The organism is Monoglobus pectinilyticus (assembly GCF_002874775.1).
In the GTDB taxonomy this organism is placed as follows: Bacteria; Bacillota; Clostridia; order Monoglobales; family Monoglobaceae; genus Monoglobus; species Monoglobus pectinilyticus.
Genome location: NZ_CP020991.1, coordinates 807,400 through 865,070, shown reverse-complemented (window position 1 = coordinate 865,070; position 57,671 = coordinate 807,400). Strand labels below are relative to the sequence as shown.

Annotated in this window: 44 protein-coding genes and 1 riboswitch (1 of these 45 running past the window's edge); of the genes, 35 read left to right on the top strand and 9 right to left on the bottom strand. The window is 35.7% G+C overall.

The annotated features are described in order from the left end of the window. Positions 1-531, top strand: the 3' portion of a protein-coding gene (gene queA / locus B9O19_RS03930) for a tRNA preQ1(34) S-adenosylmethionine ribosyltransferase-isomerase QueA (RefSeq protein WP_102365204.1). Its footprint begins 495 nt before the window's first position; 531 of the gene's 1,026 nt are visible here — the last part of the coding sequence; its start codon lies beyond the left edge, outside the window; the stop codon is at positions 529-531. 26 nt (positions 532-557) lie between these two features. Continuing rightward, a complete protein-coding gene (gene tgt / locus B9O19_RS03925; RefSeq protein ID WP_102365203.1) occupies positions 558-1,688 on the top strand; it encodes a tRNA guanosine(34) transglycosylase Tgt in 1,131 nt (376 codons plus the stop codon). 38 nt (positions 1,689-1,726) lie between these two features. On the opposite strand, the gene B9O19_RS03920 is transcribed toward tgt, so the two are convergent. Next, positions 1,727-2,395, bottom strand: coding sequence for a manganese catalase family protein (locus B9O19_RS03920; RefSeq protein WP_102365202.1), 669 nt, complete (start codon positions 2,393-2,395; stop codon positions 1,727-1,729). Positions 2,396-2,619: 224 nt separating this feature from the next. Between B9O19_RS03920 and B9O19_RS03915 the strand changes: the two genes are divergently transcribed. The 16 genes from B9O19_RS03915 (at position 2,620) to B9O19_RS03845 (ending at position 32,532) form a co-directional block, all read left to right on the top strand. Continuing rightward, positions 2,620-5,256: an S-layer homology domain-containing protein gene (locus B9O19_RS03915; RefSeq protein WP_102365201.1), complete on the top strand. Its 2,637-nt coding sequence runs from the start codon at positions 2,620-2,622 to the stop codon at positions 5,254-5,256. Positions 5,257-5,335: 79 nt separating this feature from the next. Beyond that, a riboswitch (TPP riboswitch) is annotated at positions 5,336-5,441 on the top strand. Positions 5,442-5,523: 82 nt separating this feature from the next. Beyond that, positions 5,524-6,828: a phosphomethylpyrimidine synthase ThiC gene (gene thiC, locus B9O19_RS03910; RefSeq protein ID WP_102365200.1), complete on the top strand. Its 1,305-nt coding sequence runs from the start codon at positions 5,524-5,526 to the stop codon at positions 6,826-6,828. 30 nt (positions 6,829-6,858) lie between these two features. Next, entirely contained in the window at positions 6,859-7,692 is an 834-nt protein-coding gene (gene thiD, locus B9O19_RS03905; RefSeq protein WP_102365199.1) for a bifunctional hydroxymethylpyrimidine kinase/phosphomethylpyrimidine kinase, read from the top strand. Between the two features lie 592 nt (positions 7,693-8,284). After that, a complete protein-coding gene (thiM, locus tag B9O19_RS03900) occupies positions 8,285-9,127 on the top strand; it encodes a hydroxyethylthiazole kinase (RefSeq protein WP_102365198.1) in 843 nt (280 codons plus the stop codon). A gap of 24 nt (positions 9,128-9,151) precedes the next feature. Beyond that, complete coding sequence (gene thiE / locus B9O19_RS03895; RefSeq protein ID WP_102365197.1) at positions 9,152-9,778, top strand: thiamine phosphate synthase; 627 nt, start codon at positions 9,152-9,154, stop codon at positions 9,776-9,778. Between the two features lie 5 nt (positions 9,779-9,783). After that, a complete protein-coding gene (locus B9O19_RS03890) occupies positions 9,784-10,461 on the top strand; it encodes an HAD family hydrolase (protein WP_102365196.1) in 678 nt (225 codons plus the stop codon). A 563-nt stretch (positions 10,462-11,024) separates the two neighbouring features. Further along, entirely contained in the window at positions 11,025-16,424 is a 5,400-nt protein-coding gene (locus B9O19_RS03885; RefSeq protein WP_102365195.1) for an RCC1 domain-containing protein, read from the top strand. A gap of 16 nt (positions 16,425-16,440) precedes the next feature. Next, the gene (locus tag B9O19_RS03880; protein WP_102365194.1) at positions 16,441-22,062 is read left to right on the top strand and encodes a S8 family serine peptidase; all 5,622 of its coding nucleotides are present in this window, start codon (positions 16,441-16,443) and stop codon (positions 22,060-22,062) included. 22 nt (positions 22,063-22,084) lie between these two features. Next, on the top strand, positions 22,085-23,482 hold the full coding sequence (locus B9O19_RS03875) for a copper amine oxidase N-terminal domain-containing protein (protein ID WP_102365193.1): 1,398 nt from the start codon (positions 22,085-22,087) through the stop codon (positions 23,480-23,482). Between the two features lie 51 nt (positions 23,483-23,533). Next, positions 23,534-24,931 (top strand): copper amine oxidase N-terminal domain-containing protein, encoded by a 1,398-nt coding sequence (locus B9O19_RS03870; protein WP_102365192.1) that lies wholly within the window; start codon positions 23,534-23,536, stop codon positions 24,929-24,931. 216 nt (positions 24,932-25,147) lie between these two features. Continuing rightward, entirely contained in the window at positions 25,148-25,372 is a 225-nt protein-coding gene (locus B9O19_RS03865; protein WP_102365191.1) for a hypothetical protein, read from the top strand. Between the two features lie 131 nt (positions 25,373-25,503). Then, positions 25,504-28,353, top strand: coding sequence for an RHS repeat-associated core domain-containing protein (locus B9O19_RS03860; protein WP_102365190.1), 2,850 nt, complete (start codon positions 25,504-25,506; stop codon positions 28,351-28,353). Between the two features lie 24 nt (positions 28,354-28,377). Then, complete coding sequence (locus tag B9O19_RS03855) at positions 28,378-29,652, top strand: stalk domain-containing protein (RefSeq protein ID WP_102365189.1); 1,275 nt, start codon at positions 28,378-28,380, stop codon at positions 29,650-29,652. 20 nt (positions 29,653-29,672) lie between these two features. Then, positions 29,673-30,929, top strand: coding sequence for a stalk domain-containing protein (locus tag B9O19_RS03850; protein WP_102365188.1), 1,257 nt, complete (start codon positions 29,673-29,675; stop codon positions 30,927-30,929). Between the two features lie 20 nt (positions 30,930-30,949). Then, a complete protein-coding gene (locus B9O19_RS12105; RefSeq protein ID WP_281254336.1) occupies positions 30,950-31,084 on the top strand; it encodes a hypothetical protein in 135 nt (44 codons plus the stop codon). Continuing rightward, a complete protein-coding gene (locus B9O19_RS03845) occupies positions 31,081-32,532 on the top strand; it encodes a copper amine oxidase N-terminal domain-containing protein (RefSeq protein WP_102365187.1) in 1,452 nt (483 codons plus the stop codon). The genes B9O19_RS12105 and B9O19_RS03845 overlap by 4 nt, the downstream gene beginning before the upstream one ends. Before the next feature lie 104 nt (positions 32,533-32,636). On the opposite strand, the gene B9O19_RS03840 is transcribed toward B9O19_RS03845, so the two are convergent. Further along, entirely contained in the window at positions 32,637-32,888 is a 252-nt protein-coding gene (locus B9O19_RS03840; protein ID WP_158648907.1) for a helix-turn-helix domain-containing protein, read from the bottom strand. Between the two features lie 142 nt (positions 32,889-33,030). Here B9O19_RS03840 and B9O19_RS03835 point away from each other — a divergent pair, with 142 nt between their 5' ends. The 10 genes from B9O19_RS03835 (at position 33,031) to B9O19_RS03790 (ending at position 41,097) form a co-directional block, all read left to right on the top strand. Further along, on the top strand, positions 33,031-33,327 hold the full coding sequence (locus B9O19_RS03835) for a hypothetical protein (protein ID WP_102365185.1): 297 nt from the start codon (positions 33,031-33,033) through the stop codon (positions 33,325-33,327). A gap of 224 nt (positions 33,328-33,551) precedes the next feature. Beyond that, a complete protein-coding gene (locus B9O19_RS03830) occupies positions 33,552-34,100 on the top strand; it encodes a tyrosine-type recombinase/integrase (protein ID WP_102365184.1) in 549 nt (182 codons plus the stop codon). Positions 34,101-34,295: 195 nt separating this feature from the next. After that, a complete protein-coding gene (locus B9O19_RS03825; RefSeq protein WP_102365183.1) occupies positions 34,296-35,381 on the top strand; it encodes a PucR family transcriptional regulator in 1,086 nt (361 codons plus the stop codon). Positions 35,382-35,762: 381 nt separating this feature from the next. Beyond that, positions 35,763-36,941 (top strand): S41 family peptidase, encoded by a 1,179-nt coding sequence (locus B9O19_RS03820; protein ID WP_102365182.1) that lies wholly within the window; start codon positions 35,763-35,765, stop codon positions 36,939-36,941. Positions 36,942-36,981: 40 nt separating this feature from the next. Next, positions 36,982-37,533: a hypothetical protein gene (locus B9O19_RS03815; RefSeq protein ID WP_102365181.1), complete on the top strand. Its 552-nt coding sequence runs from the start codon at positions 36,982-36,984 to the stop codon at positions 37,531-37,533. 112 nt (positions 37,534-37,645) lie between these two features. After that, on the top strand, positions 37,646-38,119 hold the full coding sequence (gene greA, locus B9O19_RS03810) for a transcription elongation factor GreA (RefSeq protein ID WP_102365180.1): 474 nt from the start codon (positions 37,646-37,648) through the stop codon (positions 38,117-38,119). Between the two features lie 37 nt (positions 38,120-38,156). Beyond that, complete coding sequence (gene lysS / locus B9O19_RS03805; protein WP_102365179.1) at positions 38,157-39,662, top strand: lysine--tRNA ligase; 1,506 nt, start codon at positions 38,157-38,159, stop codon at positions 39,660-39,662. 67 nt (positions 39,663-39,729) lie between these two features. Next, on the top strand, positions 39,730-40,350 hold the full coding sequence (locus B9O19_RS03800; RefSeq protein ID WP_102365178.1) for a hypothetical protein: 621 nt from the start codon (positions 39,730-39,732) through the stop codon (positions 40,348-40,350). 24 nt (positions 40,351-40,374) lie between these two features. Continuing rightward, positions 40,375-40,704 carry a cupin domain-containing protein gene (locus B9O19_RS03795; RefSeq protein WP_102365177.1) on the top strand — a complete coding sequence of 110 codons (330 nt, stop codon included), beginning with the start codon at positions 40,375-40,377 and terminating at the stop codon, positions 40,702-40,704. Positions 40,705-40,725: 21 nt separating this feature from the next. Next, entirely contained in the window at positions 40,726-41,097 is a 372-nt protein-coding gene (locus tag B9O19_RS03790) for an ArsR/SmtB family transcription factor (protein ID WP_102365176.1), read from the top strand. Between the two features lie 37 nt (positions 41,098-41,134). On the opposite strand, the gene B9O19_RS03785 is transcribed toward B9O19_RS03790, so the two are convergent. Continuing rightward, positions 41,135-43,270, bottom strand: coding sequence for an S-layer homology domain-containing protein (locus B9O19_RS03785; protein WP_102365175.1), 2,136 nt, complete (start codon positions 43,268-43,270; stop codon positions 41,135-41,137). A gap of 235 nt (positions 43,271-43,505) precedes the next feature. On the opposite strand from B9O19_RS03785, the gene B9O19_RS03780 reads away from it, so the two are divergent. The 6 genes from B9O19_RS03780 (at position 43,506) to B9O19_RS03755 (ending at position 51,373) form a co-directional block, all read left to right on the top strand. Beyond that, the gene (locus tag B9O19_RS03780) at positions 43,506-45,800 is read left to right on the top strand and encodes a heavy metal translocating P-type ATPase (RefSeq protein ID WP_245863002.1); all 2,295 of its coding nucleotides are present in this window, start codon (positions 43,506-43,508) and stop codon (positions 45,798-45,800) included. Between the two features lie 144 nt (positions 45,801-45,944). Beyond that, positions 45,945-47,492 carry a sodium/proline symporter PutP gene (gene putP, locus B9O19_RS03775; RefSeq protein WP_245863001.1) on the top strand — a complete coding sequence of 516 codons (1,548 nt, stop codon included), beginning with the start codon at positions 45,945-45,947 and terminating at the stop codon, positions 47,490-47,492. 68 nt (positions 47,493-47,560) lie between these two features. After that, entirely contained in the window at positions 47,561-47,935 is a 375-nt protein-coding gene (locus B9O19_RS03770) for a cytidine deaminase family protein (RefSeq protein WP_102365174.1), read from the top strand. 190 nt (positions 47,936-48,125) lie between these two features. After that, complete coding sequence (locus B9O19_RS03765) at positions 48,126-50,252, top strand: bifunctional diguanylate cyclase/phosphodiesterase (RefSeq protein ID WP_281254346.1); 2,127 nt, start codon at positions 48,126-48,128, stop codon at positions 50,250-50,252. Then, positions 50,249-50,791: a GNAT family N-acetyltransferase gene (locus tag B9O19_RS03760; protein ID WP_102365172.1), complete on the top strand. Its 543-nt coding sequence runs from the start codon at positions 50,249-50,251 to the stop codon at positions 50,789-50,791. The genes B9O19_RS03765 and B9O19_RS03760 overlap by 4 nt, the downstream gene beginning before the upstream one ends. A 36-nt stretch (positions 50,792-50,827) precedes the next feature. Continuing rightward, positions 50,828-51,373: a GNAT family N-acetyltransferase gene (locus B9O19_RS03755; RefSeq protein ID WP_102365171.1), complete on the top strand. Its 546-nt coding sequence runs from the start codon at positions 50,828-50,830 to the stop codon at positions 51,371-51,373. A 125-nt stretch (positions 51,374-51,498) separates the two neighbouring features. On the opposite strand, the gene B9O19_RS03750 is transcribed toward B9O19_RS03755, so the two are convergent. The 6 genes from B9O19_RS03750 to B9O19_RS03725 all read right to left on the bottom strand — a co-directional run bounded on the left by B9O19_RS03750 (position 51,499) and on the right by B9O19_RS03725 (position 56,540). Continuing rightward, positions 51,499-52,155: a hypothetical protein gene (locus B9O19_RS03750; RefSeq protein ID WP_154058610.1), complete on the bottom strand. Its 657-nt coding sequence runs from the start codon at positions 52,153-52,155 to the stop codon at positions 51,499-51,501. Between the two features lie 134 nt (positions 52,156-52,289). Beyond that, on the bottom strand, positions 52,290-52,763 hold the full coding sequence (locus tag B9O19_RS03745; RefSeq protein ID WP_102365169.1) for an RNA polymerase sigma factor: 474 nt from the start codon (positions 52,761-52,763) through the stop codon (positions 52,290-52,292). A 221-nt stretch (positions 52,764-52,984) separates the two neighbouring features. Continuing rightward, entirely contained in the window at positions 52,985-54,442 is a 1,458-nt protein-coding gene (locus B9O19_RS03740; protein WP_102365168.1) for a citrate/2-methylcitrate synthase, read from the bottom strand. 81 nt (positions 54,443-54,523) lie between these two features. Next, positions 54,524-55,450 carry a hypothetical protein gene (locus B9O19_RS03735; protein WP_179947309.1) on the bottom strand — a complete coding sequence of 309 codons (927 nt, stop codon included), beginning with the start codon at positions 55,448-55,450 and terminating at the stop codon, positions 54,524-54,526. Positions 55,451-55,565: 115 nt separating this feature from the next. Next, positions 55,566-56,075, bottom strand: a complete 510-nt coding sequence (locus B9O19_RS03730) for an HdeD family acid-resistance protein (protein WP_102365167.1) — start codon at positions 56,073-56,075, stop codon at positions 55,566-55,568. Positions 56,076-56,207: 132 nt separating this feature from the next. Then, entirely contained in the window at positions 56,208-56,540 is a 333-nt protein-coding gene (locus B9O19_RS03725; RefSeq protein WP_102365166.1) for a hypothetical protein, read from the bottom strand. 114 nt (positions 56,541-56,654) lie between these two features. On the opposite strand from B9O19_RS03725, the gene B9O19_RS03720 reads away from it, so the two are divergent. Next, complete coding sequence (locus B9O19_RS03720) at positions 56,655-57,311, top strand: M15 family metallopeptidase (protein WP_102365165.1); 657 nt, start codon at positions 56,655-56,657, stop codon at positions 57,309-57,311. Positions 57,312-57,671 lie beyond the last annotated feature (360 nt).

The window sequence follows — 57,671 nt, the reverse complement described above, 5'->3', positions numbered from 1 at the left end:
ACTGTTTATTCTAAAATTGAAGGTTCTGCCGCCGCTCCTACTGCGGGTTTGCATTTTACCAACGAACTTCTTGAAGATATAAAAGATAAGGGCGTTAAAACCGCTTATTTAACCCTGCACGTTGGTTTGGGAACTTTCAGACCAGTTTCGGTTGAAAATGTTGAGGAACACGTTATGCACACTGAACATTATGAGGTTTCGCAGGAAGCGGCAGATATAATAAATGAAACAAGAAAGAGCGGCGGCAGAATTATCGCTGTTGGAACAACGTCTGTGAGAACTCTTGAGACTGTTGCCGAAGATAACGGAACAATGAAAGCTGAGATAGGAGACACCAGCATTTTTATATATCCGGGATATAAGTTTAAGGTGACTGATTCTATAATAACTAATTTTCATTTGCCGGAATCAACATTGTTAATGCTGGTATCGGCGTTTGCAGGGAAAGAAAATATATTTGAGGCATACGAGCAGGCTGTTAAAGAAAAATATAGATTCTTCAGTTTTGGCGACGCAATGCTGCTCAAGTAAAATTTTAACCGGGAGAAAGTAGATATATGTATAGATTGATATCAAAGCATGGAAGAGCGAGACGGGGGGAATTCAAGACTGTTCACGGAACTATTCAGACCCCTGTGTTTATGAATGTTGGCACTGCTGCGGCAATAAAAGGCGCGCTTGATACTTTTGATTTAAAGGATATTGGCTGTCAGGTAGAGCTTTCAAACACTTACCATCTGCATCTTCGTCCGGGCGACGAAGTTATACGCGACATGGGCGGGCTTCATAAGTTTATGAATTGGGACAGACCGATACTTACCGACAGCGGCGGATTTCAAGTTTTCTCTTTAGCAAAACTCAGGAATATAAAAGAAGAGGGCGTTTATTTTTCATCTCATATTGACGGACATAAAATTTTTATGGGCCCCGAGGAGAGTATGCGTATACAGTCCAACCTGGCGTCAACTATAGCGATGGCTTTTGATGAATGCGTTGAAAATCCGTGCGAAAGGCAGTATGCTCAGGATTCTGCTGATATGACAGTTCGCTGGCTGAAAAGGTGTAAAGATGAGTTGGCAAGGTTAAACAGTTTGGATAACACTATAAATAAAAACCAAATGCTGTTTGGTATCAACCAGGGCAGTACCTACCGCGATATAAGAATTGAGCATATGAAACAAATAGTTGATTTGGATTTAAACGGCTACGCAATCGGCGGACTGGCAGTCGGGGAATCCACAGAGGACATGTATAATATTATTGAAGCGGTTGAACCATATATGCCCGAGGATAAGCCTAGATATCTTATGGGGGTAGGCACTCCCATAAATATAATTGAGGCGGTTTACCGGGGCGTTGACTTCTTTGACTGCGTTATGCCGAGCAGAAACGCCCGTCACGGCACTATATTTACATCTGAGGGAATCCTGAACATAAGAAATGCTAAATATGAGAGAGACGACAGACCCGTTGACCCTAACTGCGGTTGTCACACATGCAGGAATTTTTCAAGAGCATATTTCAGGCATCTTTTCAAGGCAAATGAAATGCTTGCCATGAGACTGGCGGTTATTCATAACCTTTATTTTTATAATAATCTGATGGCAGAAATCCGTTCTGCTCTGGATAATGGAAAGTTTTCCGAATACAGGCAAAGCAAACTTGGCGTTTTAGACAGACATATATAAAAAGAGTCCTTTCGGACTCTTTTATTTTTTAGATTTTATTAACTGAATGAGTTAAGAGGCTCGCCGACATTGCTGAACTGATTGTCTTCCGGAGACGGCTCAGACATACTGAAATACATTTTAGCCGCCTTAGTAGTTCCAAAGTCACGGTTTGAACCGGTGTTTTGCACTTTGTTAAATGCCTTTTTAAACATTGTGTTGTGAGCTTCCTCACGGTTTAGAAGAAAGTCTATGGTTTCTTTAACGCATTTGTCATCTATCTGACGGTACAGGTATTCATAAACGACTTTTGCACGCTGTTCTGACGCTATATTTGATAGTAAGTCAGCACACAGGTCGCCGGTTACTGTTACATAATCGCCTGTCCATGAATATCCGGAGGCGTTTATAAGTCCGGGATTGAGACCCAAAAGAACGTGTGACTGTATTTCTCCTGCCTCTACTTTTTCATAATCTACGTCATGTCCGTTAAGCATGTTTATTGTGGTCGCTACCATTTCCATATGCCCCAGTTCTTCAGCTGCTATATCAAGAAACAAATCTTTGATTTCCGGGTCTTTTATTCTGAAACTTTGAGACATATACTGCAAAGCGGCTTTGAGCTCGCCGTTTGCTCCGCCCAGCTGTTCCTGCAAAAGCGCTGCATACTGCGGATTTGGTTTCTCAACGCTGACCGGATGGAAAAGTATTTTTTCATGTTTAAACATTTTTAACACTCCTTTCTTATTCTAATTTAAGTTTGTGCTATAGGGATTAAAATATACATTACATGAACAAAAAATGTTTATTGTTAGTATTTAAAAGAAAAAAGACCTAGTATATTGCTGGGATTTGCTTTCTGAATTATTTAAATTGCACCTTGAAAACAATGCGGTGTTATGCTATAATTAGCCCTGCGTGAACAATAATAAATATAAAGGATTGATAATAAATGGGGAATTATTTACAAAAACCCGGTTTACATATAAAGAAAAACAGGTTTGCGGTTAAGTTGATGTCCTGTATAACTGCTGGAATGTTGATTTTTTCTTCAATGTCTGCTTTTGCGTCTGTGCTGGGAGAGCAAACAACTCATACTGAAACTGAGTACGCCCAGGGAACCACTTATAATAGGAATACCTTTCAGAGCGACAGTGTTGGACAGCAGACTGAAAATTATTTTGAATACATACCAAACAGCGATGTTCTGCCTATAGTTTCTAATGGAGACCAGGTTTTTGGAAAACGTACTTCTGTTGAAGCTAATGAATATTTAAATGAGCAGGGAATTTTTGCGGCTATGGGTATGAACGCTGATTTTTTCTCTTTCCAAACCGGCGTGCCTATGAGTGATACAATTGTGGACGGAAAGGTTCTGACGTCTGACCAGGAAAAGCTGACAGGAGTGGGTTTTAATGCGGACGGCACAGGCTTTATTTCGCCTCTGCAAATTTATATATCTGTTGAAACACCGGAAGGCACGCTGTTTGATATAGAATGTTTAAATAAATACCGTCAGCCGTATGTTATGTATATTTATACAGATGAATTCGGAGATTACACCAATGCGGAAGGCAGCGGTACCAATGTTGTCTTGGGAAATGTGAGCGGCGGTTTTTCGCTGGGACAGCCTTTTACGGCAACTGTTGAGTCCATCACTTCGGATAACGGTTCAGTGGCAATACCTGACGGAAAATTGGTAATAAGTGTAGATGACAGGGTCGCGGATGAGGTAAAAGACCGTTTAAATCAGCTATATATAGGTCAGACCATTACTGTTGCCGCAAATGAAGTGACAGGCGACGCACGTTGGAACAGCGCAGTATACGGCACAGGCTGTCTGGGAGGAACATTGCTTCGGAACGGACAGCTGGATTATGAGGACGACAGCGCGGCGCCGAGAAGCGCTGTAGGAATAAAGGCGGATGGCTCGATAATATTTTATACTATAGACGGCAGGCAGCCGGGGTATAGCTATGGAGTCAGAAAAGAAACTTTGGCACGCAGACTTTTGGAACTTGGATGTGTTGACGCAGTAAATTTGGACGGCGGAGGAAGCACTCAGCTTGGAGGGACTTTGCCTGAAACCACTGAGTTTAAGATTTTAAATTCCCCGTCTGAAGGATTACGAAGATGCGCTAACTTTATATTTTTAAAGAAGATGAATCCGCCGGACGGCATACCTTATAAACTGCTGACATATCCATATGGAGAATATGTATTGTCGGGCAGCAGTGTAGGCGTTTGGGTAGCGGCGATTGACAAATCTTACGGAAAAGCTGAAATAACCGAGCCAATTTATTATTCTGTTGAGTCGGATAATACAACTGTGGGGCAGGCCGTTATAAACAATGACGGTTATGCAACATTGTACGGCGATGGGGATGTTTATTTTTCAGCAGTTACAGGAGAGGCGTATGGCAGTACTATGCTTCATTCAGTTTCAAACCCTGACAGTATTGTTATTAAAAATGAATCAGATGGCAGTGAAGTGTCGTCTTTGTCAGTTTCATCAGGGCAGACAGTTTATTTAACAGCTGACTCGGTATATCAGAATATTAACTTGACAGATTCAGACGAAGCGTATAGCTGGAGCGTCAGTGATGAGAATTTGGGAACAATTTCAGCTGACGGAACCTTTATTCCCGGCAATGTAAGCGGAACGGGAACTATAAATGTTAGTGCGGGTTCGGTCTCGGCTTCTGTAAATCTTACGGTTTCAGCCGGACCGGAACAGATACCGACCTCCACACCTCGTCCTTTGGAAACTGATTATCCGACGATAACAAGTTCAAATACCGGAAATGCTTTTGTGGCTAAAATATTCGGAACACATGGGATTATAGACGAGGACAATATTAAAATGACTGTCGACGGAGTTAAAACCAAGTTTAGTTTTTCTCCTGAAACTATGACTGTCGAATATGTTTACCCTGAGGATTTTTTAAATAATCCTCATTTGATATCTGTATCCGTAACGGATGATGAGGGATACAGTGCTTATAAAACCTTGAGCGTCGGAGATATTTCTGCATTAACCAATATTTTTGAGGATACGAATGAACACTGGGCAAGGGATTATATCTCATATATGACTAAACGCAAGGTTGTTTCAGGATATGAGACGGATAACGGGTTTGTTTTCAGACCGGACAAAAATATGACAAGAGCGGAATTTGCTTGTATGATAAGCAATTACTTGGGATTAAACGTTTATAATTACCGTGGAGTTGAGCTTCCTTACGCTGATAAAGATGAAATACCTGATTGGGCCTTTATGCAGGTTCAGGCGATGTACTCATTAGGTATAATGACAGGTCAGCAGGATGGGGACAGGGTTTTCTTCTCGCCTTCATCTAATATTAAAAGGTCGGAATATTCAGTTGCATCAGCAAGGTTAATGCCTTCAGGTCTTTATGCGGCTCCGGTTTCAGCGGTGGACGCAGAAGATATACCGGACTGGGCGAGAAGCAGCATTGAGCTTTTGCTGACTCAGAGTATAATGAGCGGTTATACAGACGGTTCTGTCAGACCTAATAATAATGTGACGCGTGCCGAAGCTGTAAAAATTCTTTACGGTATAGGATAGAGTGCTTTAACCTTTTATTTGTAAATAATGTAAGTTTGTTAAAAAAAGACTTGCAATTTATATCAGTTAGGTTTATAATAGTTAGCGCTGGGGGGACCGCGGTTATGGCGGTTGAGATAAGCAATATGCTTGACCCTTTGAACCTGGCGGTTAATACCGACGTAGGAAAGCACAAAATCTAAGAGATAGAATTTATTTTTTAGTGCTTGCCTTTGTTGTAGGTAAGCACTTTTTTGTGCGCAAATATTTTAAAAGGAGTTTTTTATTATGGAAAGAAATTACACTACACAAATGGATGCGGCAAAACGCGGCATTTTAACGCCGGAAATAAAAACGGTTGCTGAAAAGGAGAATATGTCTACCGAAGAGTTAATGGAATTGGTGGCTAAGGGAGTTGTCGCTATTCCGGCAAATAAGAATCATAAGACATTGTCACCTGAAGGAATAGGTCAGGGGCTGCGCACTAAAATAAATGTTAATCTGGGAATATCACGCGACGCTGCGGATATGGATTTGGAACTCGAAAAGGTTAGAACTGCTATAAATATGAAAGCTGAAGCTATAATGGACCTTTCTAATTACGGAAAAACTCATGAGATGAGAAAAAAGATATTAGAGATTTCAACCGCTATGCTTGGAACAGTTCCTGTTTACGATACAATAGGATATTGCGAAAAGAAGCTGAAAGATATAACTAAGGATGATTTTTTAAGAGTTGTCCGTCAGCACGCTGAGGATGGGGTTGACTTCATGACAATACATGCAGGAATCAACCGCGCTACAGCTCAGAAAGTTAAGGACAACAGAAGACGAATGAATATTGTTTCAAGAGGCGGAGCGCTTTTATTTGCCTGGATGGAAATGACAGGAAATGAAAATCCGTTTTATGAGTATTATGATGAAGTTTTGGATATATTCCGTGAATATGATGTAACTATCAGTTTAGGAGACGCCTGCCGTCCCGGATGTATTGATGACGCTACAGATCCTGCTCAAATATCTGAGCTTATAGTTTTGGGAGAACTGACAAGAAGAGCCTGGAAAAAGGACGTGCAGGTTATGGTTGAAGGTCCGGGTCATATGGCATTGAACGAGATAGCCGCAAACATGATTGCTGAAAAACGTATTTGCAGTGGCGCTCCGTTTTATGTTTTGGGGCCTTTGGTAACGGATGTTGCGCCCGGATATGACCATATCACTTCCGCTATCGGCGGAGCTGTTGCGGCAGCCAACGGAGCGGATTTCCTATGCTATGTTACACCGGCAGAACACCTCAGACTGCCTGACCTTGATGATATGAGAGAAGGAATTATAGCTTCAAAGATAGCTGCTCATGCGGCAGATATTGCAAAAGGAGTGAAAGGCGCCAGGGAGTGGGATAATAAAATGTCTGACGCCCGCCGTGAGATTGATTGGGATAAAATGTTTGAGCTTGCACTTGACCCCGAGAAACCAAAAGCGTATAGAGCAAGTTCGGTTCCGCGTGAAGAAAATACTTGTACCATGTGCGGTGAACAGTGTGCAGTTAAAAATATGAATAAGATTCTTGGCGGAGAAGATATAGGCATATAATAGTATAATTTAAGAAAGAGGTGTTTGGGTTTGAAAAATCTATTAACTATAGCAGGTTCGGATTCTAGCGGCGGCGCCGGCATACAGGCGGATTTAAAAACGTTTGCTGCCAACGGCGGATATGGAATGAGCGTGATAACAGCTGTGACAGCCCAAAATACGACAGGAGTTTCAGCAGTGCACAATATTCCGCCTGAAATTGTAAGAGCGCAAATAGACGCTGTATTTAACGATATAAATGTGGATGGAGTAAAGATAGGGATGTTGTCTACAGCAGATATTGCCAATGCGGTCGCAGACGCAATGGAAGTATATAAGCCCAGGATATTGATTGTAGACCCTGTTATGGTATCAACAAGCGGTTCAAAGCTGCTGAGCGATGAAGCTGTTGAAGTTATAAAAAACCGTCTTTTGCCGCTTGCAACTATGGTTACACCGAATATTCCCGAGGCTGAATATATGTGCGGGCAGGAGATTAAAAATATTCATGAGATGGGGCAGGCAGCTCAGATTATTGGTGATATGGGTCCCGGATATGTGCTTATAAAAGGCGGACACCTCAAAGAAAACGCTAATGATTTATTGTATAACGGAAGAACAATGACAATATTTGAGGGCGGCAGAATACATACACAAAACACTCATGGAACTGGCTGTTCGATTTCGTCTGCGATATGTATAAATATGGCAAAGGGAATGGACGCGGTATTGGCGGTTGGTGAAGCCAAGAAGTATGTGAAAACCGGAATTGAAAACGGTTTAAGCATAGGAAAAGGAAATGGGCCGATTCATCATTTTTATGATTTATGGAAAACGTCAGACCCGAATGTAGAAATTGAATTTAAATGTATAGAAAAGGAATAGTTTTAGAAATTTTTTTAAAAGAAAATATAAAAGTTTTTAATTAAATAACAAAATGTTAAGACCGATATTTTTATCAGTAATGTGAATCATTATTTTATATAATATAATATGTTATTAAGAAGCTTGATTATTAGTAGATAATAACTGTATTGTGGCAGGTATGGCTATATTTTTGAAAAAAGCTCATTGAAGGTTAATAAAAACAATTCACTTTGCATCACACCCACCTAAAAGGTGGGGTCACATCCGATGCCTGCAAAGCCACATTTTTACTTAATTTTCTATTTTAGATTTATCTAATATACAGTGTTTTTAGTGAACATCGGAAGGGCGTGCAAGCACGCCTCGTTAGGTGAGCTGACATATCACGCGGAGCGTGAACATATTTAAAACAATATGTTTATTTTTGGTTAATATAAAATTTCGCTTTTTAAATTTATGAAGATTTACTGTTTGAGAGATTGTTAACCGGTGAGCAGATATAAAAATAATTTATATGTTGGTAACCTCAGATGTGAACTAATTAATTTTAAAAATTAAAACTTATTATATAATAACGACAGCATAGACGGAAAGGATACATAATTTAGCTATGAATAAAAATGACAAAATGCTTAAGGAAGTAATAGATTTAATAAATAGAATGAAAAGCACTCGTCCTTTGGTTGAGTGCTTGACAAACCGTGTGACTATAAATGACTGTGCAAATATGCTGCTAGCTATGGGAGCTTCTCCTATTATGGCAGAAATTGAGTGTGAGATGGAAGAAATCATGAATATATCCAGCGCGCTGGTAATAAATCTAGGATTGCTTGACGGTACATATTTGTCTGCTATGAAAACGGCTGCCGAAGCCGCAAAAAGGCTTGGAAAGCCAATAGTTTTAGACCCGGTTGGAGCGGGGGCATCAAAGCTTCGGGATGAAACCTGCAGAGAGATGATAGAACTGACAAAACCGGATATAATAAGAGGAAATATGTCAGAAATACGCGCGCTGACCGGCGGCAATATAAGCAGCAAAGGTGTAGACGCGTCAGATGATGACGCTGTTAATGAAACCAACCGTTTAGAGCTTGGGGAACTGGTAAGAGAGTATGCAGAGAAAACCGGAAGCGTTGTTTGTGCTACCGGAGCTGTAGATATTGTCTCTGACGGTGTTCAGGTATTTTATTTAAAAAATGGACATGAGATGCTATGTGATGTTACAGGAACCGGCTGTATGTGCAGCGCTATGACGGGTGCAGCAGCTGCAGCCGGTGAGCCTCTTGCGGCAGCAATAGCCGCGGTGGTTATGATGGGTATTGCCGGAGAGTATGCCTATGAATATGTTAAAGAGACCGAACAGGGTATTGGAACTTTCAGAGTTAAACTATTCGATTATATTTATAGTTTATCAGATGAGGATTATATTAAGCGCGGAGAGATTTATAACTAATAATTTATAAATTGGGAGATAATTATGGATAAAGTAAATTATGGACTGTATTTAGTAACCAATACTAATATATGTCCCAGAGAAAAACTGCTTTCTGTTACTGAATCGGCAATAAAAGGCGGAGTAACTTTGGTTCAGTTGCGTGAAAAAGATATATCAACCAGGGAATTTTTTGCTGAGGCTTCTGAACTTAAAAAGCTGTGCAAGCATTATGATGTACCATTGCTGATAAATGACAGAATTGATATTGCGCTTGCTGTGGATGCAGACGGAATACATATAGGGCAGAGTGATATGCCTTTAAAGGTATCAAGGAGAATTTTAGGTTCAAATAAAATCATAGGATTATCAGCAGGAAACGTTAATCAAGCTGTTGAGGCGCTTAATGATGGAGCCGATTATCTTGGAGTTGGTGCGGTTTTCCCAACGTCAACCAAAAAGGACGCTTCAAATGTGGGAATTGACATGTTAAAACAGGTCAGAAAATCTGTTGATATACCTATTGTGGGTATCGGCGGTATCAATCCTGACAATATCAGTCAGCTGTATGGCTCCGGAATAGAAGGAGTGGCTGTCGTATCCTGCATAATGGGAAGCGAGAACCCTTATGCTGTCTCAAAACAGCTGTCTCAAATGGTTAAGGAGTTGTAAATATTATGAGAAATGAATCAAATAGAAATGGCAAAGAGTTTTTATCAAAGAAGAAAAATTTTATCTTTGATTTGGACGGGACGCTGATAGACTCTATGTGGGTTTGGGACAACCTGCTTGTTGATTTTCTGAATCGTCATAATTATGAAACTCCGCCGGAACTTTTAAAAGAAGTTGCATATATGTCGTTAGAGCAAAGCTCTAAGCGCGTATGTGAGCTTTTTGAATTACCCATGTCTCCTAAGGACGTAAACAGAGAATGGACAGAGATGATATACGACGGTTATGCTAAAGAGATAAAAACAAAGCCGGGAGCCGCGGAATATCTTGAAAATTTAAAGCGTGAAGGAAAGACGGTGGCGCTGGCAACAGCAAACTCGAAAGAATTGACCGAAGCATGTCTCAAAAATAATGGCATAATGGAATATTTCGATGTTTTGACATTTGCCGATGAAGTTGGAGAGGGCAAATCAAGTCCTTTGATTTATACTGAAACTTTATCAAGAGTTAATGGCGTACCTGATGAGTCTGTGCTTTTTGAAGATATACTTCAGGCGTATAAGACGGCAAAAATGATACCTTTGGATGTTGTCATTGTTGAAGACAGGTCAGCGGAAGGCGATAAATCTGATTTAATGAAATCGGCCGACCTATATATAAAAGATTTTTATGACTTAATATAAAAATAGTTTTTATTTATAATAACTTGATTGTAACGATATTAATTATTATATTTGTTATCTTTAATTTGGATTATATGAGTATTATAAAGGGTAACTTGCTTATATATTACAATACTATTTTAGATATAAAATGTTTATGTCTAAAATGGTATAGGAAGATAATATTCTGCTCTTATCTATATATTATTTTTGAAATAGTTATGTATAAATAAGATAAATTTTTGATTGTATTTTATGATATAAATAAAAATAAATAAAGTTTAATATAAAAGGCTATTTTTAGCCTTTTTTTGTTTTATGAATTTATATTACAAATAAATATATGTAATTAATTTCCTGAAAAATTAAAAAATATGCAAAATCTTGTTGACAAAAGAAATGCGCTATGGTAGATTATACCATAGTAATATTTTGAAAAAAATGCCAAAAAATATTTTATTTAGAATATTAATATTTCATAAATAAAAATGATAATAAAAAATATATAAAAAATAATATTAAAATGAAAAGGAGGATAGAAGTTAAGTTTAAAATTTAGTATAAGTATAAGTTGGAGGGAGAATATGAAGAAATTATTAAGTCTATTTTTGGTTATTGCAGTTGTATTTTCTGTTTCTACATCTACTATTTTAATTAATGCAGATGAAGATAGTGAAAATGCGACAAATCAAGGATTATCAGGGGAACAAACATCGGTTTCTGAACAATTAGAACAGCTGGCACAAGAGTATACTGACAGATTTATTATAAAATATAATGGGGATATTGAAGAAGCTGTAGGATATGCGTGCGATGAATCAAATAAAGTAAAACAACAGGAATTAGAGACAATAAAAGGTAGTAATGAAGAAGAGTTTTTAAAAATATCGGAAAATGATGAAGAGATTGTGGTATCTAAAAATGTTCGTGATTTAATATCTAAAGAGAATACCGGTGATATATCAACCTTTTCAGATGAGCCTGTATATGAGATTGATCAAGAGAAAAGTGTAATAAAACTATCTAAAAAAGTAGACCCGGAAATATTTACTGAAAAAATATACGAAAAGGCAAGCGGAAGGATAGAGTATATACAGCCGGATTATAAACTTGAATTGTCGGATATAGATGAAGGAAGTAAAGACAAAGCAGAAGAGGATAAAAATATAGATTCAAAGGATAGTGATAAAACTCTTTTGGAAGATGAGCGAAATAAGGAAGATATTCAAAAGGAAAATAAAGAAACAGAAGATATAAGTGTGGACTTAGAAGTTATTGAAAATCAGGCTGAGACCAGTGAAACAGAAAGCCCTGTACCTGAAACAACTGAGACTTCCGAACCTGAGAATGTAGAATCTGAGAATGTAGAATCTGAGACTGAAAATATAGAATCTGAAACTGAAGAGAATGAAGAAATTGATACGGAATCATATGATGATTTACAGAATGATATACAGTCAGGATGGCGAGTAACCAAAGGCACCGGAGTTAAGGTTGCAGTAATTGATAGTAAAGTAGACATTACTCATCAGGATTTAAGTTCACATGTAGTAAATGGATTTAATATAGTAAACAATACTGAACTTACATATGAAGAAAACCAAATAGGACAGTATTACCATGGAACGCATGTTACGGGAATAATATCGTCAACCGTGCCCGAAGCTGAGATTATTCCAATAGCAGCCTTTGAGAATGGACAAGCGTATACAAGTGATTTAATAAAAGCGATAGAATACGCAAAAGAACATGGAGCGACGATTGTAAACTGCAGTTGGGGAAGTACAGATAATAATCAGGCATTAAAAGAAGCAATGGAAAACAGCGGACTGTTATTTGTTTGCGCAGCGGGAAACAGTAGGATAAATGTAGATGAAACACCGATATATCCAGCAAGTTTTGATATAGAAAACGTGATAAGCGTTACATCATTAAATGAAGATATGGGATTTAGCTACTATTCAAACTACGGAAACAGTGTTGATATAGCGATGTATGGAAGAAATGTAAGAAGCACGCTTCCGGGAGGAGAATATGGTGAGCAGAGCGGAACATCAATGTCAGCAGCATATGTCACAGCCGGGGCTGCAATGGCAGAATCAAACGGAGTTCAAAATATAAAAGAATCGCTGCTGAATACAGCAGTTAAATTATCTAATTTGAAAGATAAAGTAAATAGTCAGCGAAAGCTGAGTTATAGTAATTTAGTAAACAATATAATTTCAGATGGGATAATAGAAATATCGCCGAAAGACGATTTTGATGTCAACGGATATCAAAGAACACCGGAAGAAAATTGGGAACTGTTTAGCTCACTTAAAACAGTACAAGTAGAAGCCGGAGGAAACAACACAGCATTTATAAAGAGTGATGGTTCTTTATGGATGGCAGGAGATAACACATATGGACAGTTGGGCAATGGAACATATGAGAATTCAGCTGTTCCTGTTCAGGTAATAGGCTTGACAGATATTGTACAGGTCGCAGTTGGTGAAAGGCATTGTATAGCACTAAACAGCAGAGGTTATGCGTATTTATGGGGATATAACGGATATAATGCAGTATCGTTTTCAGATAATAGAAAAATATCATTGCCTGTTATGCACACACTATCAAATATAACTTATGTTGAAGCCGGCTCATTAACTAGTTTTGTGGTTCAGGGGTTTAATGGTATATATGCCCAGGGAGATAACTCATATGGACAGCTGGGAAATGGTACAAAAGATACATTAGCTATATTAACACATATGGAAAATTCTAATGGAGCTGATATTGTTAAATCATATAATAAACATACATTTTTCATTAATGTTGTAACTGTATTTGCCTGCGGAGCAAATGACCACAATGTTTTGGGATTATCATATGCTGGCACTACACTTACACCTGAACCTGTATCAATAAGTATAGATATAGATACTGGATATAACCATGCAGTTGCAATAGATGAGACAGGTATGATTACAGCATGGGGAACGAATGATTGGGGACAATGTGGTAAAGGGATAGACGGCAAAGGATATATAGATATATATAATGCAAAAGATGTTAAATGCGGCAAAGAACATAGTATAGTTCTTTTAGAAGACGGAACTGTTATGACCTGGGGATACAATCTCCGCGGACAAATCGGAGACGGAACTCACAATAAAAGGTACGAGCCTTACGCCGTAAAAGGTATGACTAATATAACTCAGATAGCAGCCGGAAATAATCATATCGTAGCATTGGATGCAAATGGTAACGTATGGCGTTGGGGAGATAATTCATATGGACAGTTTGGAAACGGTTCTACAGTATCATCAAACAGTCCTATAAATAATTATTACGGTGATTTGGAGCATAAAAATATAAGCAGTGGTTCTAATCATATATTATATGTTGATAAAGATGGTAAGTTATTTACAAAAGGCGATAATACATACGGACAATTGGGAACGAGTGATAATGTATCGCGTGAAGATTTTGCTGAAGTCCATGGGCCTTGGGGAAGTAAAAAAATAGTGAAAGCTGAAACATGTGCGGATACTTCATTTGTTCTGACAGAAGATAATAAGGTATACGGATGGGGTAGAAATGACAAATATCAATTACATGACAATACTAATATTGATAAAAATGTTCCTATATTGATTGCAATCGCAGTAATTGATGTAGCGGCAGGATTAGAACACGTAATTGCACTTTCAAAAAATGGCGAGGTTATGGCGTGGGGAGAAAATACTTATGGACAAATTATTTTAGACACTATATCAGGCAGCAGTTATACACGACTTTTCTCAAATGCTAAAAAGATAGCCGCAGGGGATTATCAATCGTATATAATTGATGAAAATTCCAATTTATATGCATTAGGAAAAAATGACAAGGGACAGCTTGGAACTTCGGATACTGAAAATAAAAGTCAGCCTGCGTTTGTTATGAATAATGTAAAAGATGTGTCATGCGGAAATAATCATACTGCTATTTTGACTAACAGCGGAAAGCTTTTTGTGTGCGGAGATAATACATATGATCAGTTAGGTATAACATTGCCAAACAGTGCAACATATACCAGCAGTCCAACAGATACAATGCTCTTTGCAGGAGAGATATTTGCCGGAGCCAATTCCACTGCATATATGGCTGATGGAAAAGTGTATCAATGCGGTAGTGTTGCTGATACACAGAATAAATCATATCAGGCTGTAGAAGGTTTAAGCGACATAACTGAAGTTGATATAGGAGAAACATGTTTGGCAGCAAATGCAGACGGTGAGTTATACCGTTGGGGAAATATGGCTGCCGGTAAATCTTTGAAAAATAATATAACAGTAAGTCCTGTAGAAGTAGATTATCCATATGCAGTAAAACAAGTAGATTCATACCGTACGCAGACATTGGCAATAAATGAACTCGGACAAGTAATCGCCTGGGGAGAAGGCTATTATGCAAACGGTTCGGATAAAATGGAAACAAAAACATACCCGACTGTGATTGAGGGAATAGAAAATCCAACCCAAGTGAGCCGCGGTAAAAATCATAATTTGGTGCTGGATAAAAACGGAGACGTGTGGTGCTGGGGAAGCAATACGAATAACCCAATGGGAACGTTGGGAGGAAAGGTAAAGAAAGCGTCTAAAATGACCGGAATTTCTAATGTAAAACAAATAGCAGCCGGAACAGAGTTCAGCATATTTTTAAAGAATGACGGAACTATTTGGGGAGTAGGCAAAAACGATAAAGGTCAAATAGGACAAGGGAATACAGATGATTATTTAACACCGACACAAATAACGTCAATGAAGACTTTTAAAAAGGTGAGCGCAGGAGAATCATTTGTTGTAGCTTTAGCCGAGGACGGACTGTATTCATGGGGAGCAAACACAGACGGACAGATTGGAAACGGAACAACGGATGATGAATATATACCTGTAAAACTGAATGCAGAACTGGAAAACGGAGAATATTTTACTGATATATCAGCAGGAACAAACTTCTGCCTTGGTTTAACTAACTTTGGCAACGTCTATTCATGGGGAAATAACGGAAGCGGAAGGTTAGGATTGGGAGATAAAAATAACAGAAATATACCAACAAAAATAAAAGGTATAACAGGAATAAAAAATATTTCTGCTGGTGATAGCAGTTCATTAGCCGTAAAAAATGATGGAACAGTATATGGCTGGGGATATGGTTCAGATGGACAACTGGGATTTTTTGTAACAGGTTCAACATTAAACCCAAAAGAAATAACGACATTAAACGGAAAAAACATAAAACAGACATCATGCGGAAGAGCCTTTTCAGTAGCTATAGGCAGAGATGGAAAACTATATTCTTTCGGTAGAAATAATTCCGGGCAATTGGGGATATATTCTTCTATACCGGTAAAAGTTACATCAAATATGATAAATGATACAAAATGGTTAAATGGTTATATGGCTCAATATTTATCTCCGATCGCAGTAAGTATGGTTTTGCCAAGCAGCGCACCCAATGGAAGCAAAATAGTTTGGAAAAGCAGCAATACAGATTATATATTGGATGATGGAACTTTTATTAAGCGGCCAGATCGTTGCAGTGATGATATAGAAATAAATTTGTCTGCTGAAATAAGCGATAACACTGAATTATTTAGCACTTGTTTTAGTTATATAATAGAAAAAGATTCTTCACTCAGTACTGATGTTTATATAAGTGCGAAAAAGGGTGATATATCATCATTTGTTATTTCAAATGATGAGAATAACAACATGTTATATACTATAACATTTGATTCTGATATTTTTGAAATTGTTGATTTAATTGGGATTACAGATGAGCAAGATATTCTTCCTGGCTGTCAAAACGGAACAATTAAAATTGAAAGTGTTGATAAAGGTGTAATTACTTTTAGGTATTCAGCAACAAACAATTTTAATGGTTATATTAACTGTTTAAAATTCAAAGCAGCTAAAGACGGGAATACTGAAATTAAAATAACAAATATTATAGAATAAAGTGGAGGGTATTATTTTGAGAAAAATAATTTCACTATTCATAGCAATAATCATTTTGCTTGGAATAGTACATATAAATATTTTTGCCGAAGGAAACGTGCAGAATGAAAATATAGAAATGTTTTCAATGCCGCAGGATGCAAAATATGCTGAAAATGAGGTTTTAATACAGTATTCGCCTGTTGGAATGTTTGCAGATGAATCTGATGTTAGTCCTGAATTAATGATGTCAGAAAATCTTGAAAGTGTATCAAGTGTGGAACTTATAGATACGTTAAGTGTTGATAAGGAGGACGGAAGCATATTAAAACAATTACATGTCGAAACCGAGGATTTGGAAAAGACAATAAATGAAATGAGACAAATTCCAGGTGTTGAGTATGTGGAGCCAAATTATAAATTATATGTTGCAAATACTGATTACGACCCGAATTTTACAAAACAATGGGCATATAATAATCCGGTGTATAATATAAATGTTGAAAATGTATGGGAAAAGGTGTATAATGATAATATATCAAAAACAGAAACTATAGTCGCAGTTTTAGATACTGGTGTTGATATATATCATGAAGATTTAAAAGATAATATATTTAAAAATCAAGAAGAAATATATGGGAACACTGAAAAAGATGACGATAATAACGGATTTGTTGATGATATTGCTGGATGGGATTTTTTAAATAATGATAATACTGTTTATGACAATACAACAGATTCAACTGGTGAAAAAACAGATAGTCACGGAACACATGTTGCAGGTATTATTGCTGCCGCTAAAAATGGAGTTGGAATGCAAGGGGTAGCATATGAAAATGTAAAAATTTTGCCTGTGAAATTTATTGCGGGAAAAGAGGGCGGAGATCTTTCAGACGCTATAAAAGGAATAAAATACGCAGAGAAAATGGGTGCATCTATTGTTAATTGCAGTTTTGCAAGTAATAATGAATTTTTAACACTAAAAGATGTTATGAGAAGAAGTAAAATGTTATTTGTATGTGCTGCCGGAAATCATGGGACTCAGCTAAAAGAATATCCAGCAGGTTTCGCAGACCTTGATAATGTAATTTCTGTATGTGCGTTAAATCAAGAAGGAGATTTAACATCTTTTAGTAATTATGGACATGATTATATTGCAGCTCCAGGTAAAGCAATATACAGCTTAGCACCTGAAAATAACTATATGTATATGGATGGAACTTCTATGTCTACACCGTTTGTAGCAGGTGCGGCGGCATTGCTTAAAATAATCAATCCGAGTTTAGATTCAAAGCAATTAAAAGACGCATTAAATAACGGTAGTAAGACTTCGGAGACGGGGCTTTTTCATGGTAAATTGGATATTTTGGGAGCGTACGAGAATTCTCCTTTGAATCCTGATGAGGGTACATTAGTCGCCGGAATAAAAGAATATGGCGGTAAAATAATAAACCATGACAATAGTATATATAGATTGGCAGGCTGCGATGAATCCGGTTTTATGAACAATATTGCTGTTTATAAACCTGATCTAGGAGTATGGAGCGATGTTACTTATTTGCGTGAAGGCAGAATATTTGCAGCGCCTGTTTTTATTGACAGTACTATCCGGTTATGCGGTGGAAGAAGTATATTAAAAAAAGATCTTGATACAACATGGACATATAATATACATAGCTATTTTAATAATACTATTAAAACTAATACAGGTTCTTATTATATTTATGCTAACCGCAGTGCCGCTGCAGGAGTGGGAGCAGAGGGTAAGGTTTACTTTTTTGGAGGAACATCTGATGGCAGATATGCTAATGATGTTTTATCTGCTAAGCCAACAAGCAGTAGTGATTTTCGATGCTTAATGCCGGAAAGTCGCGGGTATGCCTGTGCTGAATATCTAAATGGAGATATTTATCTTTTTGGAGGTGCAAATGAAAACGGATGTTTAACCAGCACATATAAGTATGATATATCAGAAAATTCAATAAAAGAATGTGCGCCAACAAATTATTATCATAATAATGCTGCATCTGCTGTTATTGATGGAAAGATATATGTTTTTGGCGGAACAAATCAGTATACCAAAGACGGACATGATCCTATAACCGAAAATAATGGTATTATTTCAGATGTACCCAATAATATTGTTGAAGTATACGATCCAAACACAAATATATGGACGCGTATTGCGGACATGGACGCAGCAAGAGTTGGTCACTCAGCTGTGTTTTATAAAAATAAAACTATACTTATGGGCGGATGGAATGGAGAATATCTTGATTCTGTAGAATACTATTGGGGCAGTGAAGCCCCTAAAAATGTGAAGTCCGCTTTAAGCATAGATATGCAGTCAACAATGTTGTCATGGCAGCCTGTAACAGGAGCAGATTCGTATGAGATACAGATTGGAGACAGAGAGCCTATATTCACTGCTGAAACAAAAGTTAATTATTTAATATCTGAACCAAATGATGAAAATTTTAAGGTTCGTGCAATTAAAAACGGAGGCGTTAGCGTATGGAGTTCAGAAAGAAAACTCTATCCTTTGGGAACTAACATAAATGATGCAATAAAATTAACTTTGAATGTACCTGTTTCAGATATATTAAAATCAAATGAAAATTCAAAATATTATAAGTTTGAAATAGATAGTTTAACAAATATTGATATTAAACTATTCGGTATACCTCAAAATTTTGATGGTGGTTTTGAAATATTAGATGAATATGGTTTGCATATAGCAAGCGGTTACTCAAAAAACGGGAATATTATGATTGAAAATAGGCTGATGACAACAGGCGATTATATTATCAGAGTCTATAACGTGCCTTCAGATGGTTCAGATTTAAATTATACACTTGAGGTTTCAGAATATTATACTGAAGAAACCGGTAATCTTCCGACAAGGGTATCTCAAAATATGTTAAACTCGGTTGATATGTCGGTTTCAAATACAAATTATACAATTATTGATGACGGAACACTTCCGGATAACAGTATGTCAATAGAAATGGAAGAAGATAATTCAGGTGAGTTTGGAATAAACAATACAACAACCGTTTATTCAGGAACTGGAGTTTTAAATAAAAATGTTTTGAGTAGGGTGTTTACAATAAAAAATGTAAAAAGGGGGTCACTGATAATTGCAGTTGTAGAACCGCCGTCAGGATATGCATATGTTCCATATTTTATTTCGAACAATCTTGACTCTTCGGTAGGCTGTTTAGATCCGTACAATAATACTAATAATATAGCATCATCGTCCTTTTTAGCTAAGAGTGATGGTAGTTATTCTATCAGAGTCGTGTGTAGCAATGGTGAGTATGACCCTCAAGGGGGAGAGTTTAAAATTAAAGCGTTTGTAACCACCGATCCAGAAAAATTTGAATCAAATCAGTGGCAGATGGGGGCAAATGATAAGGAATACGGAGACAAATCAGCTGTTAATTTTAATAAAATTGAACAAGCAATTGGAACAACAAATAAGCCTACTTCTGGTATAGACGCAAAATTTTCTACAACTTCTGATATAGATACATATCCAATCGAGGTTTCACAGGGTGAAAAAATATCTGTCTCACTTGAAGTAGACAAATCTGAATATGTAGGCTCATATACGATAAGTTTTCAGACTAATTTTAAAGATTTTAATTATCGTGATAATCCAGATGGTGTTTCAAAGGACTTTAACATAACATATGAAAGGACTGATTGTACAAATCCGTATAATGTAAAGGCATATAATAATTCGGCATTTGCTTCATGGATTGTTCCTAATAATTTAGTATCAAACACAGCATATATCGTGGTACAGAAAAATAAAAAATCGATGGATATAGGAAGCGAAGTAGGTTATCATTTGATAATAACAAGAGTATCTCCTGAAGAAATGAAAAAAGATGTAAATGAAAACAGTACATATACTCCTTCCGGCAAGAAAGCATTAAACGGAGATGCAGAAACATCTGCGGTTACACCAATTACCCGCCGTAATGATTTTATTAATTTTAAAAATAATAAAAATTCAGCGGGCAAGCTTACTCAGCAAGTATCCGGTACCGGTGTGATAGACAGTCAGCTCGACGTGGATTGGTTCCATTATGAAGGCACTGTTAATACTCCTAACCGTGTTGTGTTAACCACTGAAGCTGATAATTTGAAACTAGCGCTTTATGAAAATGGTTCAACCAGGGAACTTGAAAATGGTGATACAGTTAATTTTAAAACTTCTGATTACTATATAGGAGTATACGCTGAAGATGAAACATATGGTCAAAATCAAGCGACAGATTATATACTTTCGGTAATAGATGACTCGAAAGAAAAACAGGACGTGCATATAGTTCTTTATGATTCGGGTTACGGAGGAAATGGTTTCTATGATGGTCAAATTCCAAGGTACTATGACAGTTCAGGAAATAAGTTTGAATACTCGGTTGAATTCTTTAAAAAATATCTACCGCTGCTGGTTAATAAGGATGTGTATTTTTCAGTTTCAATCAGAGACCTGGATTTTGACAGGGTATTTCTGCCTGTTAATAACATAGGAGATTTAAGAAATGATCCATTTATTTTTGATAATTATGACAATCTTTCAGGCAGCGGGCAGCTTGAGCTTGTTAAAAACTTAACTATTGACAGGGTTAATAATGTATATGATAATATGATAGCAGCATACCGAAGTCTTCCGAATTATCAAAAGCCGAAAACAATGCCTAAAATATATATTGGAACTCCGCATTATACAGGCTGGCAGATTAGAAATTGGGACGGTACAAATATAGATAATTATGTTTTAAAATATGATGAAATAGTCAGAAATATTTATGAGGGCGTACGGTCACATGTTATTGCTAAATCAGGAAGCGACAATGATATAGCCGGTTTATATTACGGCAAAGAGGATCCGGAACCGTATAATACATCTTTTGAATATACAAAAATAATGCGGAACACTTCATCCATGATTCACGGAGAGAGTAAAAAGATGATTTGGATGCCATATACTGGCGGAAGTATAACTAGTGTAAACAATGTATGTAATATTGCCAATACATACAATTATGACGGGAAAAAACTATGTGATGTAATAGTAATCCAGCCCGGATATTTTTACTATGAGGTCAGCAATGACGGCAGAAGCGATAGTGAATATCCTGAGTTTATGCAGTATATAAGGGATATAGTGTTTAATAATGATAAGAATTCAGGAACGGATTTGTGTTTCCAAATGGAATATGATTCATCTATTTTTACTGGAAGATATATTAATGATGAGTCAAAGTCAAATCCAAGTAATAAAACGTATCGTTTTGCCAAAACTCTTGATATTTTTAAGTATTTATTAACAACCCCTGAGTATTCATTTGGAATTTATGCTGGCGGGCCTAATGAACAGGGTTACAATATGAATAAAATATCTGATAATATAAACTTACACAGTAACCGTAATCATATAACTCTTTATGAAAATGATGGTCATTATAAAACTTATAAAGATTTAACAGATATAGCAAGTAATTATAATATGGCGTATAATACCAAAATTACATATGATATAACAGCAGGGTTGTTATTTAATGGATGGTCGTCGCAAGTCAGGGATAATATACATCGTGTATATAATGAATTATTTGAAGAGAGCAGAGTTACGCTTTACTAAAAAAATGTAGGAGGAGAAATGTATGAAAAAATTTATAACAATAGTTGTCTTATTATTAATGTGTTTAAATATAAATCCAGTAAAAGCACAGAGAGTTGAAGAAGATGGAAACAATATAGGTACATATTTTCAGCTTGGAACATACGAAGATGATCCAATAATATGGAGATGTATAAGTGATGATGACGAAAATGGAATGCTTTTGTTGAGTGATAAAATATTATGCTATAAAGCATATAACGCAGGTACAAATGTTGATGATTTTTTAAGTCAGGATATGTATGGCTCAGATATATGGGAAAACACAACGATAAGAGCGTGGTTAAATGCAATAGAAAATGCAGGTAATATTATATGGCCGGGTAATAATCCTCCCAATACAAAAGTACCATTATCACCATTCATGCCATATGTAGATGAAGATGGATTTTTGTCTGAAAGAAATTTTAGCATTAGTGAACTGTCAGTTATGAAAACAGTAAGTCAATGGCAAATATTGGGGCCGAAAAATGCACATTTGTCAACTAACGGATTAAAAAAGTGTTTTCAAACAAACTATTATCCTTTTATTAGTCGATATGGAAAATATAATGTGTTTAGTTCGGGTATTAGAAATTTTAGTCATATAGAAGGGGCAATGTATAGATTAAGTGATACAATGTTTCTGATTGATGAAGCGCAGATATACAAGCTATGGACTAATTTTGGGACAGTAAGGGCATATCCAACTCAAAAAGCATTTGATAGTGTTAAAAATGATAAAAAATATTATGAAGGATTTGAAAGTGAATACGCATTAAGGTCGTCAATAACAGATGCAAGGTTTATATTTGGTGACGATGATTATAGTTCGGGAATATGTGCGTATAGTTATGGAGTAAGACCGGCATTTTATTTAGACACAACAAAAGCCGAGATTATATCAGGAAGCGGAAGTATAGAAGAACCATATATAATAGACGGACAGCCTCAAACAAATGCAGAAGTATACTGCAACGGAGAGAGAATGCAATTTGATGAAGAACCGGTGGAGGAAAGCGAAAGATTGCTGGTGCCGGTAAGGGCAATATTTGAAGAGCTTGGAGCAGAGGTTGAATGGGAGGAGGAAACACAAATAATCACAGCAAAAAAAGAAGATACAACAGTGGTAATGCAGATAGATAATCCGGAGATGGGAAACAGCAGAGAAGTGGTAACATTAGAGGTGCCGCCGAGGTTGGTTGGAGAGAGAACAATGGTGCCGCTGAGAGCGGTATCGGAAGCGTTTGAAGCGAAGGTAGACTATATAGAAAACTTAAACCGAGTAGTGGTAGACCAGCCGAAACTGCCAATGGATTTTGGAGAAAGACTGGAAATACCGATGGAAAATTGGCAGCGCAAAGATTTCGAGAGCATATTCCCCGACTATGAACCGTTTTAACGAAAAGAAGGGTATGAGAATATCATACCCTTTTTAGCGGAGGAGAAAAATATGAAAAAATTTATAACAATAGTTGTTTTATTATTAATGTGTTTAAATATAAATCCGGTAAAAGCACAGAGAGTTGAAGAAGAGGAGAACAATATAGGTACATATTTTCAGCTTGGAACATACGAAGATGATCCAATAATATGGAGATGTATAAGTGATGATGACGAAAATGGAATGCTTTTGTTGAGTGATAAAATATTATGCTATAAAGCATATAACGCAGGTACAAATGTTGATGATTTTTTAAGTCAGGATATGTATGGCTCAGATATATGGGAAAACACAACGATAAGAGCGTGGTTAAATGCAATAGAAAATGCAGGTAATATTATATGGCCGGGTAATAATCCTCCCAATACAAAAGTACCATTATCACCATTCATGCCATATGTAGATGAAGATGGATTTTTGTCTGAAAGAAATTTTAGCATTAGTGAACTGTCAGTTATGAAAACAGTAAGTCAATGGCAAATATTGGGGCCGAAAAATGCACATTTGTCAACTAACGGATTAAAAAAGTGTTTTCAAACAAACTATTATCCTTTTATTAGTCGATATGGAAAATATAATGTGTTTAGTTCGGGTATTAGAAATTTTAGTCATATAGAAGGAGCAATGTATAGATTAAGTGATACAATGTTTCTGATTGATGAAGCACAGATATATAAGTTATGGACAAATTTTGGGACAGTAAGGGCATATCCAACTCAAAGGGCATTCGACAGTGTTAAAAATGATAAAGATTATTATGAAGGATTTGAAGAGGAATATATGTTAAGGACATCCAACAGAAGCGCACAATTTATATTTGGTGACGATGATTATAGTTCGGGAATATGTGCGTATAGTTATGGAGTAAGACCGGCATTTTATTTAGACACAACAAAAGCCGAGATTATATCAGGAAGCGGAAGTATAGAAGAACCATATATAATAGACGGACAGCCTCAAACAAATGCAGAAGTATACTGCAACGGAGAGAGAATGCAATTTGATGAAGAACCGGTGGAGGAAAGCGAAAGATTGCTGGTGCCGGTAAGGGCAATATTTGAAGAGCTTGGAGCAGAGGTTGAATGGGAGGAGGAAACACAAATAATCACAGCAAAAAAAGAAGATACAACAGTGGTAATGCAGATAGATAATCCGGAGATGGGAAACAGCAGAGAAGTGGTAACATTAGAGGTGCCGCCGAGGTTGGTTGGAGAGAGAACAATGGTGCCGCTGAGAGCAGTATCGGAAGCGTTTGAAGCGAAGGTAGACTATATAGAAAACTTAAATCGAGTACTGGTAGACCAGCCGAAACTGCCAATGGATTTTGGAGAAAGACTGGAAATACCGATGGAAAATTGGCAGCGTAAAGATTTCGAGAGTATATTCCCCGACTATGAGCCGTTTTAACGAAAAGTGTAAAGGGTATGAGAATATCATACCTTTTTTAGCGGAGGAGAAGAAAAAATATGAAAAAGTTTATAACTATTTAATATTATTGCGTATCTTTTTATTTATAGGATAGAAATTAATAAATAACAACAAATAGGCTTCTTAAAAATTTATAAGAAGCCTATTTCTATTTGTTTATATAAAGACATAATTTCTATTTACCAATTGGGAAATATGGCAAGAAAAACAATTGGAACGGAACGTCTCGAAATATATGGATATGATAAATTAGGAAACAATATTTCTGCAACTGTAAGCAAACAGGACGGTACAGAAGCTATTACAACTCAAAATTTGTATGACAGCCGCGGAAATGTAAGATTTGAAATGGATGGCAACACAGTGGATAAACAAAAGGAAATACCACATATTATGAATATGATGAACTGGGAAGACTAATAACTACAAGCCAGAATGTTGAAGGAGTTTTAGAAACTAACATATATACTTATGACTTATTTGGAAATCTTGAGACGCAAACCAATGGCGAAGGACATACGACTACATTCCAATACAATATCCGAAATGAAATGACCGCTAAAATTGACCATGGCGGCATAGGTATAGCATCAAAGACAGAAAGCTATAAGTATGATGAGCGTGGAAATGTGATAGAGAAAACCGATAGAAATGGTGTAACATTATCTTTTGTTTACGATGTGCACGACAGGCTTACAGATACTAAACTCGGCGATAATGTCTTAATACATAATACGTACGATGGAGCCAATAATAAACTGACAATGCAGGACGAAAGCGGAACAACAACCAGAACATACGACAAATTGGGCAGAGTTTTGACCAAGGATGTTCCCGGTATTGGAACAACGACTTACCAATATGATATAACGACATTGATAAATAACGGAGAAGTATCAGAAAAGACTGTTGATCCAAAGAATAATGTAACGATAAAGACTTATGATAAAAACAATAGACTGCATACTGTCAAGGATGCAGAAAATGCGGAGCCAACAACATATGAATATTATTTAAACGGCGCTCAAAATAAAATAACAAATGCAGACGGTTCCAAAGCCGAATTTGAGTATAATGACGACGGAACTTTATCAAGCATTGTGAACAAAACTTCTGCTGATACTATAATAAGTTCATATTCATATGCGTATGATAAGGCAAAAAATCTGATATATAAAGAAGAAACTGAGTCAGGTGCAGACAAGGGTGCAACAAAATATACCTATGATGAAGCAAACAGATTAAAGACGGTAACCGAACCGTCAAATAAGCAGACGTCCTATACATATGACAAAGCCGGAAACAGAAAGACTGAAACGGTTACAGAATCCGGAATAATATCATTAACAACGTATAATTATAACGAACAGGAGCGTCTGACAGACACGGTTCAGACTGTTGGAAATACCAAAAAGACGGTAACATATAATTATGATAATAACGGAAATATACACAGTAAGTTCCAAGGAGTGGAAAAATCAGACGACGGAGAGGAAACAGAACTGGAAATAAAGCTGCTGGGACTAGATGATGACTCAGAAATAGGTGCGGTATATGAATATGACGTGTTCAACCGTCTAGTAAAAACATATCAGGGAAGCAATGTAATTTCCAATGTTTATAACGGAGAAGGAAACAGGGTATCTAAAACAGTAAATGGAAATACTTGCAAATATCTTTATGAGTATGATAAAATAGTATTAGAGACAGACGGAGAAGGAAACCAAACAGCAAGGAACGTATATGGAACAAATTTGATAACAAGGGAGTCTAATGATAAAAAGTATACGTATCATTATAATGGACATGGAGACGTTACAGCGCTAACAGAAAAGAGCGGAAACATTGCGGCAGCATATGAATACGACCCGTTTGGAAATATCACGGGAGAGACCGAAAATATAGAAAATCCATACAGATACAGCGGATACGAATATGATAACGAGACAGAGTTATATTATTTGAAATCTCGATTCTATGATGCAGAAACAGCACGGTTTATACAGGAAGATACATATAGAGGAGATGCGAGTGACCCGCTTAGTTTGAACTTATATACATATTGTGCGAATAATCCAATGACATATGTCGACACAAGCGGACATTCATACTACGGGACAAAGTATGATTCTTTTGAAGAATTATATGCGGCGACTATTGAGAATCCTCAGGAAGTAGAAGAAATGCTGTATAAATTAAATGAAACAGAAGAAGGGCGTGAAAATCTAAAGTATATAATTAAAGCGTATGTAGGGGCTCAGGGTGATATGCGACAAGGAAATGACAGTGTATTTCAGGTTATATACGCATGCGCACCGGGCAGGTCACGTGATATGACTATAGGGAGTAATCCCAGTGGGTGGATAAATTCAGAAAAAGACATGTATGACAACTATCAGTTTACGATATTTGATGCTCTAAACTGGTTAATCCAAACAGGGGGAAGCGGCAACTTTGCATTGCAGACAAGAACTACAGATGACCCGAATGTAGCGGCAGACGCAATGAAAATAATAGTTGGTAAGTTTATGGACGCAAGAAATTTCTTGCGTATTGCCGGGAAAATTAAAAATACAGTAACGCCAAAATTATATATAGGTACAACGGAATATCCAACCGAAAACTATGTTGAAGATACAAAACAGATATATGAAAGTATTACAGGAGAATGGTGGATTGATGACAGTATAATAGGCGGAATATATTATGGTAATGAGGAAGGTAGAGATGTTGATGAGATGCGTATGATATCTGATTATATACATGATAAGAATAAACAGTTAATATGGAAACCATATATTTCGGAAAATAATAAAGATGTTAAGAGTATCATAAGATATGCAGATGAATTTGATAGCAAAGGAAGACCATTATTCGACTATATATTTATACAGCCAAGTTTATATTATTCTTCTGGTAATGATGCAGATTATAATAAGCTTGAAACTGTTTATAATGCTGTGTTGGAATATAATATTGCTAATAAAAACAATGATAAAGAGCATACCAAGGTAGGAATGCAGATAGAATTTGATATGGGGCTTGTGACGGGGCGTAATGATGCAAGCAATACAGCAACTTTTTTACAAAAGAGACAATTTTTTGAAGCATATTTAAAAAAGGTAGAAACACTTAAAGCTAATGGAATTCCCATAAGTGTATATTCCGGAGGTTCAAATGAACAAGGTTATGGCAATATTTATGGAAATGATAATACACACAACAATGGTAACAATATGACATATGACCAATCCCCCTCCGGTACACGGTATAGTGATTTTCCTGATGCTTATACGGGTGGAAATTTAATATATGATATAAACGATTACATATATAATGGAGTGGGGCAATGGAAAAATGAATTATCAACATCTATTTGGTTGACAAAACCTGACAAATGATAAATAAATAAGGAGGAGTAAAAAATGAAAAGGTTAATAATTTTTTTTCTGAGTTTAACAATAGTAACCGGAAGTATATTATTTGTGTCGGTAATCGCAAAAAGTAATTCTAATATAATTGAATCTGAGAATTTAAAAATTGATAGTATGCAAATAGGAGATTATTTTAGTTTAGGAAAATACAATGATGAGCCAATAATATGGAGATATGTAGCAGATGATGAGAATGGTAAACTCATAGTAAGTGATAAAGTTTTGTGTAACAAGCCGTTTGGTCTTAGTAGTTTTTGGCAGGAATCATATGTCAGAAAATGGTTGAATTCTACAGTATCTGAAGGTGAAGTGGATTGGAATCTAAAAGAGTTTCATAATAGATGGGTAAATGAAAATATAAATACAAAAGAAAAGGGATTTCTAAATGAAAGTAATTTTTCACAGAAAGAAAGAAAAGTATTAAAACAGGTAACGCAATGGACTATGCTGCCAATAAATCATCTTGATTTAGCAACAAATGGGGAGACAGAAGTATATAACGCATTAAAAGAATATAGACAGGGAAGTTCGATTGAGCCTTCATATTTCAAATTTTATAGTGTGGAAGAATTGCCGGAGGCATATCATGGAGCAGCATATGAAGTTACAGATACTGTGTTTTTAATGGATGAGATGCAGATATATAATATGTGGAAGAATTTTGGTGATATAAAAGCGATATTAGGTGAAAAGGGAGTTTCAGCATTCTCTGAACCAGGCGAATATACTGAATATTTTCTTCGTACTGCATCAAAAGATGAAACGGGTTGCACTTCTCTGGATGAAAATGGAGAGTATGGACATGGTTCATGTCATTTTTATGGAGGTATCCGTCCAGCATTTTACTTAGACGAAGATAATGCAGTAATATTATCGGGAAGCGGAACAGCAGAAGAGCCATATATAATGACAGGAAGAGAAATAGAAGTATATACAAATGGAACAAAAGCAGAAATGAGTGACCAGCCAACAATAAAAGACGGAATAGTAATGTTACCGGTGAAAGAAACTTTTGAGAAATTAGGTGCAAAAGTAAATTGGGATGAAGAAACCCAAGCCGTCACAATAGAAAAGGATGGAAACTACATTTATATGTTAAGAGATAACAAAGGAATAATGATAAATGGAGAGATATACGACTTAGGTTATCCAATGACAATGATAGAAGATGTAGCATATGTATCGCTGACAGCGATAGAAATGTCAATAACACCGAACGTAACATGGAACGGCGAACAGTATCGAATTGACATAAATACAAAATAAAGTTAAACAGAGGAAAAAGTATGAAAGAAATAACAAGAATAGTAATTGTTATATTTGCAGTAACGATATTGATAAGTACAGCATCAGCATATGCTGATGTTGTACAACCTATAAAAGAAATGCAAATAGGAGATTACTTTATTTTAGGAAAATATAATGAGGAGCCAATAGTTTGGAGATATGTAGCAGATGATGAGAATGGTAAACTCATAGTAAGTGATAAAATATTGTGTTTAAAACCATTTGGAGAAAATAATTTTTGGGAAGAATCTTTTCCAAGAGCCTGGTTAAATTCAGATGTTGCGGAAGGCGAAAAAGAATGGAGTTGGGCAGTCAATTACAATAATCTTGTTATAGATAGTGCCCAAATTCCTACTAACGAGAAAGGATTTCTATATGAAAGTAATTTTTCAAAAAAAGAAAGAAAAGTATTTAAACCGGTAATGCAATGGACTATGCTGCCGTTAAATCATCTTGATTTAGCAACAAATGGGGAGACAGAAGTATATAACGCATTAAAGGAATATAGGCAGGGAAGTCCGATGAATGGCGGATATTTCAAATTTTATGATATAGAAGAATTGCCGGAGGCATATCATGGAGCAGCGCACGAAGTGACGGATACTGTGTTTTTAATGGACGAGATGCAAATATATAATATGTGGAAAAACTTAGGTGAAGTTAAAGCGGTATTAGGAGAAGATTGTGATTCATTATTTACAAAGTTGAGTGAATATAATGATTATTTTTTGCGTACTGCATCAAAAGATGAATTGGGTTGCACTTCTTTGGGTGAAGATGGAGAATATATGCATCTCTCGTGTTATTATTATGGAGGGATAAGACCGGCATTTTACTTAGACGAAGATAATGCAGTAATATTATCGGGAAGCGGAACAGCAGAAGAGCCATATATAATGACAGGAAGAGAAATAGAAGTATATACAAATGGAACAAAAGCAGAAATGAGTGACCAGCCAACAATAAAAGACGGAATAGTAATGTTACCGGTGAAAGAAACATTTGAGAAATTAGGAGCAAAAGTAAATTGGGATGAAGCAACCCAAGCCGTCACAATAGAAAAGGATGGAAACTACATCTATATGTTAAGAGATAACAAAGGAATAATGATAAATGGAGAAATATACGACTTAGGTTATCCAATGACAATGATAGAAGATGTAGCATATGTACCGCTGACAGCGATAGAAATGTCAATAACTCAGAACGTAACATGGAACGGCGAACAGTATCGAATTGACATAAATACAAAATAAAGTTAAACAGAGGAAAAAGTATGAAAAAAATAACAAGAATAGCAATGTTTATATTTGCAGTAACGATATTGATAAGTACAACATCAGCATATGCTGATGTTGTACAACCTATAAAAGAAATGCAAATAAGGAATTACTGGAGAAATAAACAATGAAAAAATTGATGAATTTGATTATAGTTATAACAATAATATTTTCACTGAACACCTCATTGTGTGTTGCGCAAACAGAAAATTTGCAATCTTTGCCCGAATTAAAGCAAGGAGATTATTTCTTAATGGGAAAGTACAATGATGAACCTATTTTATGGAGGTATGTAAATAATGATAATAATAAAATTTTCAGTAATGATGCAATATATGATGAAACTAATAATATAGTTATAAAAAAATCGGATTATAATGATAAATATGAAATAGGCAAATTTGACAATGGAAAATTCTATTTTGATGAAATCAACTATAACATTGATATGGAATCGAAAGTTTTGTTATATTCTGATAAAATACTGTGTTTTAAAGAATTTGATACAGTAGAAGATTTACATAATAAAGAAACAAATTTTTGGAAGGAGTCATCAATAAGAAAATGGCTTAATTCGACAGATTTAAATATTGTTGAATATAATAAAGAAAGTGGTTTTATATCAAGAACAAATTTTACTAATAGTCAAAGAAGTATAATGATTAATAGTTATATTCAAACATATTGGCCTATTGAGCGAGTTTCTAAAGATATAATAAAATATCCATTTGGATTATTTAAAAATATGTATGGTGAAACAAATGCACATGGAGATAATTATTATACAATTCCAAGAGTCGGATATATGATTACTGGAAAAGGTGGTGTTAAAAATATAACACAAGACAAAATATTTTTGTTAGAAGAGGAACAAATATATAATATTTTTAAATCATTTGATTCTGCAGTATCACAATTATCTGAGGGTCTAAAATTTGAATATGAGAAGGCGAATTATAATTATGCTTATTGGATAAGAAGTCCATATAATGCTAATGAAGCAGAAGCTGGAATAAATGGTTGCATAATAAGCGGAGAAGTATTAGAAGATACACAAAATATGCATCATCTTCCGTATAGTAATATTGATTTTAAAGTAGGTGACAAATATACAAAAAGTTCGGTAACTGAGAAAAAAGGAATACGTCCGGCATTTTATTTAGATATTGATAATGCTATTATATTATCCGGAACAGGAACCAAAGAAGATCCATATGTTTTAGATGGCAAGCCAGTTATATCAGTTAATTTAAATAATACAGAGCTGGATTTTTATGATCAGCCGATTATAAAAGATGGGATTATCATGCTGCCAATGGATGAAATATATAAATATATAGGAGCGAAAACTATTGATTGGAATAATGAGTATAAATCAATTGCAATGGAATATAACGGAAACTATATTTATATGATGTTGGATAACAAAGGTATAATAGTAAATGGAGAATCGTATGATATGGGATATCCAATGACAATGATAGATGATGTTGCATATGTTCCGCTGACAGCAATAGAAATGACAATAACTCAGAACGTAACATGGAACGGCGAACAGTATCGAATTGATATAAATTAATAAATTGTATAAAATTTTTAGTTATAAGATTTAAATAAATAAATAATGACAAATAGGCTTCTTAAAATATTTAAGAAGCCTATTTCTATTTATAAACCTAAAATTTATTTACCTACTGAATCTTCAGGTGCGTATCCAGCTTTGATAATTTCTTCTATAAATAGATTTAAGTCTATTCTGCCATTTATAATTATATTAATTAAACTCCTAAAAGACGGGAGTCTTTTCCCATTTTCTAAATCTGTGTATTGACGTGGCGATAGACAGCATTTTTCCGCCATTTTCTCTTGATTTAATTTTAGTTCCATTCTTCTAAAGTATAGTGTTTTACTAAAGCACTTTTTTAAGATATTCATCATTTCACTCCCAATCTATAAAATATGTGAATATTCTATCAAATATATATTTTTAACCATATGAGATATATTGCACATGAGCCTTGTTTTTCAGCTATCCAAGTAAGCGGAGGTATGGTAAGATGCTAAAAAAAGAACAAATTTGGAAACAGTAAGAAACATAATATGCGATAATGAACAAAATAGTATTAAAAATACAACGATTTCGGATTATAATGAATACAGGGATTTAGTGAAAAGTTGGGACTCTAATTCTAATGGTAATAAAAACAATGACATCGGAACGTATGTAACAACAAATTTAGACAGCAACACGATAAGAGTAGAAAAAACATATTGGGATAAGTTAACAATTATTATTTTACTGATTTTAACTTCAGATAATGGTAATAACGGTAGAATATTAGATGAATGTTATTATATAGAGTTTAACAATTAAGATCCTAATTTTGATACTTATTGTCAGGGCGAAACTTTACATCATTGTCTCCATTTATTAATTCATAGTTGTAAGATCTTATCGGTGGTTTGGTATGCAAATTGTTTTTATTAATGTCTGAATAAGAAATATCTTTAATATCAAACCTCGGTATATTAGTAACAGCAAGGAGCATATATCAAAGAAAGGATGGTAGATGGGTATTTAAATATCAAAATGAAGAAATGGTCAAGCCTCATTATGGCTATGCTAAAAGAGAATCCGCAGTAAAACGAAAACTTAGAGAGTATAAAAAAGAGGTCGCAAAAGGCAATTTTGAAACACAAGATTCGTATATGTTATTTCAAGATTACTGTTTAGACTGGTTAAATAGTGTGTATAAAAATAAAGTTATTGTTACTACATTTTCTGAAAGAATGCGAACAATTCCATTTAAATCAAAGGCAATAGAAGTAATAGAAAAGATAATAAAAATACAGCAAAAATTGGGTATAACAAGTAATAGAATAAGTGCTACATTAAATGATACATATGTTTCTTCAACGTTATTTATATATAGAATTAATGATTTGCTGAAAAGAATACAATCGGAAAAGGAGATAGTATCTCATGGTTTAAGACATACATTCGTAACATTATCTGCGTATGCTGGAGTGCCTCTAAATGTAGTTTCAAACTGGGTAGGTCATAAAAATGTTGAAATAACACAAGACTATAATCACATTTTAAAAACTCAAGTAGATAAAGGGGTAGCATTATTAGAAAATTGTTGATGAAAAGCAGAACGGTGTCAAAATGGTGTAAATAATAAAACGAGACTTTAGAAATAACGTTTTTACGGGGATGTTTGTATTTTGTGACATTTTTATTAATTTTGTACAATTTGTGTTGCATTATTTGAAATTTTAAGTTATAATAACAATTAGGTAAAATTATCTGTACAAATATATTTGCAGGGGGTGTCGAATGTGCAGGGCAGAGTATTTCAAAATACGCTTGTACAATTGAAAAGAGAAGTTCAAAGGACGCTGGGAGTTATTGATGACAGCGACACAATCATCGCGTGCAGTGATGAGGATAAAATCGGAAATACTGTTGATAATATTTTTACAGTTTTTTCTGCTACAGGTGAAGTAAAGACGGTGGCGGGAGCCTGCTATAAAAAAATAGAAACATTCAGTAAGTGTGAGTTTGTTGTTTTCTGTGAGGGAGACGACGATATTGCCAGAAATGCGTGTTCATTCCTTGCTGTGAACTTTTTGACCATTAAGCAGTATTATGACGAAAAATATGACAAGGCAAGCTTTGTTAAAAATATTATCGTTGATAATGTTCTGCCGGGAGATGTTCTTTATAGAACTAAGGAACTTCATATTAATGTTGAGTGCCCCAGGGTTGTTTATTTAATCAGGGTTGTTGAGGAGACCGACCAGGGATACCTTGAGATATTAAACAATCTTTTCCCTGATAAAGCAAACGATTATGTTATCCGTGTTGACGAGCGGGACGCTGTTGTTGTTAAGGAATTTAGAACAGAACCTACTAAGGAAGAAATTATGGTTATCGCTCAGAATATTTTTGACACTTTGGGCGCTGAAGCTATGATTACTCCGCTCATTGGTATTTCAACTCTTGTTGAAAGGGTTCAGGATTTGTCACAGGCGTATAGGGAGTCAAGAATTGCGCTTGAAGTTGGCAAAGTGTTTGATACCGAGAAGGATATAATCAGCTATGATAATTTAGGAATAGGCCGTCTGATATACCAGCTGCCTACAACTTTGTGTGAATTGTTCCTGGACGAGGTATTTAAGAAAGAATCTATTAATGTGCTTGACAGCGAGACTATATATACTATTCAGAAATTCTTTGAAAATAATCTTAACGTTTCAGAGACTTCAAGAAAACTGTTTGTACACAGAAATACATTAGTATATAGGCTTGATAAAATAAAGAAGCTTACCGGTCTTGATTTGAGAGAATTCGACGACGCTATTATATTTAAGGTAGCGATGATGGTAAATAAATATTTGTCATCTCAGCCAACTAGGCTTTAGTATGTAATTTGTGCGGCTGAATAAATTTAGGCCGTGGATAATATGATTAATTAGTGGGGGCGGTTTTAAGCGAGTTTTTTGTCGCTTTCCGCCCTTGTGGTTTATTATTTTGATTGGAGGAATTACGATGAGTAAAAAGGCTGTGAAGGTTACTGCTATAGTTATAGCGGCAATATTTTTAATTGGTATTTGTTCGGGCATAGCCGCGTCATTTTTGTTTTAATGGCATAAATTTGTATTGGGATTATTTATACTAAAGCGGATGATAATGTTATTCTTACGATTTAAGAATACTTTTATGATCCGCTTTATGAATGCGGATAAATTTTGCAGTAAGGTTCTTTGATTTTAGTTTGGTAATATATTTTTAAGGAGCAGAATATGTATATAAAAAAACGGGTATTGATTGTTTGTTCGGTTTTATTAATTGTTGTGACTGCTGTGCTTACCGTAGGTCTTGTAAATCCTTTTGGATTTACAAATTATCTTGACTTTATAAAGTTTTCAACAGTTACAAACACAATAAAAAATATGTATTATGAAGACGTTCCCATGTCGGATTATGTAAACAGCTCCATTGAGGGATTTGCTCAGGGGACAGAAGACGCGTATACTAATTACATTTACGGCGAAGAGGCTGATGAATATATGGAAGATGTCAGCGGAAGCTTTGATGGAATTGGCGTGTATATAGAAAATAATATCGAAGACAATACAATAACCGTTGTGTCAGCTATATCGGACACTCCGGCTGAAAAAGTTGGCTTGGTAAGCGGTGATAAAATTTTAAAAGTAGCGGGAGTAAGTTATACCGGAGAGCAAATCAATGAGGCGGTCAGAAATATGAAAGGACAAACCGGAACGACTGTTGATATTGAGGTCTTGAAGGCCGAGTCAGGTGAAACGGTAAGCCTTACGGTAGAGCGTCAGCATATTAACGTTAAAACAGTAAAGTCAAAAATAATTGACGGAACTAATATAGGCTATATATCAATATCACAGTTTATTGAAAGTACCGGTGATGATTTTAATAAGGCTTTGAGCAAATTAACTTCTGACGGAGCTAAATCTTTGGTTTTGGATTTAAGAAATAATCCGGGCGGATATATTGAAGCTGCTGTGGATGTCGCATCCAATTTTGTTAAGAGCGGTGAAGATGTGGTATACACTCTTGATAAGAAAGGAAACAGGGAAGATTATAAATCAAATGGAAAGCAGTATTATATACCCGTTACGGTTCTTATAAATCAGGGTTCCGCATCCGCAAGCGAAATAGTAACCGGGGCTTTGAAAGATTATGGATTAGCTCATGTGATAGGAGAAAAATCTTATGGTAAGGGAATTGTTCAGTCTGTTTTCGGTTTAGGTGACGGAATTGTTTCTGTAACAATTGCGAGATATTATACTCCGAACGGAACTTGTATCCATAAACTTGGTATAGAACCTGATGAGACGGTGCCTATGGAATTAAATAAGTACGCTAATCTTGATAACTTAACTCTTGAGGAGGATGAACAATTATCTGCGGCAGTAAATTATTTGAATTCTGTTTCAAAATAGCTTTTAGAAAGAAATAATACTAAGATTGGTGGAGTGAACTATGTTATTTTTTAAGTTCATCTCACAAAAGATAAAAGATTTATATCATTTTATAAAAGAACTGTTTTATAATAAAAAAATACTGATTGAACAGCAAGACCGAAATAAGCTTACGGAAAAACAGACTGCAGAGTATCCGGTTAAAGTGCCGATTGGCTGCGATAATATTGAAATATCAATTAAATATGTTTTGAGTCTTTTGAATACTCCTGGGTTTAAAGCAGGAGCAGGTATAATCGTTGACGATGTCGATGATTTAAGAGGGCTTAACACAGTAATGAATTTGGTTTGCAGAGAGTTTAAATATGTAACGATATATACCAAGAATATTTCAGCCGGTAATAAGACTGCAGATTATGTTTATTCAAAATTTGGTCTTCCGATTATGGTGCTGGATGTTTCTGAATCACAAAAGTGCAGATATCAGGTAATAATTGATTTCAATAACGGTAAGCTAAGATGCGGAAGAGATTTATGCGTTACCGGGACTGCAAAGGATAAGAATGGTGATACCGTGGGATTATATTTGGGTGAGCGTTTGGTGACAGTATAAAAAGACATAAATATAATTAATGTGTATTGACATTTTATAGTTATTAAAGTATAATTTATAAGTTAATCACAGAAGGTTTAGTTGATATATAAAAATATCGGAGGTAATAAGAATGGACAATAAACAGGTAAAGTTGACTGAGGACGGTCTTAAGCAGCTTGAGGAAGAACTTGAATATTTAAAGACTAAAAAAAGAAAAGAAGTTTCTGAAAAAATAAAAGTTGCTCTTGGATTTGGAGATCTTTCCGAGAACTCGGAATACGATGAGGCAAAAAATGAACAAGCTCAGGTTGAGGCCCGCATTGTCTCTGTTGAGAATATGCTGAAAAACGCTATAGTGATTGATGAGAGCGAACGCGATACGTCAAAAGTTGAACTTGGCGCAACCGTTACTATTCACGATATTGAATTTGATGAAGATATAACATATAAAATTGTTGGTTCTACAGAAGCTGACCCTGATGAGGGAAGGCTCTCAGACGAGTCTCCTCTTGGCAAGTCACTTATGGGAAAGGCTGAAGGCGAAATGATTGATGTGGATGCGCCTGCCGGAGTTATTCAATATAAGATTTTAAAGATTTCTTAATTTTCTGAGCGTATCAGAATAATAGTTGGAGGGAAAAATGAGCGAGAATAATCAACAAAAGAATAATACTGAAAGTGATTTGAACGAGGTTTTAAAGATTAGACGTGAAAAACTTGCTGTGCTGCAGGAAAGCGGTGCTAATCCTTTTGAAATCACTTCATATGAACGAACAGATATGGCAGGAGACATAAAGGAAAATTATGCTGATTTTGAAGGCAAAGTTGTCTCAATAGCCGGCCGTCTTATGTCTAAGCGTGTAATGGGAAAAATGTCGTTTGCAGATTTGGCAGATAGAAGCGGAAGGATTCAGCTTTGTGTTAAGCGTGACGAATTGGGAGACGACGAATATAAGGTATATAAGAAATATGATATAGGTGATATTGTCGGAGTGACAGGAGAGGTGTTTACCACTCAAAAGGGCGAGATATCTGTAAGAGCATCTAAGATAGTGCTTCTTTCTAAATCTTTGCGGCCGCTGCCTGAAAAATATCATGGTCTTACAAATACAGATTTGAGATATAGGCAGAGATATGTTGACCTTATCATGAATCCGGATGTTAAGAGAACGTTTGAACTCAGAAGCCGTATAATCAGAGCTATCAGAAACTATTTGGACAGCAGAGGTTATATGGAAGTTGAAACTCCTATTCTCAATACAATACCGGGAGGAGCAGCAGCGCGTCCATTTATTACTCACCACAATACTTTGGATATTGATATGTATCTTAGAATTGCGCCTGAGTTATATTTGAAGCGTCTCATAGTCGGCGGTTTTGAAAAAGTATACGAAATGGGAAGACTTTTCAGAAATGAAGGAATGGATGTTAAGCATAATCCTGAATTCACAACAATTGAACTATATGAAGCATACACCGATTATTTGGGAATGATGGAGCTTACTGAAAATCTTATTAAAACTGTAGCACAGGAAGTTTTGGGCACAACAAAAATTACTTATCAGGATGAAGAAATAGATTTAGGTCAGCCGTGGGCAAGAATGACAATGCTTGAGTCAATAAAAAAATATACAGGTGTTGATTTTTCACAGACTAAGACAGCAGAAGAGGCGGAAGAACTTGCAAAATCTATCGGCGTTGAATGTGACGCTGACGCGCCTAAGCTTTCCCGCGGTGAAATTATCAGTCTAGTGTTTGAGGAAAAGGTAGAAGAGGAACTTGTTCAGCCTACGTTTATTTATGAGTATCCTGTTGAGATTTCTCCTCTTGCTAAAAGATTTGCGGACAACCCTGAATTTACTGAGCGTTTTGAAATATTTATTACCCGCAGAGAGTTTGGAAACGCGTTTTCAGAGCTTAATGACCCAATCGACCAAAAGGAACGTTTTATGAGTCAGGTCGAGAAGAGAGAGCAGGGTGATGATGAGGCAAACATGATGGATGAGGATTATGTTAATGCGCTTGAATACGGACTTCCTCCAACTGGCGGTCTGGGTATAGGTATTGACAGGCTTGTTATGCTGCTGACCGACAGCAGTTCAATACGTGACGTCTTATTGTTCCCGACAATGAAGCCGCTTGATTAGCAGTTATTTTATTTATTAGTGTAAAAAGGGATATTTGCGGAGTTAAATCACATACAGAGGTGGTATTATGGACAGAGATGCCCGTGAGGCTAAAGCTATGACAAAGGAACTGCCGGTTAAAGATAGAATGGCAAACTTTTGGTATTATAAGAAATGGTGGATAATCGGAATTGCGGCGGCATTAATAGTTGTTGCAATTACTGTATTTGAGATTGTGAATACTCCGCAATATGATTTATATGTTGGCTATTATTCAGAGACAGCTGTCTCCGATGAAACTGTAAACCGCATTAAGGAAACCATGTTGGATTTTGCCAATGATGTAAATGATGACGGAGTTGTGACAATATCTTTGACGCCTATGATTGCCAGCAGGGAAGAGGAGAGCGACGAGTTTGTTGCGGTTCAAACCAGACTTATGAGCGAGCTTGATTCCGGCGATAATATGATTTTTATTGTTGACAAACCATATAGGGATTATTTGATGAGCGGCAATAATGCAGACTGCTTTGATTATGAGCTGGATTTAAATACCAATCCTGTTATTATGGAGAAGATAGGTTACAGCGGTGATTTATATTTGCTGGTTAAATCTTTGTATGAAAGAGAATCCGGGGATTTTAAGAAACGAGCTTCTCATAATAATGCTGTGACAATTTATGAAGCGTTTTCAAATTTTTCGGGTTAGAAATCAGTGTTTGGGGATGATATAATGATTATTAATTTTAATGAAATAGAAGAAACTGTTATTCCTAATTTTAATGGCGGAGAAAAAAATGTTGCATCACATATGTTTGTTGATAAAAACAATAAAATTATGTACGGATGTTTGGAACCCGGAGCGTCTATTGGATTACATACCCATGATACAAGCAGTGAAATTATATATATTTTAAATGGCACAGGAAAAGTTTTGTATGACGGTGAATATGAGAGTGTATCTGAGGGATTATGTCATTATTGTCCCAAAGGTCACAGTCATAGCTTAATTAATGACAGTAAAAGTAACTTAGTGTTTTTTGCGGTTGTTCCTGAACAATAATATATTTAGGGAGATGTATTTATGGAGGATGAGTTTGAAACAGAAAGAAAACTTGATGAGAAGCAGACGAAACATTCACAAAAGTTATTAAATGATAAACTGATTTCAAATATATCATCATTTTTTAAAGTTTTGGGAGACGAAACACGTGTTAAAATTTTGTATGCGCTGTCTCAAAACGAAATGTGTGTATCGGATATTTCCGCTATGCTTGATATGTCGCAGTCAGCTATATCACATCAGCTTAAGCAATTGAAATTGGGCGGACAAGTTAAGACGAGACGTGAGGGCAAAAGTATTTATTATTCTATAGATGACGACCATGTGGTTGATATAATCAACAAGACTTTATCCCATGTTGAACATAAAATAAAAGACGGTCAGCTGCTGTAAAAGCAGCTGACCGTCTTTTTGTATCTTAACTTGTTTTTTATTTTGTCATGAAATTATATATCATTATTGCAGCGTCTGCGCGGGTAAGCTCTCCTTGAGGATTAAATGTATTATCAGGGTTTCCTCCTATCAAACCAAATCCTCTGCTAAGCGCTACATATCCTTCCATTCCCGGAGATATTAAATCTTTATCTGCAAATTTGCAGTCAAAAATGTCGGGCAGTTCAGCAATGTTTTGGTATCCGAGTGCTCTGATTATGAACATTGTTCCATTCTCTCTTGTGCATATTGTTTCTGCGTCGGCAATATCTTTATAGTCTACAATATTGTTATTCTTTGCAAAACGATAAATTGTTTCATAATTTAAAGGTCTTGGGAATCTTTGACCTTTAAGGATTGAAGCAAAAGTAATCATTTCACCTTGAGTGATTGCTTCATCGGGTCTGAAAGAGGTTTCACCTTCAGGAAGAATAATTGCATTATATGCAAGCAAAGCTGTGATTTGTTTTTCAGCATAGTGGCCGCTTATATCATCAGCAGTATTGGGGTTTTGTGTTTCTTTGTACTCGTCTCCATTATAATTTACACGTTTGCCTGTTTTAGCTGAAATATAATAATTGCCTGAACCTTTAAGTTTATAAACTAAATCAGCTGTGCAAGTTTTGCCTGCTGACAGATTCGAAACATAACAGAGTTCAATGCCAACAGTATTCATTAAAGCTTCTGCGGCCTCTTCAGCAGAAATCATATTCTCAGTTGATTCAAACTCAGTTTTGTCACTCCATTGTTTAGTAAAAGAAATTATTTCGTTTGTCAACTTATCGACTTTTACACTAATATATTCAGGTGAGTAATTAAATCCGTTAACCTTTCTTTCAAATGTAAAATAATAGTTGTTATAATAATCCAATGATTCGTCAATCTTATCTGAAGCTTCAAGGTCGCTGTCGGTATTAATATACTCTTTGTTAGAATACTTATCTGCGAAGCTTTTGGCAATATCAAGAGCCTGAGCCTCAGTATATTTTGGAACTTTATCACCATAATTGCTGGAATCAGAATAATAATTTAAAAATTCACCGGTAGCGGCATTAAAAGATATGCGCTTCCTGCTTTGTTTGTTATTCTCGTCATATTTAATATATGTTAAGTCGGCATAATAATCAAATTCAGACTCTTCATAAGATTTGTATACTCTTCTATAACTGCATGACGCATAATTATCACTTTCAAGATTAAGTTCTGTCATTCCCTCTGCAATACTGCGAAGCTGTTCGGTTGACATTAGATTATTCATCTGTTTAATCCCCTCAAGCTCCTTCTCTGTCAAGCCGCTGTCACTGGCGCTTTCAGCAGCCATATTTGAACCGCCTCCGCCACCTCCGGACATTACTTTGTTACTTGAGTCAGTGTATTCTTTATATTCCCCGCCGTTTTTTGCGTCAATTTCTAAATATTGATTTTTGGGCTCATAAACAAGGATTGCTTTATTTTCACCGCTGCTGATATATTTAGCCGTCATTGGAGACAGATTGTTAAAATGTCCGATAGCGTCTGATTCTGAAATTAAATTATCAGGCATTGGAACTTCGTCACAATATGTTAAAGAAACACGCATACTGGATATTTCACCGGTTGATGTGTTGGTATATAACGAAGCTGTATCTCCGCAGAATGGTAAACCGTTTATGTAACGATGAAATATTACAGTCGTTTCAGGATAACTTATACTTATACCTGAGGTTTTGCCGCTTTCGAAACTGAACTGAGATATCAAATCGGGGTTTAGCTTTTGTAAAAAGTCGTATCCAATTTGTATCAGCTGTTCTTCAGTATAATTTGGCAGTTTGGCGTCTCCGTTATAATAGTAGTTATTTCTTTCGCTTGTTGAATATTTTGTTATATTTCCATATTGGTCGATAGTGATGTTAATATATTTGGTTTCATCGTTTTCATCTTTCAGTGTCGACCATTTTAAATCATAGCTCGTGACGCCTCTGTCAGACATCAAGGTATCACTTTCAAACTCTGAATACTCCTGTGGTATCTCAACCCTTGATTTTACGGTTAGAATAGCAGATTCCAGCCCGTCAATATTTTCAGCGTAAGCCGGAATCACAGCAATAGATAAAGCCATAAAAATTGATAAAGCAAAACATAATAGTTTTTTCATAAATAACCCACCTCTTTAATATAATTTTTTAATTGTTCTTCAATTTTATCAAGATATATATTTGACTGTTTTATTATACTATTTGTTCCCGTTTTTGTAAAATATAGGACATTATATTTTTTAAATATTTTAAAAAGCTATTGACAAATATAGTAAGGGGTGTTATTATAACATTATAAACATATGAACAATTGTTCATATGTTGAATAAGATGTATATAGAAGAGGTGACCAATATGAAAAAAGCAAATTTGCCGGAAGATAAAAAATTATATGAGTGTGATTGCGGCTGTTCAGTGCAGGAAGGCGGCGGTCATATACATGAACATCATATGTATTACGATAATACATGTGATATCTATAATGAAAATTGTTCTTTAAATAAAGATTTAAAAGGCGATAAGTCTGAGAACAATTATAAAAATTTAATAACCAAAAAATATACTATAGATAATTTGGATTGCGCTAATTGCGCCGCTAAAATTGAGAGGGTGTCCGGTAACATTCCGGGAGTCGTCGGGGTCAATATATCGTTTCCTTTAAAACAGATTACGGTTACGGCGGAAAATCCGGATAAACTGCTTCCTGAAATTATACGGGCGGCTCAGAAAATTGAGAGCGGAGTATTTATAAAAGAAGACGGCGGAAATACAAAAAGCAGAGGACATATAAAAGAAAACCGCAAAGATATTATTTCTATTGTTGCCGGTGCAGTGCTGTTTTTAGGAACGTTAATATTCAAAGCCATACTAGGAGTTGAGGATTACAATATTGTAACGGTTTCGATTCTTATCATATCATATTTAATACTTGGCGGCGGGGTACTTTTAACAGCCGTGAAAAATATTACAAAGGGTAAAGTGTTTGATGAGAATTTTTTGATGTCTGTTGCCACGCTTGGAGCTTTTGTGATTGGCGAGTATCCTGAAGCGGTAGGAGTAATGCTGTTTTTCCGTGTCGGAGAGCTGTTTGAAAAGATTGCTGTAAGCAGAAGCAGAAGTCAAATTATGGACGCGGTTGATTTAAGACCCGAGACTGTTAATCTTGTTGCAGATAAAGAAGTGAAGATTATACCTGCAGAGGGTGCAGTTCCCGGCGATTTGGTGCTGGTACGGCCCGGTGACAGGGTTCCGCTTGACGGAATAGTGGTTGAGGGTGAGAGCCGGCTTGATACATCGGCTGTAACCGGCGAACCTGTTCCGGTGAAAGTTAAACCCGGTGATGAAATAGTGTCAGGATGCGTTAATACATCCGGGCTGTTAAAAGTGAAAGTAAGTAAAGTTCTTGGGGATTCAATGGTTTCCAGGATATTAAAATCTGTTGAGGAAGCGGCTGCAAGCAAGCCTAGAATTGAAAACTTTATAACGCGTTTTGCCAGAATCTATACTCCGATTGTTGTTGCTATAGCGGCTTTCACGGCGATTTGTATGCCTTTAATACTGAATCAGGATTTTTATCCTTGGATATATACCGCGCTTAGCTTCTTGGTTATGAGCTGTCCGTGCGCCCTGGTGCTGAGCGTGCCTCTTGCTTATTTTTGCGGAATAGGCGCCGGTTCAAAATTTGGAATTTTGTTTAAGGGCGGAGTGGTTATGGAATCTCTGTCCAAAATAAAAGCTGTTGTTATGGATAAGACAGGAACAGTGACAGAGGGGAATTTTGAAGTACAAAATATTCATACGGTTGGCAGCCTTAATGAAGATGAAGTGTTGAAATTATCTGCTTCCTGCGAGTTGAATTCAACTCATCCTATAGGCGAAAGTATCGTTGCAGAAGCCAAACGCAGAGGACTTGATATAGTAAGACCAAATAATGTACATGAACTTTCAGGAATGGGAATTAAGGCTGATATCGAAGATAAGTCATTAATTTTGGGAAATAGAAAACTTATGGAAGCAAACAGTATTGATATTTCTAAATATAATCCCTCGGGAGGAGGTTCAGAAGTATTATTAGCGATAGACGGAGTTTTGCAGGGATATATTTTGATTGCGGATGCAATAAAGAGCGAAGCGGCTCCGGCTATAAAAAAGATAAAATCTCAGGGCGCTGTGACTGCTATATTGACGGGCGATTCAGAAGAAACTGCTAAACAGGTTGCCGAATATACAGGCGTTGATAATTACAGTGCAAAACTTTTGCCTGAAAATAAGGTCAGTGAACTAAAAAAGATAAGACATGAGTATGGAAGTGTTATGTTTGTCGGAGATGGAATAAATGACGCACCGGTTTTAGCCGGCGCAGATGTTGGAGCGGCAATGGGAAGCGGCGCAGACGCGGCCATAGAAGCTGCTGACGTTGTGTTTATGAATTCAAATATGGATGCTGTCCCTAAATCAATAGCAATTTCAAAGAAAGCCACTGCAATTGCAAAACAAAACGTAGTGTTTGCACTAGCAATTAAAATTATAGTAATGTTTCTTGGACTAACAGGTATTTATTCCAATATGTGGCTGGCTGTTTTTGCTGATACGGGAGTTGCATTCCTATGTATAATAAATTCACTTAGAGCATTATACTCAGTAAAATAAAAAATTGAATAATATGATACAGTAGTTAACCGAAATTTATTTCCAAAAAACTAGTTGATTTATGTAGAAATTTATGGTAAAATAACAACATATTTTATATTAATATTTTTATAATCAAAACTTATAAGGGCGGAGGTAAAAATTGTGTTAACTATTGTTATTCAGGTAGTCGTTTTTGCAGTATATCTTTTGTTTATGCTTCTGATTGGATTTGGATTTTATAATACAAATAATACTCTTAACGACTACTTTTTGGGCGGAAGAGGTTTAAACAAATGGGTTGCGGCAATGTCAGCTCAGGCATCTGATATGAGCGGCTGGCTGCTCTTGGGATTGCCCGGCACGGCATTTTTGGTGTTTGGGGGAACAACAGAAGCACTTTGGACAGCTATTGGATTGCTTATAGGTACATATTTAAACTGGCTGTTTGTTGCTAAACGCCTTAGAAAGCAGACTGAGGTTTCCAATAACTCTATTACAATCCCGGTGTATTTTGAAAACAGGTTTGAAGATAAAACTCATATACTCAGAGTTGCTTCTTCGCTTTTTATTATGTTTTTCTTTTTGATTTATACCGCTTCTCAGTTCACTGCAGGAGCTAAGCTGCTTGAAGCAACGCTGGGCGTGCCTTACGTTGTCGGTTTGATTATCGGCGGCGTAATTATTACCGGATATACGTTCACAGGCGGATTTAAAGCTGTCGCATGGACAGATTTGATTCAGGGAATAATTATGTTTTTTGCGATTATAGCTATTCCGATTATTATCGTTTGTCAGATGGGCGGATTTGAAGGGACAGCAATAGAATTTAAAGGACTGGAAGCCGCAAAGAATGAAGTGTTTTCATGGCTTCCGAAAAGCGCCGGCGGAACGATTAATATACTGCTTTTGGTCTCAAGCTTAGGCTGGGGGCTCGGATATTTTGGTCAGCCGCATATTTTATCCAGATTTATGGCTATCAGAAGCCCTAAAGAAGTAAGACCCGCCAGAATAATTGCGATGATATGGGTAATTTTAACTTTAGGTGCTGCAGTTCTTATTGGTGTATTAGGAAAAGTATATGTTGAAAATGGTATGGTTGCCCAAAACTATGTTGAAATGGTAAACGGTGACAGTGAAAAAATATTTATGGTTTTAATACAGACCATATTCGGGGGCTCTAAAAACATCTTTATGATAATCCTCAGCGGAGTATTCCTTACAGCTATTTTAGCAGCTATAATGAGTACGGCTGACTCTCAGCTTTTGGTTACTGCATCAACGTTCGGAGAGGACCTTTACAGACTGTTTTCAAAGAAGAAACCCAGCAGTGATTCATTGGTTAGAATAAGCAGATATGCTGTTGTGGTTATTGCACTTATTGCAATATTTATTTCTCTAAACAGAAACAGTTCAGTATTCGAGTTGGTATCTATGGCTTGGGGAGGATTTGGAGCCGCGTTCGGACCATGTATCTTATTCTCACTCTATTATAGAAAGACCACAGCTCCTGCTGCTATAGCCGGTGTGCTTACAGGAGGTATTGTTGATATTATATGGTACTTCTTAAAGGGTGGTATATTTAATGTTTATGAGTTAGTTCCGGCGTTTATAATTTCATGTTTGGTGATATTTGTTGTGAGCCAGTTTACTAAGTGTCCAGAGAGTGTTTCAAAACAGTATGATGAAGCTCAGACAATAGAAATTAATTAAACTGATAAGCCGCAGTTTGCTTTTTATACAGCGCTGCGGCTTTATAAAAATGATGGAGTTAGATAATTATGAACTTTGATGAATTATATAAGATAGCCGCTGAAACTGTGAATGAAAGAAAATTGTCCGATTATACATCGGCTGGTTCTGTTGCGGCAGCTATCTTAACGGATAAAGGAAATGTTTATAAAGGCGTTTGTATTGACGCTCCGTGCTCTATGGGGTTTTGTGCGGAACATGCAGCAATAGCGGCTATGATTACTGCCGGCGAAAGCAGAATTATAAAAATGGTTGCTGTGAGCGCATGGGATGATATAATTCCGCCTTGCGGCCGATGCCGTGAATTTATATATCAAATAAATAACGAAAATATAAACTGTGAAGTAATGTTGAAAGATAAAATTGTTACTCTTGATTATTTGCTTCCAAACAGATGGTCATAAGAACGGTTTTTAATGGGGTAGGTTGGTGTGTTTAAATCGTTTTACAGCAATAATAAAAATAAAAAAAATAATATTATGAAAGATCGGCTGACAGTTGTTGCGGCCGTATTTTGTGTTATATTTATAGGTTTATGTATATTATTTTTGAACTATTGTAAAATTCAGAATGAGTTAGAAAGCCAAAAAATATATTAAAGAAATTGCGGAAAACAGCAAGACAACCGTTAATAAGCAGATAGAGGATGACTTTCAAACCTTAGACGGCGTCGCTAAAATGATTGGCGGACTTGAAGAGATTAATTATGATACTATTTTGCCTGTACTTAAAACTATAAATGATGATAATGCTTTTATACGTATGGGATTTGTTGATAAAAATGGTATAACTATGGGAGTGGATATTGATGGAACCCAATATAAAGATATAGATATTTCAGACAAAGGATTTGTAGAGAAAGTCTATGCAGGAGAAAGAGTTATAACTAATACTCAGAAGGCTGAAATAGGCGATTTATACGTGAATTTCTATGCTGTTCCCATAATTCGCGGAGGCAGGGTGATAAGCGCCCTTTGCGCTGTTCGTGCTGCCGAATCGCTTCATAATATATTGAATAACTCAGTTTATGCGGGAAATGGATTTGCGCATATAGTAGATAGTCAGGGGAATTATGTTATAAGGTCAAAACGTCCAACTGTGGATCAAAATTCACCTGATATCATAACTCCTTATAATTATGATGATAGTTCAAAAGAAAAGTTAAAATCAGATTTAAGAAATGGACAAGCCGGAAATATTGAATATTATTACAATGGAGAAAAGCGCTGGGCAGCATACACGCCTATAGGTGTTAATGATTGGTTTGTGTTTTGTGTTGTTCCGTCAGCAGACATCAGCAGATACTACTCTAATATGATTATTGGAATAGTAGGGATAATTTTAGGATCTGCTTTACTGTTTTTATTTCTGCTGATACGCATTAGAAGAATGGGAGAGCGCAGCAGAAGGGAATTGGAAAAGCTGGCGTTTGTTGATTCGCTGACAGGTTATAGAAATGAACAAAAGTTTATGATAGACGCCGAAGAGGCTATTAGGAAAAATAGTGAAGAAAATTATGCTATTTTATATGCGGATATAAAAAATTTTAAATATGTGAATGAAATTTTCGGTTATGATGTCGGCGATAAGCTGTTAAAATATTGGGCAGACGGGATTAATAAAACAATTAGAGACGGAGAAGTATTTGCAAGATTCAATGTTGACAATTTGGTTTCCATAAGAAAGTATAAAGTTAAAGATGAGTTAAAAGGTTTTTTTGAGACAGCTAAAAAACGTTTGTGTACATATCCGGATATTCAAAAATATAAATTTAAAATTGAGATGTATATGGGGATATATTTGATAAATCAAAATGACAATATATCACTAAGGGACATGCTTAACAGAGCAAATGTTGCGGTAAAAGCGATAAAAAATTCCGGTGAAAGCCGAATGGTATATTATAATGATAAGATGAGGGAAGAACATTTAAGAGAAATTGAAATGGAATCCCGTATGGAAACCGCTCTTGATAACGGCGAGTTTAAAATGTATCTACAGCCCAAAATAGATTGCAGGACATATAAAGTCGCGGGTGCTGAGGCTCTTGTAAGGTGGAAAGACCCCAATAAAGGTATAATCCCTCCATCGGAATTCATATCTTTGTTTGAAAGAAACGGTTTTATTGTTAGTATAGACCGTTTTATGCTGGAGGAAGCATGTCGGTTTTACAAAAGATGTTTGGAAAGCGGCGATGTGCCCGGGCCAATTTCGGTAAATGTATCAAGAAAAGGGCTGTGGCAGCCCGACTTTGTTGAATTTTATACCGGGACGAAAGAAAGATATAATATTCCTGACGGAGGTATTGAATTAGAGTTTACAGAAAGTTTTGTGTTTGAAGATTATAAGCTTTTTATTAGTTCTGTATCTCAGCTTCATAAAGCCGGATTTTCGTGTTCGCTGGATGATTTCGGCGCCGGACAGTCTTCGCTGAATGTTCTGAAAAATATACCGATAGATACTTTAAAGTTAGATATGTTGTTTTTTCGGGAAAGTAACAATAGTCTGCGGGATAAAAAGTTGTGGAAAAGTATTATAGAAATGGCAAAGGCTCTTGATATGAAAACTGTGTCTGAGGGCGTTGAAAATACTGAACAGGTTGAATATTTAAAAGAAATCGGCTGTGATTTGATTCAGGGATTTGTATTTTCAAAACCATTGCCGGCAGAAGAGTTTATAAGTTTTATAAAAAATTGGAGAAATGACGGTGATAAGCAATGATTGAGACGGAGAGACTAATACTGCGTCCATGGAAAGATGAAGACGCTGAATCTTTATATAAATATGCGAGCGATCCGAAAGTTGGTCCTATTGCAGGTTGGCCGGTGCATACCAGTATTGAGGACAGTGCGGGGGTTATAAAGGGAGTTTTATCAGCCCCTGAAACTTATGCGGTTGTTTTAAAAGAGACAAATGAGCCGGTTGGATCTATTGGATTAATGATAGGTGAAAAAAGCAATTTTGATATTGAGGATGATGAGGGCGAGATTGGATATTGGATAGGGGTTCCGTATTGGGGTATGGGTCTTATTCCGGAAGCAGTCAGGGAATTGCTGCGCCGTGGATTTGAAGATTTGAATCTTAAAACAATATGGTGCGGATATTTTGATGGAAATGACAAATCGCGCAGAGTTCAGGAAAAATGTGGTTTTACTTATCATCATACCGAAAATGATAAGGTATGGGTTTTGATGAATGATACCAGAACTGAGCATATTTCAAGGATAACCAAAGAAGAATGGGAAAATACTAAAAAATAGGTTTTAAAATTAAACATGAAAAGGCAGGTTATGAAAATGCCACTAAAGACGGAAAGACTAGTATTGCGTCCATGGAAAGATGAAGACGCTGAAAACCTTTATGAGTATGCAAAAGACCCTAGAGTTGGTCCTGAGGCCGGCTGGTATGCACATACCAGTGTTGAATATAGTCTGAATGCTATTCGAGGTGTTTTATCAAATGATGAAACATATGCAATTATCTTAAAAGATGAGGATAAACCGGTTGGCGGTATAGATTTGATGATAGGGGATAAGAGTTATTTGGATATTGGTTCTGATGAGGGAGAACTCGGATTTTGGATAGCGGTTCCTTATTGGGGCAGAGGATTAGTAGGCGAGGCTGTTGACGCTTTGCTTCGTCACGCTTTTGAGGACTTAAACCTTAAAACTATATGGTGCGGGTATTTTGAAGGCAATAACAAGTCTAAAAAGGTTCAGGAAAAGTGTGGATTTAAATTTCATCATGTTGAAAAAGATAAATTTTGGCCTATTACAAAAGAAATAAAAACAGAATATGTAAACAGAATGACAAAGGAAGAATGGAAAAATAGATTTAAATAACTTAAGATTTAATAAAGAATTTGGAGCCGTCAGATATTTTTTAAGATATTGATTTAACGTTATTGTGTTAATCAAAGTAACTTAAAATATCCGACGGCTCCAGTCTGTTACCATCTGCTGTTCTATTATTTATAGTCTATAACTTCTTTAGCCATGTTTACAAAGTCTTCCTGGCTCATACCGGTTTCAAATCCCATAATGTTGTAAGTTATTCCTTCCTGAACCCATGAGACGCTTTGAAGTTCTTGAGTTTCAATATCATCAGAACCATAACTGAAAACTAAACTGCCGTTTTCTTCGTCTATCTTATCCTGCTCAGTAAGTTTATAATCAGGAGGTACGATTTTATTTATATAGTTTGTATAGTAAATATCTATATTCTGATATTTGTCGGCAAGAATAGTATGGGTGCCTTCACCAACCTCAAAGTTATCCGACTTATCAATACTTAGCGTAATTCGTTTGTCACCATTTTTATATTTAGCGCTGAAGCTTTTAAACTCTTCGGTAATATCACCGTTTTCATCCTTACTCTTGTTGTCAACTATATTTCCGCCTGTAAATTCAAATCCATTGTTAAAGTTTTCAATAATATTAGCGCTGTATCCCAGCTTTTTATCCAGTTCTTGTTCAGTTGGAATAGAGTAATAATCAGGTATAGATGATGAACTTGAATATATCATCGGGACCAGCTTGCCTGCTGCAAATGCAGTGGTTCCTATTAACAAAACAGCGGCAGCGCAGATTGCCAATCCTCTTTTAAATGTTTTTCTTCTATTCATAATATAAATCTCCTTTTTTTCAGGCAGCTCATCTAATGTAAGCTGAATTTTTGAATGGAATTTGCTTGTAGATTTTGGAAAGGAATTTTTAATTTTATTATTATCTATATTCATTATTTTTCTCCTTTTCATGGTTAATCAAAACACGACAAATTTGATTTTAGAGCTTTTCGGCCTTTTGCCAATCGGCTTTTTACAGTGCCGGCAGGAATTTTTAAAATATCCTTAATCTCATTTACTGAATATCCTTCTATGTAAAATAAAACAACTGCAACACGTATTTTAGGTTTAAGTTCCATTATAGCCTGATATAATTCTCTCACCTCAGAATTGTCGAGCGTTTGAATATCAGCTGTTATTTGTTCTTCATACGGGACAAATTTGGAGTTTCGCTTTTTTAGCTTATAGCATTCGTTGATGAGTATGCGGACCAGCCATGTTTTAAAATACTCTTCGTTCTTTAGAGAGGATAGCTTTGTATACGCGTTTAGAATTGCGTTTTGAACCGCATCCTCGCAGTCGGTGTCTATTATAAGAATAGACTTTGCTATGTTATATAAGGTTTGTTCAGCGTCTAAAACCTTTTGCGTAAATGTGTAATTATCCATGTTATACTTTCTGCCTTTCCAAAGCAGTTCAACAGCGCTGTTGTTTTTGCTTTACACTAATTAGATACATTTGAAATTAAAAAGGTTCATTTTTGTTAAAAAATTTTTTGATTAGCATATAAAGATAAGAATGTACGCCTGTGAATTATTATATTATTATAAAATAAAAGCCCGTCACTTTACGTATGACGGGCTTAAGACAACAAAAGTCAATTATAAAATTAGTCTCCGGTTTCCGAATCGATTGACGGCGCGGTTTGGTCTTTAATAGTGTTCTTTTCTATATCGGCTTTAGTAGGTGTTTTCCTTTCATCTATCGGCGTATATTCAAGACGTTTAACCGCACTTTTGTAGGCGGGGCGAATAATTTTGTTGCTGGTGGTTACTTCTTCAATTCTATGAGCGCACCAGCCTACTATTCTTGCCATTGCAAATATAGGTGTAAACAGTTCTTGAGGTATACCAAGCATTTGATAAACGAAACCGGAATAAAAATCTATATTTGCACACATAGGTTTATCAATTCCCTTTATTTCTCTAAAAGCGATCGGTGCAAGTTCTTCAATTGCAGAATAAAGAGCAAATTCATCAGAGTGACCGGTTTGTTCTGCTAAATATCCGGCTCTTTCTTTTAGTATTATGGCTCTTGGGTCTGAAATAGTGTAAACCGCATGACCAATACCGTATATAAGTCCGTTTCCGTCCCCGGCTTCTTTGCGCAGAATCTTTTTTAAGTATTCATATATTTCATCTTTATCTTCCCAATTCCTAACATTGGCTTTAATTTCATTCATTTGGGACATCATTTTGTCATTTGCTCCGCCGTGCTTTGGTCCTTTCAGTGAACCGACAGCAGCGGAAATAGCCGAGTATGTATCCGTTCCGGTTGATGAAAGCACATGCACAGTGAAAGCTGAGTTATTTCCGCCTCCGTGCTCGGCTTGCAGCATTAATGCCAAATCTAGAATCTCAGCCTCAAGCTCAGTGAACTTATTATCTGCCCTAATGAGATGAAGGAAGTTTTGAGCTGTTGAATATTCAGGCACAGGGTTGTGCAGAATCAGACTTTGATTATCAAAATAGTGGCGTTTTGACGCGTATGAATTAGCAATAAGCACAGGGAAACGAGCGATAAGTGAAAAACTTTGCCTGAGCAGATTAGGTATAGAGATTTCGTCCGGATTATCATCATAAGAATAGAGAGCCAGCACGCTTCTTGCCAATTTATTCATGATGTTTTTACTCGGAGCCTTCAGAATCATATCTTCTGTGAATTCAGGCGGAAGAACTCTGTAACTTGATAGAGACCTTTTAAACTGGTCAAGCAAAGACTGGCTTGGCAGGAAGCCAAACATAAGCAGAAAAGCCACTTCTTCAAAACCAAATCTTTTTTCAGCTCTGCAGTTTGCAACTATATCTTCAACGTCAATACCTCTGTATCTGAGTTTACCTTCTATTGGTGACTTAGTGCCTTCGTCAATAACATAACCATGAACTTCGCCGATTGATGTAAGCCCGGCAAGAACTCCGGTTCCGTCCGCATTTCTAAGACCGCGCTTAACATTGTATTTGGTATAATAATGTGAAGGAATCATGTTCCATCTGGAATTTTGGCTTCTTATAAGCTCAATATATTTATCAATATTTTCATAGTCAAAACCATTAATATTGTTATCCATAAATCTACCGCCTTTCCGTTAGTGTATTTAAAACATTATACACTAAAACAGAAAAACCGTCAATAATAATATGTGCATAAATTATTCATCATCATTTTTTCTGTCTTTATTTATTTTTAGAATTGAACCGCCGGTTTTCTTTATATTAGTAAGTGATTTTCCATTTGAGTTATTTTTTGATAGTTCGGTAAATTTAGGAACTATACATTCTATAAACTTCCCTTTGGCTCTGCCGATTAGATATAAATAGCCTATTATTGAGAATATTACAGCGCCTAAAAAGTTTATCATCATATCCTTCATCGTATCAATAAGGCCAATATCAAGGTATCCGTTAATTCCATAATCCGACATGGCAATCATTCCGTTTTTTGCAAGCGCTCCATCTATCAATAGATGATTGCCTTTTAAAATTACATCGTCAATTCCTGAAACCAAGATTGATTTGTTGATAGAAATATCATTCATTGTTATAGAAGAAATACTGTTCACTATAGCGTCCTTCTGCATATCTGTTCTAAGGATTTGATCGGCAAAGAATTCAAAAAATTCCCAGAGTACTCCGATAGTCATAGAAAAGCAAAAGGCGACCATAACAACAAATGCAGGAGATAGGTGGAACTGAACGCGGTGACTTTGATTAAGTATATCTATCAATGAGAAGCCTACGCCTGCCATTAAGAATCCGTTAGACATGTGAAGCATTGAGTCCCACCAGGGAAACCTTTGATAAAAACCGTTTACTTCCCCTAAAAAATCCGCTGCAAAAATAAAAAGGACTATAATTACCTCAAGGGTTCTGGGCAAGTCGATTTTAAATCTGTAATCGATAAATCTAGGTATCAAAAATAATATTAGAGTGAGCACGCAAGTGAAAACATTTTCGTATCTTTGATATTTTATTTGAAAAATTATAGAACTTATAACAATAAGTATCAGAATAATATACAGACCAAGCATAAATCTATTTTTCTTATATTCCTGATTTCCAAATAGATTGAATTTCATGATTTTAACTTCCCTCCGTGTTTAAGAACAATAGTATTAATAGAGCACGTGTTATCACGTGCTCTATCAATATGGTTATTATATATTTATTCAATTTTGTCAGACTATATGAAATTTATAAAGAACATCCCATAATAATGAAGTTTATACCTTCAAACAGCAGTGAAAGAGCAATAAATATACCTATAGCTACAAATGTTATAAGCGGATGACAAACTAAGAATATCCCAAGAATAAGCGTTAGAATCCCCAGTGCTAAAACAAAACCCCAGGAGCTTCCAATATCTTTTAAGGCGAAAGCCTCAAATATTCTGGCTATACCTGCAATAATAACCCATGCTCCGAAAATTGACGCCATAACAACATTAGCGAAATCAGGCTTAAACATGAGTATTAAAGCCAATATGACTGTTAATATACCAAAAGCCAATGACCATCCGCTTTTCTTTATAAAACTGTCTTCACCCTGGCTTACGAAATATGAAACAATCATCCATATCCCCGCAAGCAAAATTGATGCAGCAATTATATATGTAAAGACATTTGCTGTAAAAACCGGAGTTATAAAACATAAAATACCTAAGATTAAATAAATTATGCCCATAACAATAGACAATACTTTCATTTCTAATACCTCCCTTAAATTATATAATATTTTGAAAATCTATTATTGGTAATATTTTAACATATCAGGAAGAAACAGTCAATAAATTTTGAATATAATAGTATAAAAGTAAGGTTTTTATATAAATGTTTTTTAATTGTAAAAATATATGTTTTCAGAGATTTCATCAGGAGTTTTTCCTGATACAAGCATGAGGGTTACAAGTTCAAGACAGGGATATATATTTTCCGCCTTTTTGTCCCATCCAATTTTGAATTCTTGAGGAAGGATTATTTCGTCACTGCCGCATGTTGAAAACCCCCTTTGTATACAATATAAAAAACCGGAATCATCAATGCTGGAGGCTGTAACACTGGACTTTAATGAAAGTCCGCAGGTTATGATATCCAAATCATCGATAATAACGTTTTTAATTTCATTTGGAGATTCAGCGTTTATAATGAGACTGTTATTTATTCTTATCATAATAATCCCTCCCGGAATGATTGTCATTTAAGACTATTATTAGCTTCTGTCAAGAATAAATTCAAAAACTGCATAATATTTTAATATAAATTATTATAAAGATAAGGTGAAAATATGTGTGACCAGAATTTTGTAAATATAACTCGAAAAAGCGGAAAGTATGAAATGATTCCCAAGGAAATAATGAAACTTATGAAAGGAAAATCAATGCCGGAAAACTCGATAGTCAGTTATGATGACCTGAGTTATTTAAGCGTTCCATATTATGATTTCAGTTTTAAAATTTGTTTAGGTCATTTGATTATTTCAAAAGAACTTAAAAACGAGGTGTTGGAGATATTTTTAAAATTATATGATTTAAAATATCCGATTGAAAGAATTGAGTTAATTGACTATTTTTATAATGGAAAAGCGGAGGATTTGGATTTAGAATCAATGAGGCATAATAACACATCAGCATTCTGCTGCAGAAAGGTGAGCGGCACGGAACGGATTTCTAATCATTCGTTAGGACGGGCGATAGATATAAATCCAAAAATAAATCCTTATATCTCTGAGACGGGAACGGTACTGCCTGAGAACGGTCTAAAGTTTTCAGACAGAGGTTTAACTTATCCTGATATTTCAGAGGTTGAGGAAAAAGCTATGATACATAAAGGAGATAAAGTTTATGATATATTTAAATCATATGGCTGGGACTGGGGAGGTGAAATTTGGCAGGGAAGATATTACGACTATCATCATTTTCAAAAAATAAAATATAAATCTTAAAAAAATTTTAAATTAGTCCTTGACAAAATAATTTGGTTATTATATACTTAATAAAGTTTTGTGAACTTCTATATAGTTTGCAGTAAGACAATTATTTGAGAGATTTTTTAATAAAAATCTTTATTCAAATTGTAAATTCTGTATTTTGACAGCAATGGCGCTGTTGAGATATAATATATAGATTTTTGATACGATAATTTGAAATTTTATTATGTTCTATGACGCACAATGGGGTGTGGCTTTATTAGCTGCACTCTTTTTTTGTGCAGTTAGAGGAAGTTTATAGTTTTTTGTTAAATCTAGGCGTATGAGTATAAAATCCTTATGCAAAATTTCTGTTGATATGAAGCAGCGGATTAT

Bases quoted from the DNA above. Each gene is read 5' to 3' on its own strand.
- tgt (WP_102365203.1), top strand. From the start codon at position 558: ATGTATAGATTGATATCAAAGCATGGAAGAGCGAGACGGGGGGAATTC.
- B9O19_RS03920 (WP_102365202.1), bottom strand. From the start codon at position 2,395: ATGTTTAAACATGAAAAAATACTTTTCCATCCGGTCAGCGTTGAGAAA.
- B9O19_RS03915 (WP_102365201.1), top strand. From the start codon at position 2,620: ATGGGGAATTATTTACAAAAACCCGGTTTACATATAAAGAAAAACAGG.
- thiC (WP_102365200.1), top strand. From the start codon at position 5,524: ATGGAAAGAAATTACACTACACAAATGGATGCGGCAAAACGCGGCATT.
- thiM (WP_102365198.1), top strand. From the start codon at position 8,285: ATGAATAAAAATGACAAAATGCTTAAGGAAGTAATAGATTTAATAAAT.
- thiE (WP_102365197.1), top strand. From the start codon at position 9,152: ATGGATAAAGTAAATTATGGACTGTATTTAGTAACCAATACTAATATA.
- B9O19_RS03890 (WP_102365196.1), top strand. From the start codon at position 9,784: ATGAGAAATGAATCAAATAGAAATGGCAAAGAGTTTTTATCAAAGAAG.
- B9O19_RS03885 (WP_102365195.1), top strand. From the start codon at position 11,025: ATGAAGAAATTATTAAGTCTATTTTTGGTTATTGCAGTTGTATTTTCT.
- B9O19_RS03875 (WP_102365193.1), top strand. From the start codon at position 22,085: ATGAAAAAATTTATAACAATAGTTGTCTTATTATTAATGTGTTTAAAT.
- B9O19_RS03870 (WP_102365192.1), top strand. From the start codon at position 23,534: ATGAAAAAATTTATAACAATAGTTGTTTTATTATTAATGTGTTTAAAT.
- B9O19_RS03865 (WP_102365191.1), top strand. From the start codon at position 25,148: ATGGCAAGAAAAACAATTGGAACGGAACGTCTCGAAATATATGGATAT.
- B9O19_RS03860 (WP_102365190.1), top strand. From the start codon at position 25,504: ATGACCGCTAAAATTGACCATGGCGGCATAGGTATAGCATCAAAGACA.
- B9O19_RS03855 (WP_102365189.1), top strand. From the start codon at position 28,378: ATGAAAAGGTTAATAATTTTTTTTCTGAGTTTAACAATAGTAACCGGA.
- B9O19_RS03850 (WP_102365188.1), top strand. From the start codon at position 29,673: ATGAAAGAAATAACAAGAATAGTAATTGTTATATTTGCAGTAACGATA.
- B9O19_RS12105 (WP_281254336.1), top strand. From the start codon at position 30,950: ATGAAAAAAATAACAAGAATAGCAATGTTTATATTTGCAGTAACGATA.
- B9O19_RS03845 (WP_102365187.1), top strand. From the start codon at position 31,081: ATGAAAAAATTGATGAATTTGATTATAGTTATAACAATAATATTTTCA.
- B9O19_RS03840 (WP_158648907.1), bottom strand. From the start codon at position 32,888: ATGAATATCTTAAAAAAGTGCTTTAGTAAAACACTATACTTTAGAAGA.
- B9O19_RS03830 (WP_102365184.1), top strand. From the start codon at position 33,552: ATGGTCAAGCCTCATTATGGCTATGCTAAAAGAGAATCCGCAGTAAAA.
- B9O19_RS03820 (WP_102365182.1), top strand. From the start codon at position 35,763: ATGTATATAAAAAAACGGGTATTGATTGTTTGTTCGGTTTTATTAATT.
- B9O19_RS03815 (WP_102365181.1), top strand. From the start codon at position 36,982: ATGTTATTTTTTAAGTTCATCTCACAAAAGATAAAAGATTTATATCAT.
- greA (WP_102365180.1), top strand. From the start codon at position 37,646: ATGGACAATAAACAGGTAAAGTTGACTGAGGACGGTCTTAAGCAGCTT.
- lysS (WP_102365179.1), top strand. From the start codon at position 38,157: ATGAGCGAGAATAATCAACAAAAGAATAATACTGAAAGTGATTTGAAC.
- B9O19_RS03800 (WP_102365178.1), top strand. From the start codon at position 39,730: ATGGACAGAGATGCCCGTGAGGCTAAAGCTATGACAAAGGAACTGCCG.
- B9O19_RS03795 (WP_102365177.1), top strand. From the start codon at position 40,375: ATGATTATTAATTTTAATGAAATAGAAGAAACTGTTATTCCTAATTTT.
- B9O19_RS03790 (WP_102365176.1), top strand. From the start codon at position 40,726: ATGGAGGATGAGTTTGAAACAGAAAGAAAACTTGATGAGAAGCAGACG.
- B9O19_RS03785 (WP_102365175.1), bottom strand. From the start codon at position 43,270: ATGAAAAAACTATTATGTTTTGCTTTATCAATTTTTATGGCTTTATCT.
- B9O19_RS03780 (WP_245863002.1), top strand. From the start codon at position 43,506: ATGAAAAAAGCAAATTTGCCGGAAGATAAAAAATTATATGAGTGTGAT.
- B9O19_RS03770 (WP_102365174.1), top strand. From the start codon at position 47,561: ATGAACTTTGATGAATTATATAAGATAGCCGCTGAAACTGTGAATGAA.
- B9O19_RS03760 (WP_102365172.1), top strand. From the start codon at position 50,249: ATGATTGAGACGGAGAGACTAATACTGCGTCCATGGAAAGATGAAGAC.
- B9O19_RS03755 (WP_102365171.1), top strand. From the start codon at position 50,828: ATGCCACTAAAGACGGAAAGACTAGTATTGCGTCCATGGAAAGATGAA.
- B9O19_RS03750 (WP_154058610.1), bottom strand. From the start codon at position 52,155: ATGAATAGAAGAAAAACATTTAAAAGAGGATTGGCAATCTGCGCTGCC.
- B9O19_RS03745 (WP_102365169.1), bottom strand. From the start codon at position 52,763: ATGGATAATTACACATTTACGCAAAAGGTTTTAGACGCTGAACAAACC.
- B9O19_RS03740 (WP_102365168.1), bottom strand. From the start codon at position 54,442: ATGGATAACAATATTAATGGTTTTGACTATGAAAATATTGATAAATAT.
- B9O19_RS03735 (WP_179947309.1), bottom strand. From the start codon at position 55,450: ATGAAATTCAATCTATTTGGAAATCAGGAATATAAGAAAAATAGATTT.
- B9O19_RS03730 (WP_102365167.1), bottom strand. From the start codon at position 56,075: ATGAAAGTATTGTCTATTGTTATGGGCATAATTTATTTAATCTTAGGT.
- B9O19_RS03725 (WP_102365166.1), bottom strand. From the start codon at position 56,540: ATGATAAGAATAAATAACAGTCTCATTATAAACGCTGAATCTCCAAAT.
- B9O19_RS03720 (WP_102365165.1), top strand. From the start codon at position 56,655: ATGTGTGACCAGAATTTTGTAAATATAACTCGAAAAAGCGGAAAGTAT.